This window comes from Methanobacterium veterum (assembly GCF_000745485.1).
In the GTDB taxonomy this organism is placed as follows: Archaea; Methanobacteriota; Methanobacteria; order Methanobacteriales; family Methanobacteriaceae; genus Methanobacterium_D; species Methanobacterium_D veterum.
On record NZ_JQJK01000008.1, the window covers coordinates 230,687 to 288,357 of the forward strand.

General features: G+C 33.7%; 64 protein-coding genes (1 of these 64 cut by a window edge). 41 read left to right on the forward strand and 23 right to left on the reverse strand.

Going from position 1 to position 57,671, the window contains the following annotated elements; all coding sequences use genetic code 11:
- Positions 1-16: 16 nt before the first annotated feature.
- Positions 17-931: a UbiA family prenyltransferase gene (locus EJ01_RS01270; protein WP_052375731.1), complete on the forward strand. Its 915-nt coding sequence runs from the start codon at positions 17-19 to the stop codon at positions 929-931.
- Between the two features lie 137 nt (positions 932-1,068).
- On the opposite strand, the gene glyS is transcribed toward EJ01_RS01270, so the two are convergent.
- From glyS to tfrB, 5 genes are all read right to left on the reverse strand, one after another.
- Positions 1,069-2,796, reverse strand: coding sequence for a glycine--tRNA ligase (gene glyS, locus EJ01_RS01275; protein ID WP_048080121.1), 1,728 nt, complete (start codon positions 2,794-2,796; stop codon positions 1,069-1,071).
- A 138-nt stretch (positions 2,797-2,934) separates the two neighbouring features.
- Positions 2,935-3,543, reverse strand: coding sequence for a dCTP deaminase (gene dcd, locus EJ01_RS01280; RefSeq protein ID WP_048080122.1), 609 nt, complete (start codon positions 3,541-3,543; stop codon positions 2,935-2,937).
- 109 nt (positions 3,544-3,652) lie between these two features.
- Positions 3,653-4,816, reverse strand: coding sequence for a DUF1512 family protein (locus EJ01_RS01285; protein ID WP_048080123.1), 1,164 nt, complete (start codon positions 4,814-4,816; stop codon positions 3,653-3,655).
- A gap of 14 nt (positions 4,817-4,830) precedes the next feature.
- Positions 4,831-5,529, reverse strand: coding sequence for an RNA methyltransferase (locus EJ01_RS01290; protein ID WP_048080124.1), 699 nt, complete (start codon positions 5,527-5,529; stop codon positions 4,831-4,833).
- A 39-nt stretch (positions 5,530-5,568) separates the two neighbouring features.
- Positions 5,569-7,059 carry a fumarate reductase (CoM/CoB) subunit TfrB gene (tfrB, locus tag EJ01_RS01295; RefSeq protein ID WP_048080125.1) on the reverse strand — a complete coding sequence of 497 codons (1,491 nt, stop codon included), beginning with the start codon at positions 7,057-7,059 and terminating at the stop codon, positions 5,569-5,571.
- 325 nt (positions 7,060-7,384) lie between these two features.
- On the opposite strand from tfrB, the gene EJ01_RS01300 reads away from it, so the two are divergent.
- The 8 genes from EJ01_RS01300 to EJ01_RS01335 all read left to right on the forward strand — a co-directional run bounded on the left by EJ01_RS01300 (position 7,385) and on the right by EJ01_RS01335 (position 13,613).
- Positions 7,385-8,077, forward strand: coding sequence for a cobalamin B12-binding domain-containing protein (locus EJ01_RS01300; protein ID WP_052375732.1), 693 nt, complete (start codon positions 7,385-7,387; stop codon positions 8,075-8,077).
- Positions 8,078-8,488, forward strand: coding sequence for a hypothetical protein (locus EJ01_RS01305; protein ID WP_048080126.1), 411 nt, complete (start codon positions 8,078-8,080; stop codon positions 8,486-8,488).
- Between the two features lie 36 nt (positions 8,489-8,524).
- Positions 8,525-9,646, forward strand: a complete 1,122-nt coding sequence (locus EJ01_RS16245) for a sensor histidine kinase (RefSeq protein ID WP_052375733.1) — start codon at positions 8,525-8,527, stop codon at positions 9,644-9,646.
- A 475-nt stretch (positions 9,647-10,121) separates the two neighbouring features.
- Positions 10,122-10,352, forward strand: coding sequence for a histone family protein (locus tag EJ01_RS01315; protein ID WP_331275695.1), 231 nt, complete (start codon positions 10,122-10,124; stop codon positions 10,350-10,352).
- A 246-nt stretch (positions 10,353-10,598) separates the two neighbouring features.
- The gene (locus EJ01_RS01320; RefSeq protein WP_048080128.1) at positions 10,599-10,778 is read left to right on the forward strand and encodes a hypothetical protein; all 180 of its coding nucleotides are present in this window, start codon (positions 10,599-10,601) and stop codon (positions 10,776-10,778) included.
- A 466-nt stretch (positions 10,779-11,244) separates the two neighbouring features.
- Complete coding sequence (locus EJ01_RS01325) at positions 11,245-11,469, forward strand: TRAM domain-containing protein (RefSeq protein WP_048080129.1); 225 nt, start codon at positions 11,245-11,247, stop codon at positions 11,467-11,469.
- Between the two features lie 583 nt (positions 11,470-12,052).
- Positions 12,053-12,184: a hypothetical protein gene (locus EJ01_RS17915; RefSeq protein WP_269221183.1), complete on the forward strand. Its 132-nt coding sequence runs from the start codon at positions 12,053-12,055 to the stop codon at positions 12,182-12,184.
- Between the two features lie 697 nt (positions 12,185-12,881).
- A complete protein-coding gene (locus EJ01_RS01335) occupies positions 12,882-13,613 on the forward strand; it encodes a hypothetical protein (RefSeq protein WP_048080130.1) in 732 nt (243 codons plus the stop codon).
- A gap of 85 nt (positions 13,614-13,698) precedes the next feature.
- Here EJ01_RS01335 and EJ01_RS01340 read toward each other — a convergent pair whose 3' ends face one another.
- Both EJ01_RS01340 and EJ01_RS01345 read right to left on the reverse strand, forming a co-directional pair.
- Positions 13,699-13,986, reverse strand: coding sequence for a DUF7508 domain-containing protein (locus EJ01_RS01340; RefSeq protein ID WP_048080131.1), 288 nt, complete (start codon positions 13,984-13,986; stop codon positions 13,699-13,701).
- A 71-nt stretch (positions 13,987-14,057) separates the two neighbouring features.
- The gene (locus tag EJ01_RS01345; protein ID WP_048080132.1) at positions 14,058-14,645 is read right to left on the reverse strand and encodes a M48 metallopeptidase family protein; all 588 of its coding nucleotides are present in this window, start codon (positions 14,643-14,645) and stop codon (positions 14,058-14,060) included.
- A 734-nt stretch (positions 14,646-15,379) separates the two neighbouring features.
- On the opposite strand from EJ01_RS01345, the gene iorA reads away from it, so the two are divergent.
- From iorA to EJ01_RS01360, 4 genes are all read left to right on the forward strand, one after another.
- Entirely contained in the window at positions 15,380-17,233 is a 1,854-nt protein-coding gene (iorA, locus tag EJ01_RS01350) for an indolepyruvate ferredoxin oxidoreductase subunit alpha (RefSeq protein WP_048080133.1), read from the forward strand.
- A 28-nt stretch (positions 17,234-17,261) separates the two neighbouring features.
- On the forward strand, positions 17,262-17,855 hold the full coding sequence (locus EJ01_RS01355; protein WP_048080134.1) for an indolepyruvate oxidoreductase subunit beta: 594 nt from the start codon (positions 17,262-17,264) through the stop codon (positions 17,853-17,855).
- A gap of 193 nt (positions 17,856-18,048) precedes the next feature.
- Entirely contained in the window at positions 18,049-18,213 is a 165-nt protein-coding gene (locus tag EJ01_RS17085; RefSeq protein WP_157197519.1) for a hypothetical protein, read from the forward strand.
- A gap of 208 nt (positions 18,214-18,421) precedes the next feature.
- Positions 18,422-18,787, forward strand: a complete 366-nt coding sequence (locus EJ01_RS01360) for a hypothetical protein (protein ID WP_048080135.1) — start codon at positions 18,422-18,424, stop codon at positions 18,785-18,787.
- A 168-nt stretch (positions 18,788-18,955) separates the two neighbouring features.
- Here the strand turns inward: EJ01_RS01360 and EJ01_RS01365 are convergent, their stop codons facing one another.
- Together EJ01_RS01365 and EJ01_RS01370 are read right to left on the reverse strand one after the other, a co-directional pair.
- Positions 18,956-19,387, reverse strand: a complete 432-nt coding sequence (locus EJ01_RS01365) for an ACT domain-containing protein (protein WP_048080136.1) — start codon at positions 19,385-19,387, stop codon at positions 18,956-18,958.
- Positions 19,388-19,419: 32 nt separating this feature from the next.
- Entirely contained in the window at positions 19,420-20,718 is a 1,299-nt protein-coding gene (locus tag EJ01_RS01370; RefSeq protein WP_048080137.1) for a phenylacetate--CoA ligase family protein, read from the reverse strand.
- Between the two features lie 600 nt (positions 20,719-21,318).
- Here EJ01_RS01370 and EJ01_RS01375 point away from each other — a divergent pair.
- From EJ01_RS01375 to EJ01_RS16250, 3 genes are all read left to right on the forward strand, one after another.
- Positions 21,319-22,917 carry a sodium:solute symporter family protein gene (locus EJ01_RS01375; RefSeq protein ID WP_048080138.1) on the forward strand — a complete coding sequence of 533 codons (1,599 nt, stop codon included), beginning with the start codon at positions 21,319-21,321 and terminating at the stop codon, positions 22,915-22,917.
- A gap of 107 nt (positions 22,918-23,024) precedes the next feature.
- Positions 23,025-23,888, forward strand: coding sequence for an MBL fold metallo-hydrolase (locus EJ01_RS01380; protein ID WP_048080139.1), 864 nt, complete (start codon positions 23,025-23,027; stop codon positions 23,886-23,888).
- Positions 23,889-24,068: 180 nt separating this feature from the next.
- Positions 24,069-26,096: a PAS domain-containing sensor histidine kinase gene (locus tag EJ01_RS16250; RefSeq protein WP_052375735.1), complete on the forward strand. Its 2,028-nt coding sequence runs from the start codon at positions 24,069-24,071 to the stop codon at positions 26,094-26,096.
- On the opposite strand, the gene EJ01_RS01390 is transcribed toward EJ01_RS16250, so the two are convergent.
- From EJ01_RS01390 to EJ01_RS01405, 4 genes are all read right to left on the reverse strand, one after another.
- A complete protein-coding gene (locus EJ01_RS01390; protein ID WP_048080140.1) occupies positions 26,097-26,453 on the reverse strand; it encodes a hypothetical protein in 357 nt (118 codons plus the stop codon). It abuts the gene before it with no gap.
- A 74-nt stretch (positions 26,454-26,527) separates the two neighbouring features.
- Positions 26,528-26,710, reverse strand: a complete 183-nt coding sequence (locus EJ01_RS01395; RefSeq protein ID WP_048080141.1) for a nuclear transport factor 2-like protein — start codon at positions 26,708-26,710, stop codon at positions 26,528-26,530.
- Positions 26,711-26,929: 219 nt separating this feature from the next.
- Positions 26,930-31,231: a PAS domain S-box protein gene (locus EJ01_RS16255; protein ID WP_052375737.1), complete on the reverse strand. Its 4,302-nt coding sequence runs from the start codon at positions 31,229-31,231 to the stop codon at positions 26,930-26,932.
- Positions 31,232-31,354: 123 nt separating this feature from the next.
- Positions 31,355-32,554 (reverse strand): glutathione-independent formaldehyde dehydrogenase, encoded by a 1,200-nt coding sequence (locus EJ01_RS01405; protein WP_048080142.1) that lies wholly within the window; start codon positions 32,552-32,554, stop codon positions 31,355-31,357.
- Between the two features lie 317 nt (positions 32,555-32,871).
- On the opposite strand from EJ01_RS01405, the gene EJ01_RS01410 reads away from it, so the two are divergent.
- Together EJ01_RS01410 and EJ01_RS01415 are read left to right on the forward strand one after the other, a co-directional pair.
- A complete protein-coding gene (locus tag EJ01_RS01410; protein WP_048080143.1) occupies positions 32,872-33,078 on the forward strand; it encodes a symporter small accessory protein in 207 nt (68 codons plus the stop codon).
- 12 nt (positions 33,079-33,090) lie between these two features.
- Positions 33,091-34,689 carry a sodium:solute symporter family protein gene (locus EJ01_RS01415; RefSeq protein ID WP_048080144.1) on the forward strand — a complete coding sequence of 533 codons (1,599 nt, stop codon included), beginning with the start codon at positions 33,091-33,093 and terminating at the stop codon, positions 34,687-34,689.
- 59 nt (positions 34,690-34,748) lie between these two features.
- On the opposite strand, the gene EJ01_RS17090 is transcribed toward EJ01_RS01415, so the two are convergent.
- The 3 genes from EJ01_RS17090 to nucS all read right to left on the reverse strand — a co-directional run bounded on the left by EJ01_RS17090 (position 34,749) and on the right by nucS (position 36,762).
- Positions 34,749-34,919 (reverse strand): hypothetical protein, encoded by a 171-nt coding sequence (locus EJ01_RS17090; RefSeq protein WP_157197520.1) that lies wholly within the window; start codon positions 34,917-34,919, stop codon positions 34,749-34,751.
- 444 nt (positions 34,920-35,363) lie between these two features.
- Positions 35,364-35,936, reverse strand: coding sequence for an ERF family protein (locus EJ01_RS01425; RefSeq protein ID WP_052375739.1), 573 nt, complete (start codon positions 35,934-35,936; stop codon positions 35,364-35,366).
- Between the two features lie 67 nt (positions 35,937-36,003).
- Positions 36,004-36,762 (reverse strand): endonuclease NucS, encoded by a 759-nt coding sequence (nucS, locus tag EJ01_RS01430; RefSeq protein WP_048080145.1) that lies wholly within the window; start codon positions 36,760-36,762, stop codon positions 36,004-36,006.
- A 40-nt stretch (positions 36,763-36,802) separates the two neighbouring features.
- On the opposite strand from nucS, the gene EJ01_RS01435 reads away from it, so the two are divergent.
- Positions 36,803-36,961, forward strand: coding sequence for a hypothetical protein (locus EJ01_RS01435; RefSeq protein ID WP_157197521.1), 159 nt, complete (start codon positions 36,803-36,805; stop codon positions 36,959-36,961).
- Between the two features lie 244 nt (positions 36,962-37,205).
- On the opposite strand, the gene EJ01_RS01440 is transcribed toward EJ01_RS01435, so the two are convergent.
- Together EJ01_RS01440 and EJ01_RS01445 are read right to left on the reverse strand one after the other, a co-directional pair.
- Entirely contained in the window at positions 37,206-37,685 is a 480-nt protein-coding gene (locus EJ01_RS01440; RefSeq protein ID WP_048080147.1) for a hypothetical protein, read from the reverse strand.
- Positions 37,686-37,700: 15 nt separating this feature from the next.
- A complete protein-coding gene (locus EJ01_RS01445) occupies positions 37,701-37,886 on the reverse strand; it encodes a hypothetical protein (protein WP_048080148.1) in 186 nt (61 codons plus the stop codon).
- 214 nt (positions 37,887-38,100) lie between these two features.
- On the opposite strand from EJ01_RS01445, the gene EJ01_RS01450 reads away from it, so the two are divergent.
- The 4 genes from EJ01_RS01450 to pyrE all read left to right on the forward strand — a co-directional run bounded on the left by EJ01_RS01450 (position 38,101) and on the right by pyrE (position 39,900).
- Complete coding sequence (locus tag EJ01_RS01450) at positions 38,101-38,478, forward strand: cupin domain-containing protein (RefSeq protein ID WP_169740423.1); 378 nt, start codon at positions 38,101-38,103, stop codon at positions 38,476-38,478.
- A gap of 362 nt (positions 38,479-38,840) precedes the next feature.
- Positions 38,841-39,107, forward strand: a complete 267-nt coding sequence (locus EJ01_RS01455) for a PRC-barrel domain-containing protein (RefSeq protein WP_048080150.1) — start codon at positions 38,841-38,843, stop codon at positions 39,105-39,107.
- Positions 39,108-39,177: 70 nt separating this feature from the next.
- On the forward strand, positions 39,178-39,330 hold the full coding sequence (locus tag EJ01_RS17625) for an orotate phosphoribosyltransferase (RefSeq protein ID WP_084689098.1): 153 nt from the start codon (positions 39,178-39,180) through the stop codon (positions 39,328-39,330).
- A gap of 39 nt (positions 39,331-39,369) precedes the next feature.
- Entirely contained in the window at positions 39,370-39,900 is a 531-nt protein-coding gene (gene pyrE, locus EJ01_RS01460; RefSeq protein ID WP_245611119.1) for an orotate phosphoribosyltransferase, read from the forward strand.
- Between the two features lie 17 nt (positions 39,901-39,917).
- On the opposite strand, the gene EJ01_RS01465 is transcribed toward pyrE, so the two are convergent.
- On the reverse strand, positions 39,918-40,484 hold the full coding sequence (locus EJ01_RS01465) for a hypothetical protein (protein WP_048080152.1): 567 nt from the start codon (positions 40,482-40,484) through the stop codon (positions 39,918-39,920).
- A 282-nt stretch (positions 40,485-40,766) separates the two neighbouring features.
- Complete coding sequence (locus EJ01_RS01470) at positions 40,767-41,339, reverse strand: MogA/MoaB family molybdenum cofactor biosynthesis protein (protein ID WP_048080153.1); 573 nt, start codon at positions 41,337-41,339, stop codon at positions 40,767-40,769.
- 584 nt (positions 41,340-41,923) lie between these two features.
- Here EJ01_RS01470 and EJ01_RS01475 point away from each other — a divergent pair.
- The 11 genes from EJ01_RS01475 to mtnA all read left to right on the forward strand — a co-directional run bounded on the left by EJ01_RS01475 (position 41,924) and on the right by mtnA (position 51,482).
- Positions 41,924-42,433, forward strand: a complete 510-nt coding sequence (locus EJ01_RS01475; protein WP_048080154.1) for a PIN domain-containing protein — start codon at positions 41,924-41,926, stop codon at positions 42,431-42,433.
- 141 nt (positions 42,434-42,574) lie between these two features.
- Entirely contained in the window at positions 42,575-43,669 is a 1,095-nt protein-coding gene (locus tag EJ01_RS01480; protein WP_048080155.1) for a DUF2117 domain-containing protein, read from the forward strand.
- A gap of 9 nt (positions 43,670-43,678) precedes the next feature.
- Positions 43,679-44,665 (forward strand): methanogenesis marker 2 protein, encoded by a 987-nt coding sequence (locus EJ01_RS01485; protein ID WP_048080156.1) that lies wholly within the window; start codon positions 43,679-43,681, stop codon positions 44,663-44,665.
- Positions 44,666-44,861: 196 nt separating this feature from the next.
- Complete coding sequence (gene mmp3, locus EJ01_RS01490) at positions 44,862-46,397, forward strand: methyl-coenzyme M reductase-associated protein Mmp3 (RefSeq protein WP_048080157.1); 1,536 nt, start codon at positions 44,862-44,864, stop codon at positions 46,395-46,397.
- Entirely contained in the window at positions 46,378-46,809 is a 432-nt protein-coding gene (locus EJ01_RS01495) for a methanogenesis marker 6 protein (RefSeq protein ID WP_048080158.1), read from the forward strand. Before mmp3 ends, EJ01_RS01495 begins: the two co-directional genes overlap by 20 nt.
- Positions 46,810-46,852: 43 nt before the next feature.
- Entirely contained in the window at positions 46,853-47,245 is a 393-nt protein-coding gene (locus EJ01_RS01500) for a DUF2111 domain-containing protein (protein WP_331275691.1), read from the forward strand.
- 72 nt (positions 47,246-47,317) lie between these two features.
- Positions 47,318-47,764, forward strand: a complete 447-nt coding sequence (locus tag EJ01_RS01505) for a methanogenesis marker 5 protein (protein ID WP_048080160.1) — start codon at positions 47,318-47,320, stop codon at positions 47,762-47,764.
- A complete protein-coding gene (locus EJ01_RS01510; protein WP_048080161.1) occupies positions 47,757-48,986 on the forward strand; it encodes a methanogenesis marker 15 protein in 1,230 nt (409 codons plus the stop codon). The genes EJ01_RS01505 and EJ01_RS01510 overlap by 8 nt, the downstream gene beginning before the upstream one ends.
- Before the next feature lie 21 nt (positions 48,987-49,007).
- Entirely contained in the window at positions 49,008-49,559 is a 552-nt protein-coding gene (locus tag EJ01_RS01515; protein WP_048080162.1) for a methanogenesis marker 17 protein, read from the forward strand.
- 29 nt (positions 49,560-49,588) lie between these two features.
- Positions 49,589-50,440, forward strand: a complete 852-nt coding sequence (locus tag EJ01_RS01520) for a radical SAM protein (protein WP_048080163.1) — start codon at positions 49,589-49,591, stop codon at positions 50,438-50,440.
- A 112-nt stretch (positions 50,441-50,552) separates the two neighbouring features.
- On the forward strand, positions 50,553-51,482 hold the full coding sequence (mtnA, locus tag EJ01_RS01525; protein ID WP_048080164.1) for an S-methyl-5-thioribose-1-phosphate isomerase: 930 nt from the start codon (positions 50,553-50,555) through the stop codon (positions 51,480-51,482).
- A 60-nt stretch (positions 51,483-51,542) separates the two neighbouring features.
- Here the strand turns inward: mtnA and EJ01_RS01530 are convergent, their stop codons facing one another.
- The gene (locus EJ01_RS01530) at positions 51,543-51,770 is read right to left on the reverse strand and encodes a hypothetical protein (protein ID WP_048080165.1); all 228 of its coding nucleotides are present in this window, start codon (positions 51,768-51,770) and stop codon (positions 51,543-51,545) included.
- Between the two features lie 96 nt (positions 51,771-51,866).
- Positions 51,867-52,886, reverse strand: coding sequence for a class I SAM-dependent methyltransferase (locus EJ01_RS01535; RefSeq protein ID WP_048080166.1), 1,020 nt, complete (start codon positions 52,884-52,886; stop codon positions 51,867-51,869).
- A gap of 340 nt (positions 52,887-53,226) precedes the next feature.
- Here EJ01_RS01535 and dph5 point away from each other — a divergent pair, with 340 nt between their 5' ends.
- Positions 53,227-54,015: a diphthine synthase gene (gene dph5, locus EJ01_RS01540; RefSeq protein ID WP_048080167.1), complete on the forward strand. Its 789-nt coding sequence runs from the start codon at positions 53,227-53,229 to the stop codon at positions 54,013-54,015.
- A gap of 35 nt (positions 54,016-54,050) precedes the next feature.
- Positions 54,051-54,983: a DNA adenine methylase gene (locus EJ01_RS01545; protein WP_048080168.1), complete on the forward strand. Its 933-nt coding sequence runs from the start codon at positions 54,051-54,053 to the stop codon at positions 54,981-54,983.
- 13 nt (positions 54,984-54,996) lie between these two features.
- Here EJ01_RS01545 and EJ01_RS01550 read toward each other — a convergent pair whose 3' ends face one another.
- The gene (locus EJ01_RS01550; RefSeq protein ID WP_048080169.1) at positions 54,997-55,230 is read right to left on the reverse strand and encodes a hypothetical protein; all 234 of its coding nucleotides are present in this window, start codon (positions 55,228-55,230) and stop codon (positions 54,997-54,999) included.
- 249 nt (positions 55,231-55,479) lie between these two features.
- Here EJ01_RS01550 and EJ01_RS01555 point away from each other — a divergent pair, with 249 nt between their 5' ends.
- The 5 genes from EJ01_RS01555 to EJ01_RS01575 all read left to right on the forward strand — a co-directional run.
- Positions 55,480-55,992: a PadR family transcriptional regulator gene (locus tag EJ01_RS01555; RefSeq protein ID WP_048080170.1), complete on the forward strand. Its 513-nt coding sequence runs from the start codon at positions 55,480-55,482 to the stop codon at positions 55,990-55,992.
- Positions 55,993-56,082: 90 nt separating this feature from the next.
- Positions 56,083-56,445, forward strand: a complete 363-nt coding sequence (locus EJ01_RS01560) for a PadR family transcriptional regulator (RefSeq protein ID WP_048080171.1) — start codon at positions 56,083-56,085, stop codon at positions 56,443-56,445.
- Positions 56,446-56,513: 68 nt separating this feature from the next.
- On the forward strand, positions 56,514-56,969 hold the full coding sequence (locus tag EJ01_RS01565) for an HAAS signaling domain-containing protein (protein ID WP_048080172.1): 456 nt from the start codon (positions 56,514-56,516) through the stop codon (positions 56,967-56,969).
- A 111-nt stretch (positions 56,970-57,080) separates the two neighbouring features.
- Positions 57,081-57,296, forward strand: a complete 216-nt coding sequence (locus EJ01_RS01570; protein ID WP_052375740.1) for a hypothetical protein — start codon at positions 57,081-57,083, stop codon at positions 57,294-57,296.
- A gap of 20 nt (positions 57,297-57,316) precedes the next feature.
- Positions 57,317-57,671: the 5' portion of an ABC transporter ATP-binding protein gene (locus EJ01_RS01575; protein WP_048080173.1), read on the forward strand. It continues 584 nt past the right edge of the window; 355 of the gene's 939 nt are visible here — the first part of the coding sequence; its start codon is at positions 57,317-57,319; the stop codon falls past the right edge of the window.

Below are 57,671 nucleotides of genomic sequence, written 5' to 3' on the forward strand. Positions count from 1 at the left end.
AAAGGAAGCGATCTTAATGCAACAAGTCGACAAAATAAAATACTGGAATGATGTAATAAATAGTTTTGTAAATACGAGCTATAAAAAAATAGAAAACTTCGTATCTTTTCTACTGAAAAGTACGTTATCTACAGCAATATTTGGCTCTTTAAGGGCATATTACCCCTTTTTGTTATTTGGGGCAGTTATAAACTGGAATATATTTCTAGCCACATTTCTTGTGATTTTTGCAGTATACTGCATGAATAATTTAACAGATAAAGAAGAAGACGAAGTCAATTCACCGGAAAAAGCCAGCTTCGTTAACAGTAATGAAAAAACACTCACTTTTGCCGTGGGTTCTTCCTATATTATGGCAATAATATTAGGATTTTTAGATAGTTTTTATACTGTTCTTATTCTATTAGTTCCACTTTTTGCCGGAGTTATATACAGTATTAAAGTTTCTTCTAAATTACCTCGTCTAAAAGACATATTTGCAGTTAAAAATATAATCATTGCTATAAGCTGGGCACTGGCAACTACATTAATTCCTGCAATCCATACACCTAACGTCTCATGGGTATTTATAATCTCAGTAATCTACTTTTTCTTTGTAAAAAGTTTCGTAAATTCAGTTGTATGCGACATAAGAGACATAGAAGGAGACACAGCAAACGGCATAATAACTATCCCAGTTGGAATTGGAAAAGAAAAAACAAAAAAAATACTCTCAGCACTTACCTTTTCCATCATGCCTGTAATTTCAATATTACTGTTTTACGGGCTGTCTCTCGGATACTTCATAACCATGGCCTTTTCCATGATTAACAGCTACTGGCATATAAATTATGTCTGCAATGCAGAAGAAGTCAGCAAATATATGTCCCTTCTGGTACATGGAGAATGGATTTTCGTGCTAGTGCTATGCTACATTATCACACTAGTATAAATCCATTTAATTCTTTTTTTTATTTAATTATGGCACTTTAGGTAAAGAAGTAAAAAAAGAAAAATATTTAAAATTGATAAACAACTCTAAAAATAAATTATTTCTCAAAGATAACTTTGAGAATAAGATTAGACAGATTAAAGGTCTTCAAATTCAATCCAGTAATTCATTAAACTGTCTAAAACTTCACTGATATCTGAAATTGGAATCCTTTTCTGTTCAGTAGTGTCCCTGTTTCTTATGGTAACCATATTATCCTCTAAAGATTCATGATCAACAGTTACTGCAAATGGTACTCCTATTTCATCTGAACGGGCATATCTTCGTCCGATAGTTCCAGATGTATCGAACTCCGCTATAAAACCATCTAATCTCAGGTCATCCTCTATTTGAAGCGCCACTTTTACAAGTTCTTCTTTATTTAAAAGTGGGAAAACACTTACTTCAACTGGAGCTATGTCCCTCGGTAATTTGAAATATTCCCTGTCATTTTCTTTATCTTCTGTAAATGTATGTGAAAGTACAGAGAAAATTATCCGGTCAATACCATATGAAGGTTCTATAACATGAGGGAATATTTTTTCTCCCCTTACTGTTTCACTCACTTCCTCAAAATTAACATGTTCAGGCAATAATTCATAGGAGTTACCACCTATCTCAAGTTTAAATGACCCTTCATTTTCAACTGCTTGCTTAACGCTTTCAGCTTCAATATCTTCAAGCTCTTTAAGTATCTTTGGTGCATCACCTTTAAAGGAAGGTCCAAATTTACCCATGTTTGGTTTTACAGCCAATTTTTTGATATGTTTAGGTTCATCGTACTCTAAAAAGACCCTTAGATCTTCTTTACTGTGCTCTGTATGGGATTTAAGGTCATAATCAGTTCTATCTGCAATTCCAATTATTTCTACCCAGCCGTACCTTTCAGTTTTTACCTCAACATCCCAGCAGTCAATTGCATAATGCGCCATCTCATTCGGTAAATGCTGCCTGAACCTTATAACATCCTCTGGAATTCCAATTTCCTCTAGAAACTCACTTGCAAGATATAACTGGTAAACAAGCATTTGACTTGATACTATTTTCTTTGAAAGCGCTTCTTCTACAGATACTTCAATTGGCTCTCCTTCATTCATCTGGATTTCTGCAGGGTAAAGTTTGAGCATACTATCCTTGATTTCATGGAATTTTCTATGGGTTTTATCTCTAGGATCCACAAAAATCTCAGCTTCAGCCTGGGTGAATTCACGGAGCCTTATTACCCCTTGTCTTGGAGATATTTCATTTCGATAGGCTTTTCCAATTTGAACTACACCAAATGGTAATTTACCTCTAAAGAACCTCAGAAGCCTCTTAAATGGTATAAAAATACCTTGAGCAGTTTCAGGACGCATGTACCCTGTTTTTTTACCTTTAGCACCAATCAGTGTTTGAAACATCAAATTGTAATTCCACACACGAGATAACTGACTGCCACATTTAGGACATCCGATTTCCTCATCTGCGATCATCTGGGTAAGTTCTTCATTGTTTAAACCTTCCACATCTTTGTCTATAACTTCTTCAATTATGTGGTCTGCCCTGTAAACTTCCAAACATTCTTTACATTCAGTCATTGGATCAGTGAAATTGTCAACATGTCCTGAAGCTTTAAGAGCTTCCTCCGGCATTACAGTAGGAGACTCTATTTCATAAAAACCTTCCCTTACGATATAATATTCTCTCCACTTGTTGATAATTGAATTTTTTAGTATAGCACCAAGAGGGCCGTAATCATAAAATCCTGCAACACCTGCATATATCTCAAATGAAGACCACAGGAAGCCTCTCTTTTTTGCAATGTTCATTACTTTATCATGTTTCATAGTATCATCTCGCTTTAAAAATTTAAGTAGCATAAATCATCCAAAAACTCAGTTTGAAACCAAAATTCGGTTTTGAACGATTAAAAATATTGAAAAAAAATTTAATGAATCCAAATATAAATTAAATTTTAATCTCCACTACTCTCTTTTAAGAGCTATTTTTTTAATTAAATCTTTATCATATTTAATTCTACTTGATTCTGGACGTTTTTGACCCATATATTTGCTATCTCTTTCTGGATGTCCGTACGGCTTTTCTGATGGAGATGTCATGGTTTCAAAGACTATTTGGCAAACTCTTTGCCCAGTATATAGCGCTACAGGCATTTTACCAATATTTGAAATTTCCAGTGTGATCCTTCCATGGAATCCGGGGTCTATATAACCTGCTGTAACGTGCATGGTTACACCAAGTCTTCCCATGGATGATCTGCCTTCAACCCTTGCAACTATATCGTCGGGCAATTTTATGGTTTCATAAGTTGTGGCAAGGGCAAATTCTCCAGGATGGATTATAAAAGGTTCTCCTTCATCTATATAAAAAGATTCCATATAAGAATCAATATCTGCTTCATCCATTGGATCTATACATGGTTTTCTAATTATTCTAAAACCTTTAAACTCGTTTCCTATCCTTAAATCCACTGATGATGGTTGTATCTGTATATCTGGATTGTCAAGGGGATCTATAACAATTTTTCCTGCACCAAGGTATTCTTTAATATGTTTATCGCTTAAAATAGCCATGTTTACCCTCTTTTAAAACGTTTAAATTCAATTTATTAGATTAAAGATAATAGTTGTATTTGTATATCTAGATTATAAAGAGATCTACAACGCATAATCTTCAACATAATTATCTTCTAAAATAACCGTGCTTGTCTTCTTGCTCATCTATTTTGTCTTGCTTAACTTCTATTTCGGATATATCATCCAATATGTTTTTAATCCCGCAGCTGTTTCCAACTCCAACTACAAGAATATTAGCATCATCAGGAGAATTATAAATTAATTTCTGCACTAATTCAAATGCTTCAACTGAAGCATCTGCGATCTTCGGGTTCATATTGCTTATAGCCTCTTCAGGACTCATTTTCACAATAACAGCATCGAGTTCTATGTTTCTTTTAAGAATTTCTTCTTCAATAGCCCATTTATCTACTCCAGGGCCACCAATTACAACCCCAATACCTCGTGCCACTTTCCCTGTTTCTTCTCCTTCAAGCTTGACTGCTGCATCTACTGTTATTATTTTATCTATGCTTTCTTTTTCGAGAATAGATCGAACTGTCTTTCCAACTCGGCCAACGCGGGCTCCCGGACCTTTTGCACGAGCTATAATTAGATCACGTTCTTCCATCTTCTTTTTAGCAATGAACATGTCTTCGATCTCGGTTATGTACTCATTTTTATAGTCTTTCATGAGCAAACCTGCAACTATCGGACCTGCACCGTCTCCAATGGGTTTTCCTTCAGAAAATGTTTTTGCACCTTCAAATTGGGCTTTTACAACCCTCATAATTAATGGAATGCTCATTTGAAGCATCAGCAATATCTGCAAGTTTCCTTTTCTTCCAAGCTCTAGATTGTGTCTTACCTGTTTTGCAACATCGTTAATAGCAAGTGTGGCTTTTAAAGTCATCACAATGTTTGCTTTGGTTTCCGTGTCGGCTAAAGGGGCTACTTCCTTTACCATCTGTTTAAATCTGTCTTCACTTAGATCCAGGATTTTCTCGAACTTTCTTACGAGTCCGTTAGGGTCAAGATCTACTGGAGGGACTACAAAAAATTCCATAAATCCCTTAATTTTATCTGAAGGGTCAAGAATAGGCTTTCCTTTTTCTTTAGATATTTTAATAAGAAAATTCTCCAGTTCATGAACCATACCATCTAATTCAAGTGCAGCCTTTTCAACACGGGACAATGCCCTTACCCTTACAATCCATGGAATTAGAAAAATAAGTAAAACTATTACCAGTATCCCAATAATATCAAATGGACTCAACCCAAATAATGCCATTTCCTTCCCCCACATTATTCTTTTAATTTCAGCCCTAACCTTCTTAAAGTCCCTATCAATGTGTGTGCTTCCCTTCCAGAGATGAATGCTCTACCTATAATATTTTTAAAAACTGTAGATGCTGTTTTCATTTTATGTTCAGGGTAACCTGTATATTTAATTAATTCATCCATTTCCTCAATTAAAAGTTCTTTTTCAGATTTTAAAGCTACTTCCAGTTCTTCTCGAGGATAATTCTTTTCTCTTTTAAATAATTCATACAGTACAATTGCTGCAGCGTGTGAAATGTTTAGTACTGGATATTCATCGTTTGTAGGAATGGTTACAACCACATCACAAAGGGCTATCTCTTCATTATAGAGACCATTACCTTCTCTCCCAAATACTATGGCAATATTTCCAGTTATATTTAATGATTCTGCAAACTGCTCAGGTGTAACCGCAATCCTTGAAACATTGTAACTCCCGCCGGCCATACGTGTTGTACCAACTGTAAAATCTATATTTTCAGCTTCAATGAATTCTTTAAGGGAACCATATTCTTTATGATTCCATATAATATCCTTTGCATGCATTGCCTGATAATAAGCTTCTTTTTTTAATTCGCATGGATTAATAAGCACCAAATCGTTGAACGCAAAATTTTTCATGGTCCTTGCAAGAAAACCTATGTTTCCTGGAGATTCTGGTTCAACAAAAACTACATAAATCATATTTTTATACTCTCTAAAATTAATAAGTAAAACAAGGGCTTATTTTTCATAAGCCATTTCAAGAAGTTTTAAAATGTTTAATACAGGGATATCCATACCCTCTTTTTTGAGTTCAGTCTCTATGTTGATCTGGCAGAATGGACAGATTGTTACAACGGCGTCCACGTCAAGTTTTTTAATCATTTCTGCCTTTTCCTTACCTAACTCTGCTGCAATTTCAGGTTTTCCGGCACGTACACCCCCACCAGCACCACAGCACTGGTTTGGTTTTTCCATTTCTACGAGTTCCAGTCCTTTAATTTTCTTTAAAATTTCACGGGGCTCTTTATTGATTCCTTGGACTCTATTGAGGTGACACGGGTCATGGTAAGTTACCTTCATATTTAAAGGCTTCATATCCTCAGTATTTAAGTTATCAATCAGAAATTCACTGATATCAACCACGTTGAAGTTAACACCCAATTTAGGGTAATCTTTCTTTAAAGTTGCACCGCAGCCTGCACACACAGTTATTATTGTGTCGTAATCTTTGAAAACTTCCTTATTTTTTAAAGCCAGCTCTTTTACGATGTCAGTCTGCCCTGTTCTAATCATTGGAGAACCGCAGCACACCTGGTCTTCAGGAACCACAATATCAATGTTGTGGTTTTCTAAAACTTTAAGCAGTGCAAACCCTACTTCCTGCTGCCTGTAGTCCACAAGACAGCCTGTAAAGAATGCTATATTTGATTTTTCTTTATTTTCACCAGAAACTGCTTTAATAAATCCTTCATCTAAAAGTTCTACAGACCTTCCAGTACGTGCAATTAATTCCCTGACTTCTTTATGCGCTGGGAGAGGGCCTACACCTTCACGGCACGCAATTTCCCTTAACTTCTCAATTGCCCCACCTACAGTACTTATTTCCTTCGGGCATACTTCTGCACATTTCCCACAGGTGGTACAACAGTAAAGGCCCTCATCAAATCCAAGTTTAGCCCGTTCTTCCTTATTACGTGGATCAAGGGCAAATTTTGAGATGTCGCGCATGAAGTAAGGGCCTGCATATTCAGCAGATGTTTCATTTACAACAGGACATGCAGATAGACATGAGAAACATTCTATACATCCTCTTAATTTCTTTGAATCTTCATATTGTTCTGGTTTTAAGATTTCAAGACACATTTCGCTGTCTTGAGGTACTTCATCTCCCCCTAAAGAGAGTTTCATCTTTTTGATCTTGTTTTCAATTTCGCTTCGATCTACAACCAGGTCCTTTAAAACGTCAAAATCGAGAGGTTCAATAACTGCATTGTCCTCTATTTCAGCCTTACATGCCAGTTTAACTTCGCCGTTTACCTTTAAAGCGCATGATCCACACTGCCCAGCCCTACATGAACACCTGTAAGCTATACCTGCACCGTATTTATGGTTGATATAGTTTAAAGCGTCAAGGACTTTCATTTTTTCCGTTTCCTCAACTTCATAGGTTTCATAGTATGGCTTTTCGTCTTTAGCTGGATCATATCTTAAAACTTTAATTGCTATCATTTCTATCTCCGGATTTTCTTTAAAAAGTGCTTTAAAATAATCTTAAAGTTAAATTAATTGAATTAGATATTTAAAAATGTAGTTGAATTTATACTATATTCAGTTTATATGATCTTATATTTAATCTTTATAATTAAGTCTGGATCTAAAGATAAATTAGGATATTATAAGCTTGTTTTCTAAAAATAACAGTATTTAAAAATTTTATTGCTATTTTTTAATCGTAATTAAGTTTTATAATATGAAACTACTTGAATAAAATGGTTTATCAAGTAATTTAAATAACTTTTTAAGTTATAACATATTAATTAAATGTAAGATTATTATGTATGAATTTAAAGAGGAAACAGGTTCCTTTTTTGAACTTGCTAGACAATACCTTAACTTATTATTAAACGGAGATAATTATGCAGCTGTTCAAATGATTATGGAGGCTGTAAAAAATAATATTGATGTTAAAGACATTTATCTTCATGTTTTTGAGCCTTCACAGCATGAAATTGGCAGATTATGGCAAAAGAACCAGATAAGTATAGCTCAAGAACATTTTTGCACTGCTGTTACCCAGAATATAATGTCTCAACTTTATCCCCACATTTATAAAAGTGAAAAAAATGGTTATAAAATGATTACTACATGTGTAAGTGGAGAACTGCACGAAATTGGAGCTCGTATGGTTTCTGATTTTTTTGAGATGGAAGGATGGGATACATATTATTTAGGCGCTAATATGTCAACTAAAAGCATAATAGAAACCATTATTGAACTTAAACCGGATTTAATTCTTATTTCAGCTACAATTAATTCGCATGTTGGTGCTGTCGCTGATTTAATTAAACAGATTAGATCATTAAATGTTAAAAATTTAAAAATTATCGTTGGAGGGCGGCTTTTTAATATATCCCCATCATTATGGGAAAAAGTTGGTGCTGATTGTTATGCTTCTAACGCGTTAGAATCTATTTTTGTAGCTAAAAAATTATTAAATATTAAATCTGTTAATAAGGAGGAATTTTAAGTGTCTAATTTAAATAATGTTAGTTCCATTTCTCCAGAAGCATTAGAATCGTTTAGAAAATTAAGTGATAATATTATTAAAGAAACTGTTTCAAGATCACTTGAAAATAAGGACGAAGTGAGTAATCATGGGGATCAAGCAGAGAGAATACTAACAATCGGTCTAGAATTTACCACAAAGGTGTTAGACGCAGCAATGAGTGTGGGTGAACTTCCATTTTTAGAAGATGAACTATTATGGGCCAAGGACAGATTACCTCATGATGGAGTGATGATGGAACATATTCTTAGCCGTTTTAAGATTTACCGGGATGTAGTCAATGAAATGATTCCAGTAAAATATGCAAATGAAGTGAATTACTTTATTGATTGGATGATAGCTCGTCAAAATGAATTAACTTATATTGATTAACTTTTTTGTTTAACTTAATTTGTTTGGAGAAACAATATGAATTCAAATATAAATACTAAACAAATTGCATTATTATGTGATCTTGATGGTATTATTTTAAAAGTTTTAAAAAATGAATTAATAGCAGATCAACTACAAGGCAAGGCATTTAAAGATATTTTCAACGGTGAAAGTGCTAAAGAAGCCTTGATTTTCATTAAAAAAATTAATAAAGAATATGTGGCTTTTAATTGGGAACTAAACATGATTATAAGCGGAAAAATAAAGTTACTGCACTTTAATGGCGGAATTTTTGATAATCACATATTAATTATGGGTACCAACTTCTTTGATGAACTCATGTATTATTATGAAGAAATGACTCGAATAACTAATAATCAAGTTACCCATATACGTAAATTGAATAAAGACATGTTAGAGGCATCTTCAAATCTTAAAGAACGTTCTAAAGATTTAGAAAAAGCACTTGAAGATTTAAACCACTCCAATGAACAATTACAGAGTTTTGCTTATATTACAAGCCATGACTTACAGGAACCGTTGCGCACCATTGCTAGTTATGCACAACTTATTGAAAGACGTTATAAAGGTAAACTAGACTCTGATGCTGATGATTTTATTGAGTTTATGGTTAATGGCGCTTATAGGATGAAAGAGATGATTCAGGGCTTACTTGAATATTCCCGTGTTGAGACAAAAGAGCATGAATTTAAGGAATTTGAGGCTGAAAGTGCTTTGAAATATGCTTTAAATAAGTTAGGATCTGCAATTAGTGAGGTTAATGCTGAAATTACTTATGATGAACTACCAGTTATCTTTGCTGATGAAAGTCAAATTATACGTGTATTCCAGAATCTAATTGGAAATGCGCTTAAATTCCGAAGGGAAGAAGTAAAACCTAAAATTCATATCTCCTCCATGAAAAAAGATAATGAATATCTTTTTTCGGTCAGTGATAATGGAATAGGATTAGATGAACAGTATAGTGATCAAATTTTTGAAGTATTTAAGAGATTACATGCAATGGATGATTATCCTGGTGCAGGAATAGGTTTATCGATTGTTAAACGGATTATAGAAGGCCATAATGGTATAATTTGGGTTAAATCAGAATTAAACAAAGGATCAGCATTTTACTTCAATATACCTCACGAATAAATTAATTTTAAGGCTAATTGATAAGATCAGATGACATTTTTTTTAATTTCTGTAATTTCATAATCATAAAATCATTGTACTAAATTAATTTTCAAATGCTCTAACTCAAACACATTATAAAATAATTTTAATTGTTAACTAATGCTTATGAAAATAATTCTAAATCTATAGAGTAATTCCATCTTAAAGCGAATATATCTACATCATAAAATCATTCCGAGAATCAGAACTTATATTTCCGTCGGTAAGTCTAAAACGTGAAACTTTTAAGTTATATGGGGAGGAAAACCAGTTTAAATTTCAAATAAAGGTGAAAATTGTAATTTAACTTGATCAAATTTACATATTTACTCCTTTTTTTATTTCGTATTAAAAAAATTGTATAGATTGATTTTAATTGAATAATAATTATATAATTTTTAAAATAGTCCCAAAATAAACGATAATTTTATATGATGTGGTTTACAAAAGATATATTAATAAAAATGAGGTGATACGTATGAGTGAATTACCATTAGCTCCAGTTGGAAGAATCATAAAAAATGAAGGTCGTCTAAGAGTAAGTGAAGATGCAACTGAAACTTTAACAAAAGCTTTAGAAGAAAAGGGTGAACAAATAGCTGCGGAAGCTGTTAAACTTGCAAAACATGCTGGAAGAAAAACCGTTAAAGCATCAGACATTGAATTAGCTGCTAAAATTTTATAAAATTTTTTATTTAAAAATTTTATTTATTTTCTTTTGCATTACCCTACTAAATTAATTCATTAAATAATTTAATTAATGACGCCCATGTCCATGTGTTAAATATTTTATTGTGTTAAATTGGTAAGGATTAATTAAACTGGACATGTTTAAAAAATTTATTCAATCAAAATTTACAAGTAATTTAAGAGTAACATTTGCACAGCACTCCTGAGCGAAAATTAAATAGATAGTGATTCAACTATTAGTATGGTTAAAAAAAGTGAATCAGAAAGATTTTTAAAAATAGCAAGTAACTGTAAGCCTGAAGAATTAGAAGATATATTAAAACAAGTTGAAAGTGCAATTGAAAAATCGGTAGATAAAGATAAGGATCTTCTAATGGCAAAGACCATAATCACAGCCAGATTAACTTCAATGAGAAATTAAATAAAAGATCATTTGTGTTAGGCTGTGAATCTGTAAAAAAGCATTACAAAAGTGGTGAGAAATGAAGACTATCTACTGACGGGTATACTTAGATATAAATTTTCGTAAACAAATATTTTCCCACCATTACTAAATATATTTTATATTTTTTAAAATTAATAGTTAAAATTTAATTTTCAGACAATTAAAAGATATTCAATAGTTTTATTAAAAATTATAGTATATACAAACCTTTTTTTGATGAGATTTGATATCAAATAGCTATTTATCGGTGCAATTTAAGTAGATATTATTATATGTTTTAGAGCCAGTGCCCCATGTAATATACTCTTAATTTAGAAAAAGTTAAAATTAGACTTTTTAATTAATGACTTGTTTTTTCTTTTAAAATACATTATTTTATATAGTATTAAAAATAGAAAGACTGTTGAAGCCTATTTTTAGGCTAGAATAAGGACGTGAAAAATTGTTTGGAAATAATTACGGAAGAGATAATAGAGGAAATTCTGCTCCTGTAAACGAAGGAGAAGAATACGATGTTAAAATAGAAGATATGGGAAGAGATGGAGACGGAATCGCTAAAGTAGAAGGTTTCATAGTTTTTGTAAGTGGAGCTAAAAAAGGCGATGAAGTTAAAATCAGAGTCAATTCTGTAAGAAGAAACTTTGCTTTTGCAGAAGTAGTAGAATAGCTTAATTTAGGTTTTAAGTTAATTTTTAATGCTCTTAATCTACATTAATGCTTTAAATTGTACTACAATTATAGTGAACGTTTTTTTATTAAGATGTCACGTCTTATCATTAAAACTAATGATCATGAGCTTTTAAAATTTAATTTTCATTTAAATTTATTCTATTTTTTTAATTTTTTCATTATCAAAATTACTTTTTAAATATTTACAAAATCTATGTATTTTGTAACATAAAATAAATTCTATTTTTCGCATGCTGTCAAAAATCGAAGATTTTCGAATGCTTTGTAATATCTCGACTTAATGCACTATGAAAAGATTCCTTCTAAATACTGAAAATAACAAAAATTTTTGAATTATTCATGTTTAAGTAAAATTGTAGTGAGCTGTTCTTTACTTTCGATTCGCAACAGGAAGCCACTGACGTGATTTGAACTTATTTAATTTTAGACATTTTTTAGTAGTAATGCTTATGGAAATGAACAACATAAGGTAATAATTAGCCACAAATTTCAGTATTTAATTTATATTAATAACTGGTTGTACTTGAATTAAAGAAAGGATATAAAAGGAGTAAAAAAAAATGGTTTCTGAAATTTTTTATCAAAAATTAATTGATATATCCCGAGTAATGGAAGAGAAAGGTAATGGAATTAGCTATATTCACAATGAAGATGATTGTTATACAATTGGAACAAATACAGTGAAGAAATAGATAAATATCTGACCAAAACATTTGAACTATGGGAAGGTAGTGTATCCAACTTTAAAAAATCGAAAAAAGGCAAATCAAATGGAAAAAAGCCGAGTAGAGTCGCATATATCTGGAAAATTTTCCTAAAAGAAACCAAATGACCAATACATAAAAAAACAATTTTTAAACTAAACAACATGTGCAAAACATATAGAAATCTTTTGAAAATCTCAAAAACAAGTAGAATATAAGTCACTGAAAACAAAAAAACTTCAAATATACCATTACCAAAATAACTCCCAAAAAATCCATTTCACAGGTTTAGCGAAGTAAAAAAAAGCCGTAGTTAATAAAAATCTCTTAAAATTATAATCATTTTAATAAGTCAAGTATAAAGTCAATGATGCCAAAAATAACGTTCGAACTTGAATTTGAACGATGATATCTACTTTTAAGAATGAGATAGAAAATAAAACTACCTATAATAATTAGTACTCCCATAAACAGTGCTAATATTATTAAATCCATAATATATTTATCTAAATAAACTATAAAAAACTTTTTCGACAATTCTCAAAAAAAGTAACAGCAACCACCTCCAAAAAATCCCAAAACATTAACCTATTTCCCAAACCTGAATAAACACCAGAATAAGTACAATATTTACAGTTTCAACAAATTTCATATAACATCCACGCCAATATATAACTGTGAGCACATGCCAAAATTTCAATTTTCAAATAAATTAACAGATTATTTAGAGAAAATAGAAACCGAAACTGGAAAAGAAGTTAAAATCCTGGAAAGCCCATATCTCGGAATAAAAGGTATGTGGGCAGGGTTCAGGTACCATCCAGATTACATCATCGTTATCATTCGTTCAGATATCCAAAAAACAAATGAAACACTGGAACGTTCCATTGCCCACGAAGCAACGCACGGATACATTCTGTTTAAAGAAAGGTACTGCAGGGGCGAATTTCCAGAGTCGACTGAAGACAGCGACAAAAGAGATATCCAGCTTATATTCACAATGGTTGATGATATTGTAGTCAACAAAATAATCTCTGAAAACGGCTTTACCCCCTTCGGAGTGGAATATTTAGGTGTAGTCCAAAAGGAAATCGATTCCATGATTGCAGGCGTGGATTTTTACAGACAGTTTTCTGACGACCTTCTTTTTGATGACCTGCTGATGATAACCCGCTACATCATTGCATGGGGATTTTTAGAATATTATGATTTAAAAATTATAGAACACGATATCCTTAAAAAATTTTTAGATGTCTTTAAAGAGACATATCCTTTACAATACGAAATTACAAGCCATATAAAACAAATTATTAAAGATAATAATATATTTACAAGTTCTGGACATTGTAAAGCTATGGGCCTTATTTTAAAAGAGTTAAAATTTGATAGTTTAGTAAAAATAACAAATATGCCCTAATAAAAAAAATATGGTTAATTAAGGGTTAAAATCAACATCCATCAAAATAGCAACCAATCATTAAATATTATAATCAGTAAAACCCTTAATTAAATTCTGGCATTTTTCCGTTCTTTTCCCTATATTCTTTAAGCAGAATGTTCTTTCTCTGTTTTGAACTTTTTTTACTGTCGTTTTCACGGTATCTAAAGTAAACAATGCTTTCTGCTGCCTCTTCGTCTGAAAAATGCATTGAAATATTATGTTTCAGTTTTCCCTCGCCGATATAGACAATTTCCTTTTTATCGTTGGCAAACTGGAATACTCCATAGGAATTTGGTAACTGTTTTACATTTTCTTCATTGAAATCCATCCATCGTTTTGCTGCTGGCATTTTTGACCTCCTTTTATGCTCTGGTATTCACATTTATTTTATTAATATATATTTTATTGATATATAAGCAATTAGGTTTTTGATTCACTAAATTGTGCCCCAATTATAGTATCTTTAATTGCAAACCAGTAAATTGAGAGTTCTTTTTCTATCTCTTTATAATTATTAAATTTTTCCCTTATTATATCCCAGAACCGTTTGCTGTGATTTAACTCAACAAGATGAGCAACTTCATGAAAAACAACATATTCAATTAAAGATCCTGGTAAATATTTTAAGTATCTGTTAATATTAATATTATTTCTGGAACTGCAGCTTCCCCATCTCGATTTCATCTTCCTGAAATAGATTTTATTTACAGTTACATCCAGTTCAAGCGAGAACTTTTCAACAAGTCTGCGAACCAGTTCCCTAAATTCTTCTTCACCAAGCTCATAATTAAGTTCTCTCTGCTTTGCTTCATGTTTTGAGGCATTAATAGCTTTAAATTTCTTATAAATCCATTTTTTATGTTTTTCTATGATTTTTTCATAATTATCATGCCCCTTAGGGGCTATAATCACCAATTTTTCATTTTTTAGCTCTAAACGCCAGTACTTCACATTGCGGTGAATTATATCATATTTCACATTTAGATCATAGATTTTTACAGTCTGCATGATTTTCCTCAGGGCTCATTCAGATTTTAGATAGATACATTCTATCAATTTAATCTAATAAATAGTAACATAAATCACAAATTCACTTTTATTTTACTAATTTATAGGATATAATCTTTCATATCAAAAAGGATCAGAGGATATCAATTATTCAGCTTGAATCCAGTAAATACTTTAAAAAAGATCAAAAATTTCAGTAATTTTATTTTATTAACTTTAGGGTAGAAGTAGCATACCTACAAAAAAGCTTAATTTAGATAATGTCCTAAATTAGATTTAACTAATTTCTAATTATACTATTTAAGTAAACAGAAGAATCAATTAAAGCATATTTATAGTGAATAACATAACTTTTTAAACTTATGAAATTTAGATATATTCGAAAATTTTTTAAATTTTCGAAAGTTGAAGAAAATCAAAGCTATCAAAAATCAGAGATTTTCGATGTTTGAGGAACTACATTCCTCAACCGCAAAAACTTAGTTTTTGCATGCGTCAAATCAAAGCTGACAAATCTTTGATTTGTCGCGTAAAAAATTGAAGATTTTTTAAGATTTGACAGATTTTCTGAACCCCTAAAAAATCAAAGATTTTTTGCAGGTAAAGAAATGTATATCATTTTTTGAACCCCAAAAACTTTGGTTTTTGAGGGTTTAAAGCACGTAAACAAATTTCTTATAAATAATTAATTAAAAATATTTGGTTATTCAATATAATTATTATAAGGCGATATCATGAATATAACAAAGGTTTTAACTGGTAAAGAAGGTGAAAAACTATTTTTGTTAGGTAACGAAGCTGCAGTTCGAGGAACAATCGAAGCTGGAGTATCCGTTGCCTCAACATACCCTGGTACACCATCTTCAGAAATTGGAGATGTTTTATCCAAGCTTGCAAAGGATGCAGGGATGTACTTTGAATTTTCCACCAATGAAAAAGTAGCACTTGAGGTTTCAGCTGCTGCTGCTGCATCAGGCTTACGTTCATTTACTTTTATGAAGCATGTGGGCTTAAACGTGGCAGCAGATTCATTTATGAGCGTAGTTTATGAAGGAGTAAATGGCGGGATGATCATCCTGTCAGCAGATGACCCTTCCATATTCTCATCTCAAAATGAACAGGACAACAGACATTACGCACGGATTGCGGGCATTCCTACAGTTGAACCTTCTAATCCGCAGGAAATAAAAGATATGATGAAGTACGGGTATGAACTTTCAGAAGAGTTCCAAATACCTGTTTTAATGCGTACAACCACAAGGGTTTCCCATATGAGAGGAGTAGTAGAGCTGGAAAAGCCCAATACCAATGAAAAAACAGGTTACTTCAAAAAAGACCCTAAACGTTTTGTGCCTGTACCTGCAAACGCCAGGGAAATGCACAGAATACTTGTTGAAAAATTGGAGAAAATAAAAGATGTAGCCAGTAATTCTCCATTTAACAGGATATTCAATAAAGGAAGCAAAATTGGTGTAATTACAAGCGGCAGTGCATTTAACTATGCCATAGATGTTATAGAAAAAAATGATCTGGCTGTAAATATCTTAAAAATTGGTTTTTCATATCCTTTCCCTGAAAAACTGGTATATGACTTTATAAAGGATTTAGACCATGTAATAGTTATTGAAGAAGTAGATCCAATAATGGAAAAAGATTTACTTGCAGTAATCGGAAAATATGGTTTAAAAACAAAAGTACACGGCAAACTCGATGAAACGCTGCCCATGATCTTTGAGTACACACCAGATATAGTTCTAGATGGTATGAGAAAAGTTATTGATATTAATTTAAAAGAAAGACAATCATGCGAACCGGGCATTCCTCTTCCAGTACGCCCACCCACGTTATGCCCAGGATGTCCCCACAGGGCTGCTTATTATACCGTTAAAAAAGCAGTTGAAGAGCTAGATCTTGATGCAGTGTATCCGAACGATATTGGTTGTTACACACTGGGAATTGAATCCCCCTATGAAATGGCAGATTACCTGCTCGCTATGGGTTCAAGTGTAGGTACAAGCTGCGGATTCTCAAAATCAACTGATCAAAGTATTGTAAGCTTTATAGGAGACTCTACATTTTTCCATGCAGGTATTCCGCCTCTTATAAATGCAGTACATAATAAAGACAAGTTTGTGCTTGTTATTTTAGATAACAGAACAACTGCTATGACCGGCGGCCAGCCTCACCCAGGGCTTCCAGTAGATGGGATGGGTGAAATGGCCCCTGAAATAAGTATAGAAAAAATCGTTAAAGCGGTTGGGGTAGAGTTCTTAGAAGTTATAAATCCAGTTAGCGTTGACATATCAAAGGAAATATTCAAAAAAGCGCTGCAGTTTGATGGTGTAGCAGTTGTTATTTCCAAATATCCGTGCATGCTCACTAAAAAAGCAGCGAGCAATCAGTTGCTTATGAATGTTGACCCTGAAAAATGTGATAAATGCCTGAACTGTCTGAAAGACCTTACATGCCCTGCAATTTATGTTGCAGAGGACGGTTCTGTAAACATTGATTCGATGTTTTGTAGGGGATGCAGCGTTTGCATGCAAATTTGTCCAAAAAAGGCTATTGGAGCCAAAAGAATAAGTTAACCTATTATAAATCATGGAGATTAAAAAAATGGAACCATATAACATTTATATCTGCGGTGTCGGAGGACAGGGAATTATCAAAACCAGTATTGTAATTGGCGAAGCTGCAATGAAAAGCGACATGGGAGTTGTAATGAGCGAAGTACACGGAATGGCCCAACGTGGAGGGGTTGTCTCAACAGAACTTAAAATAGGGAACTCAAAAAGCCCAATAATCGAAAAAGGCAGTGCTGACCTTTTAATTGCATTTGAACCGATGGAAGCACTTAGGGCAATCCCCAAAGCAAGCAAAGACACATATGTTATTGTAAATACTTCCCCAATAATGCCTTTTAACATAATTGGAAGTGAAGTGCCTTATCCCAAAATTCAAGATATTTTAGATGAACTTAAATCAAAAGTAAAGGATGTATTCGCCCTTGATGCTGAAAAAGCAGCAAAAGAGGCAGGACATATACTTTCACTTAATATGGTTATGCTTGGAGGGTCTACTGCTGTTTCAGGCTTCCCAATAGATAAAGAAGCTGTCTTAAAATCAATGAAGGCAAACTTACCTCAAAAAAGCATTCCTATTAATATGAAAGCATATGAAAAAGGGTTTGAGTTTGTTTCATCTAAGTAATTTCTATTTTTTACTATTTAACAAGTAATTTTTAGGTTATGTAGAAATCATCATTTTTCAATGTTTTCTACAAAGCCTAATTTTAAATATTAGACTGTAACATAATAATTACTTCCAATAATTAATTATTTATCAATTTAATACATTGAGTAAACAGATTACAGTTAAATAGTAAATGAGATGGAAAAAAAACATGACAAAAAAGATATTATACTATCTTAAACTCTTAAATTTAAAGAACTTAGCATCACACCTTTCTGGCAAGATACCTAAGTGGGCCATTATAACAATAATTGCAGCGATAATACTGGTGCGTATTTTAGCAGGTTTATCAAGGTGTATTTCCATTAAAAATTAGTAGATACATTAAAATTTTTCTAATTCTCAGTTAAATTTTTTACTGCTTAATTTCAATCTATTTCTTTTTAAAGGTTTTAATTTTACTTAATCTTGATATTATTAATTATGCAAAGCAGTAATTCCATTTTAGATAATTTTAAATATGAGAATGAATTAATATTTTACTTCATTATGTCAGGGATTCCTCTAAAAAATAAATTTTGAAGGTGTCCATTACAGCCATTATTTTACAAATATCAATCAAAGGACGTGAAAAAACGGATATTAATAGTAGAAGCGGTTTAATTGTAATTCTTATAGTGGTAGTTATTGGAGCGGCGTATATTACACTGGCAAGTCAGATTAATCACAATCAAACAAGTTCAAATACATCAAATATTACCCCTGCACATGATAATGCCAATGGCTCAGGAAATACCAATACATCCATTAACAATGGAACCAGTTCCCAAAATGATATTCATACAAATAGTACAACCAGTACAAAAACAACCAATCAGACTCAAAATACTACGGTTAACTCTACCAAAAAAGTAAGCGCCCAGGCATTTACAATGAGTAACTCATCATAAGTAGAATATAAATCGCCAGACTTATGATTACTACCAATATAACTAAAAAAAGCGTAGTTTCAATAAATATTCTGATGTAATATTGGATAAAATAAATAAAAAATTCTTTTTTTATTTTTATTCAATTAATTAAAAATAAATAATAGATTGTATCTATTTTTCAGCTAATTACAACCCATAAATATCTTTAGCCGGGATAACTTCTGCACCGCCATTTTGGAGTGCTTTAATTCCCCCATCAATATCTTCAGGATGTAATAGAACGATAGCTCCGTTTTCTTTTTCTTCTACGAATGCATAAAGATATTCAAGGTTAATATCATTATCATCTAAAATTCCAAGGATTTTACCCAATCCTCCGGGCTGATCTTGCATTCTAACGGCAATTACTTCCCCAATTTTTACAATGAAGTTGTTGTCTTCAAGTAATTTTTTAGTTTTATCAGGTTCTGGAACTATTAACCTTAAAATTCCAAAATCAGATGTATCTGCAATTGAAAGAGCCCTTATATTGACATCACCTTTTTCAAGCACATCCAGAGCTTTCCTCATCCTTCCTTTCCTATTTTCCAAAAATATGGACAACTGTTTTACTTTCATAATGACACCCATTGTATTTATCAATGCTTTTTTTATAATTCCCTTTTGTCTATAACCCTTACAGCTTTCCCTTCACTTCTTGGCAGTGTTTTCGGCTCAACAAGGGTTACTTTAACTCTTAAACCAATTTCACTGTGGATATAATCTTCAATTTTTTCCCTTATACCAACAAGTTCCTTAATTTCATCTGAAAAAAGACTTTCTGAAGCTTCAACCTGGACTTCAACTTCATCCATCAGATGAGGCCTCGTAACGATAATCTGATAATGAGGCTCCACTTCATCGATTCTAAGAAGTGCTTTTTCAATCTGCGATGGGAAGACTGAAACTCCCCTGATTTTCATCATATCATCAGTACGTCCGGTAACTCTATCCATTTTAACAAGAGTTCTTCCACATCCACACTTACCCCTTGTGAGTTTAGTTACATCTTTTGTTCTAAAACGGATTAATGGAGTGCCTTCACGCGTTAATGTCGTTAAAACAAGTTCTCCCTTTTCACCATCTGGCAATACATCATGGGTTTCAGAATCTATGATCTCAGGATAAAAATGATCTTCAGAAATATGGAGTCCGTCCCTTTCGCCGCATTCAAGACCTACTCCAGGTCCAATTACCTCAGTAAGTCCATATATATTGTATGCAGGTGCGTTAAACCTTTTCTGGATTTCCTGACGCATTTCTTCTGTCCACATTTCCGCACCAAAACCTATAGCCTTAAGGCCAATAGTTTTCGTATCAATCCCTTCTTCTTCAATTTCTTCAGCAAGATATAACCCATATGAAGGTGTAAAAATCATGACACTTGTTCCAAAGTCCTGCATGATTTCAATCTGGCGCTTCGTCTGCCCGGTTGAAATTGGTATAACCGTTGCGCCCATTTTTTGGGCACCGTAATGCACCCCAAATCCACCTGTAAATAAACCATAACCGTGAGTATTTTGAATTATATCATCGTCAGTTACTCCAAACATGCACAGACCTCTTGCCATGACTTCGCCCCATATTTCAAGGTCTCCCCTAGTATACCCAGACACAGTTGGTTTTCCTGTTGTTCCTGAAGAAGTATGCACTTCTACGATCTCTTTTCTAGGCACTGCAAACATTCCAAATGGATAAGCATCCCTTAAATCATCTTTTGTGGTAAATGGGAGCTTTTCAATGTCTTTAAGAGTTTTAATATCCTCAGGTTTAACACCCAGTTCATCAAAACGCTTTTTATAATATGGAACGCTTTCATATGCTCTTTTCACTGCCATTTGTAGTCTTTCAAGTTGTAATGTTTCTTTATCGTTTTCTGACATGCACTCTGCTTTTTCATTCCAAATCATCTTATCCCCTGAGTTAATTGATTAGTAGCCAGTAGATTAAAAATGAATTTTCCTTACTTTAGGAAAAATATCTAATTTAATGTAATTAGAAGAAAGTTATAAAACTTGTTATAAATTTTAAATATAAACTGCCATCTTACTTATTAGATTTAATTTCAAATAATAAAAAATGGTACTCCTGATTTTTGCCAATGTATCCACTGAAATAGAAATATTATTTGATTATGGAGAAAATTAATATTTTTCTAAATTTTCAACCACATTATTTACTAAAGTAATTTTACACTGATCATAATTATGTTTTATATAACAAAAAATATGGACTAATCAATTGATTTGGTGCTCCATGCCTGGTTTTATGGCCAATAAAAGACCATATTACATGGTGGCAAAATAGTATGAATTTATACGCAAAAATGCACTTAAACAGAAGTGTTACGGCTTTATATATAAAGTAAACTTAATAGCAATTATTAACAGGAAAAATATTCATGTTTTTCATGCTTATTTTTAATATTTTCATAATTTTAATAAATTGTGATTGATTACTGGTTAAAATAGGCTAAAATTTGGATAATTTTAATTAATGGAGGTTATTAAGTGGATTTATTTGCATTAATTGTTGTAGCACTGGTTTATCTCCTCGTAATAGGATATGTAGGTTACATAGCCTGGAAACGGACAAAAAGTGCCGATGATTATATGGTTGCAGGAAGAGAAACTCACCCATACATCATGGCCCTCAGTTATGGTGCAACGTTTATCAGTACTGCAGCAATTGTAGGATTTGGTGGTGTAGCCGCCAATTATGGTATGGGAATTTTATGGCTTGTATTTTTAAACATCATTATAGGAATTTTTATAGCGTTTGTATTCTTTGGAAAACGTACCCGAAAAATGGGGCATAACTTAAATGCCCTCACATTTCCAGAATTTCTTTCACGTCGTTTCGATAGTAAATTTATTCAGTACTTCTCAGGGGCTGTAATATTTGTTGGAATGCCGTTATATGCGTCAGCAGTTTTAATTGGTATGGCAAGATTTGTGCAAACGACTCTTCAAATTGATTATAACATAGCTTTAGTTGTAATGGCCCTTATTGTGGCAGTATATGTTATATTTGGAGGTATAAGGGGAGTAATGTATACCGATGCCCTTCAGGGAACCATTATGTTCTTTGGAATGCTCATTCTGCTAATTACCATTTACTGGATTACAGGAGGGGTCACTGCAGGTAACCAAGCCCTTACAAATCTAGTCAATGTGGTACCTGCCAGCGCCACAGCAAATGCTACGGCAACTGGATTTACAGGATGGACTTCCATGCCTGCACTAGGCAGTCCATTCTGGTGGACTCTGATTTCAAGCCTTATTTTAGGTGTTGGTATAGGTGTTTTATCACAGCCACAGCTTGCAGTAAGGTTCATGACAGTTAAATCCAACAAAGAACTGAACAGAGCTGTAGCAATAGGCGGTCTCTTCATATTCATGACCACATTTGCAGCTTACATCGTAGGGTCTCTCTCTAATGTTTATTTCTTCCAGCATACTGGAATGACCGCAGTTCAAGCTGCAGGGGGTAACCTTGATTCAGTCATACCTACGTTCATCAGTGCCGCCATGCCTTTATGGTTTGCATATGTGTTTATGATTGTTCTGCTTTCAGCAGCCATGTCTACACTTTCTGCTCAATTCCACGTGCAGGGTACTGCTCTTGGAAGGGACATATACGAAACTATATCCAATAAGAAAAGAGGATCTTCAGTGAACGTAGCACGTATAGGTATCTTAATAGCAGTTATAATAGCAGTAATTCTTGGATTTATCCTTCCAGGAAGTATAGTGGCAGTAGGGACATCAATATGGTTTGGTATAACCGCTGCGGCATTTCTTTCAATATACACAGCTGCTATATACTGGAAGAAAGCTACAAAAGTTGGAGTTATTGCAGGACTTGTATCTGGAACTTTTGCCAGTTTCTTCTGGCTAGTATTCCAGTACAAAAAATCAGCAGAGGCACTTGGTATTTGCAAGGCACTTACAGGTAATGCAGTTCTTATAACTGCAAGTCCATGGCCTACTATAGACCCTATTGTCATAGGCCTTCCAGTAGCAGCAATTGTAACTATCATAGTGTGTTTAATTACCAAACCTCCAAGTAAAGAACACTTAGACAAGTGCTTTAACGGAATAAAATAAATTTATTTAGGGGATTATCCCCACCTATCTATTTTTCAATTCAAAATTTTAATAAATATTACACTTCATACTAAAATCAACTGAAATCATTAATTCTGGTTTTTATTATGGAAAAAAAAGCATTTGACATCAAAAAACATGATTTTAAAGAATGGAAATCCATATTTAATAATCCGCAGCCCATAACAATTAAAAGTTTCATTACAGGATATGTAATATTAAATAAACGCGGTGCATTGAACCCAGATCATCCGAAAGCGAGTATTATCAAAGATGAACTTTTAGAGGTTCCAGTACTAGCCCACTGGATCCACCATGAAAAACTGGGTGATTATTTAATAGATACAGGTTTAGATAGCTCATATCATGATGATCCTCACGGAAATATGAAAGGACTATTTGCAAAACTATTTATAAAAGCCAATTTATTTGTGGATGAGTACAAACAGGCTGAAAATCAAAATATTGGTCACCATATTGAAAAAAATAAAATTAAATTAAAAGGAGTCTTTTTTACCCACCTCCACTCAGATCATATCGCGGGAACACGTGAACTACCCAAAAACATCACATACACTGCCAGTAAAGATGAAAAATATCATGATTACAAACCGCTTTTTTACGGGGATTACTTAAAAGGTGTAAAAACACTTTATGAAATTAATTTTAAAGACGCTGCAGATATGCCTATTCTAGGAAAGAGCATTGATATTTTTGGTGATGGATCTCTGTGGGCAATATCAACACCAGGACATACCAAAGGCCATACCTCTTTTTTAATTAACACACTAAATGGCCCTGTCTTATTAGCTGGAGATGTTTGTTATATTAAATTAAGTCTAAAAAACGGAATAGCCCCCAGCAGTTATACTGAAGATATAAAAGTCAATCAAGAGACTTTTAACAGGATAATTAAGTTTAAAAGGGCTTATCCACAAATTGAAGTGTTTTGTGGACATGAACTATCCTAATATATTTTTAAATAATAATTAAATCATTATTAGTATTAATAAATTCTATTCCATTTAAAAATTTTTTCATAACTAAATAAAAAAACATAATAATGAGAACAATACAAAATAGTAACTATATCATTATTTAATTTTTCATTATAAGAAGGTATTACTTAAATAATGAATAGGATGAATAAAATGGAATTGAAAAGCCTGTTTTCGCTAAATGAAACGGACTACATAACCATATTCGAAAATACAGAAGAGGAAATACATATCCATGAATTAGTACATGATAGACACAATAAAGTTATAGACTTTGTTTTTAAATATATAAATCCGGCTTCCACGCTTAACTCAACTGCATCAAAGGAAAAAATAATTGGCAAATGTGCCAGTGATGTATATAACTCTCCAAGAGCCATAGCAGATTATGTAAAAGCCGCTAATGAAATTATCAGAACTCGGAAAAGTAAAAAATTCGAAACATATTTCGAATCATTAAACAAACACTTCGCAGTATCTGCATTTTTTTTAAATGGGTTATTTGTAACTGTTGGCCGTGATATTAGCGAACAAAAAGAAGCTGAAAGTCAAATTATGATTCAAGCCGAAATATTATCCCAGGTAAGAGATGCTGTAATTGCAGTTGACGATGCAAATTATATAACATACTGGAATAAAGGAGCCGAAGATCTATACGGCTTTAAATCAGAGGAAGTACTGGGAAAAATATTTGCCGATGTTGTTAACTACCGCTGGTTAAATGTAGAAGACAGAAAAAATGCTCATCAAAGACTTAAAACTATAGGAAAATGGCAGGGGGAAAATTTAAGTACCAAAAAGAATGGAGAAGAAATTTATGTTGAATCCTCAATTCACGCGTTTAAAGACGATAAAGGTAATTATATTGGTACAATTTCTGTAATACATGATCTTACCGAGCCGGTGCATATAAAACAAGCACTGGAGAAGAACTATACTCGACTTCAAGAAGCCCAGAGAATAGGGCATATTGGTAACTGGGAATGGGATATCCCAAGTAACGTAATAACCCTTTCTGAAGGCCTGTACCAAATTTATGGGATCAATTCATCTAATTTAGTAAAATATGACACTATTTTGAATATGATCCTTCCAGAAGATCAGGATATTGTTAATTATAATCTGGAAAAAGCACTTAGAGAATGTAAACCATTTAAATATGAAATTAGAATACGGCGTCATGATGGGAATATCAGAATAATCTCATGCCGTGGAGAAGTAGTTACTGACTTTGCCGGACATCCTCTAAACATTATCTGCGTCGAACAGGATATTACAGAACGTAAAGAAATTGAATATGCTCTTGGGGAAGCAAAAAATGAATTAGAATCAAAAGTAAAAAGACGGACACGGGAATTAAAAGAAGCTAACGGGCGCCTTCAAAAAGAACTTGAAGAACGAAAAATTACAGAAAATAAACTTAAGAAAAGTCAAAAAAATCTTAAATCGCTTATAGAAGAGTTAAAACGTTCTAATGAGGAACTGCAGCAGTTTGCTTATGTATCATCACATGACCTTCAAGAACCTCTCAGGACCATTACCAGTTTTACCCAGTTAATTGAACGTCGTTATAAAGATAAGTTAGATTCAGATGCTGATGAGTTTATTGAATATATTGTAGATGCCGCAAAAAGGATGCAAACTTTAATTAACGACCTCCTGAACTACTCACGCGTAGCAACAAGAGGAAAAGAGTTTGAACTAACCAATACTGAAGAAATCATTGAAAACACAAAATCCAATCTTTATGCATCTATAAAAGAAAATAGTGCCCAAATTACCCATGAAAACCTTCCTAAAATAATGGCCGATAAAAGGCAGATGATTCAACTGTTCCAGAATTTAATAGGAAACGCCATTAAATTTAAAAAACCAGATGAACCTCCTAAAATCCACATCAAAGCTCGTAAAGATAAAAATAGAAATGAACATGTTTTCAGCGTCCGTGACAATGGAATTGGAATGGATCAGCAGTATGCAGAGCGTATTTTTATAATATTTCAGAGATTACATACCCAAGATGAATATGAAGGTACAGGAATTGGACTTGCAGTCTCTAAGAGGATTGTTGAACGTCACGGCGGGCATATCTGGGTTGAGTCTGAACCATCTACAGGTTCAACATTTTATTTTACCATCCCAGAAAGAAGCCTTCAAAAAAGCCAGAACATTAAAAGCTAACTACAATAAATTTAATAATTCTTTAATATCCAATTTATCTAAATCTTTAGGTTCTTTTATGCCATATTTTTCATATAAATCTCTTAAATCATGTTTTGCAACGATTTCGTAGAATTTTTTGTCCTCTAATTTTTTATTCTGCTTTATCTCTTCAAGCTCAACAATACATTTTCTAAGTATTTCATCGGCATTTTCAAGTTCATCAAGTTCATTAATTAAATTACTGTCACTTTTAGGCATTTCAACATCCATATCTTTATAATAAAACGATTTAAAAGTGTTATTTTGATCTATAACTTTATAAATGATTATAATTTGTTCTTGAAGTTCTTCTACTTCTTTTTTGGTCAAATCCATGATATCACCTGAAATAGGAATGAGTTTTTAATAGAGTTATAGATCTCAAGAGTAAATAAATTTCAGTAAAATAGTTACGTCTCATTTTCTTCAATAACTTTCTGTACCAAAGCAGAATCAACATAAGCACGAACTTCAACTATAATGTTATTTTTAAATTGGACTATCCAGCAATAAGTATTGTTGAATGGCAATCCTTCTAGAGCTGCAAAAACTATGTTTTTGCGGTCCTCGAAAACTGTAGGTTTTCGGGACATGTGATAAATGAAACATGCAAATCTTAAAGATTTGCTGCGTCAAAATTATAAACTTTGACAGTTTCTCACGGTTGAAGAACGTAGTTCCTCAAACATGGAAAAATTTTTCATTCTCGCCTTTGTCAATATTATTAAATATATTTTGGACCTGATAAACTTGAATAGACATTATTAGACCTCCTATCAAAAAATAACTTAATAACATAAAATTAGAATTTATTAGTTAGATTCTTCTTTTACAGGAATAGTAAAATAAAATGTTGAACCCACACCCGGTTCAGACTCAACCCAGATACGCCCCCCATGGCGCTCCACTATTTTCTTTGCAACTGCCAGCCCAATTCCAGTTCCTTTATATTCATCTCTTGTATGCAATCTCTGGAATAACTCAAAAATACGCCCAGCATACTGCTGATCCATTCCAATACCATTATCTGAGACTCCAAAAACATGTTCATTTCTATTTTTATCTTTTCTAGATAAAATATGAATTTTAGGAGGTTCATCTGGTTTTTTAAATTTAATAGCGTTCCCAATTAAATTCTGGAAAAGCTGTATGAGCTGTTTCTCATCGGCAATTACAGTAGGAAGCTTATCATGCGTAATTTCTGCATTATTTTCATCAATAGTTACCTTAAGGTTAAATAATGCCTGATCAAGAGCATTTTGTACATCTGTTGGCTTGAATTCTTCACCTCTTGTTTGAACTCTTGAATACTTCAATAAATCCTTTATCATTGCCTGCATTCTATTTGTTCCATCCACGATGAAATCTATGAACTCATCAGCATCCTTATCAATCTGGCCCTTATATCGTCGTGCCAAAAGTTGTGTAAAGCTTGAAATTGTCCTTAAAGGCTCCTGAAGGTCATGTGACGCAATATACGCAAACTGTTGTAATTCTTGATTTGAACGTTCTAGTTCCCCAATGAGGGTTTCACGTTCTTTTTCTGCATTCTTACGTTCAGTGATATCTTTTGTTATAGCTACAAATCCCGTTGGATTACCTTCAGCATCACGGATACTATTTCCCGAAATCTCTACAGGAAAAACTTTTTTACCATCTAAAGTAACGGAATTAAGTTCTAAAGTTACGCTTCTTTCCTCAGATAAAGCTATTTTTGCAGCTTCTATTAATGTTGGTCTGTCTTTTGGATCTACTAATTCCAATGCATTTAGCCCTATTAATTCTTCACTTGAAGATGCCCCATACATATCCATACTTGCCTGATTACATGAGATTATATCTAAATTTAAATCAGAAGATATAATAGAATCAGGAGATGATTTAATAGTGGCATTCAATTTTTCTTCACTTTCTGCTAATGCCCTTTCAGCTTTTTTACGCTCGGTTATATCTCTTACAATTGCAGAAATTCCAGTAATTTCTCCATCAACATTTTTAATAGGTGATAATGTTATCAAAATATCTATCTTAACCCCATTCTTTTTTATTCTTTGAGCTTCATAATGAGCTACTTTCCTGCCGCTTTTAACTTCTTCCAGAAGTTTAGATGTCCTTTCACGTTCAGAATCAGGAGCCAAAGTAAATATGGGCTTTCCTACCATTTCCTGAGCAGAATAACCATATATTTTTTCAGCCCCCTTATTCCAGCTTAAAATTATTCCATTTAAATCTTCACCAATAATAGCATCATCCGATGAATCAACGATGTCTGCCAATCTCTTAATTTGCTCCTCAGCATGCTTACGTTCTGTTATATCCTCTGTTACGCCGTACATCTTGTCAGGTTTTCCTTCATCATCTAATAAAACACTGCTTCGAGTATGTATATACCTTATTTCGCCATCAGGCCGGTTTATACGGTGTTCTAAATCATATGGCTTAAAAGTTTTTAATGATTCATTCAATGCTCTTCGAACCATACTGACATCAGCAGGATAAACTACTTTTATAATCTCCTCAAAAGGTAATTTAATCTTTTTAACTCCATAAATTCGCTGTCCTTCACCAGATAATATAAATTCATCTCTTTTTATGTTCCATTCATAAGCACCTATTTTAGAGATATGTGAAGCCTCTTCCAAAATAGTTTCACTCCTTCTAAGTTCTTCTTCAGCTTTTTTACGCTCAGTAATATCACGAGAAATAGAAAGAACGACATTTTTTCCTTCTAGGCTAAAAAGATGAGTATTAAGTTCTACAGGTATCTTCCTTCCATCTTTAGCTATCTGAACATTTTCAGCTATTGAATATCCTTTTTTAAACATTTCCAATGTCATTTTTAATATAGCAGAAGTGTCTGAATATATATCCAAAGCAGTCATATTTAATAATTCATTTTTACTATATCCTAATCGCTTAGATGCAGTTTCATTTACTTCAATAAATCCCCTGATAGTGCCGTCACCATTTACCTCAGATAACGTAATCATATCCGTTGCTTGATCAAATAATTCACGGAATTTCTTCTCACTCTCTTTTAACGCTTTTTCTGCGTGCTTACGATCTGTAATGTCCCTAGAAACAGCTAGAATCATATCTTTTCCTTTGAGCTTGAAAAAATGTGTTGCAATCTCAACAGGTATATTAAAACCATCTTTAGATACAATTATACTTTCATGTCTTGCATATCCATTTTTTGACATTTCTGATATTACATCCGATACAGAAACAGAGGATTCAGAAGAGACTATATCAAAAGGTGTCATATTTAAAAATTCTTCCTTAGTATAGCCCAACATTTTTAACCCAACTTCATTTACTTCAATAAATCGTCCAGGTATATCTCCTTTAATTTCAGATACAGTTATCATATCATTTGCATTATTGAAAATTTCACGGAATTTTTCTTCACTCTCTTTTAACGCTTCCTCCGCGCGCTTACGATCTGTAATATTACGGGCCATAGAGAGAGCTACATCTTTTCCTCTGAGCTTGAAAATATGTACATTAACCTCAAAAGGTATTTCTCCCCTGTTTTTAGTAACACTTTTTGCCTCAAATAGAGTAGATCCTCTTTTTTTAAGTTCTGCCAAGATTTTTGGTATCTGGTCTTTACTATCTGGTGCAAACAAGTCTAGAGGAGTCATATTGGAAAATTCTTCTTTACTGTAACCCAATATTTTAACTGCGGCCTCATTTACTTCAATAAATTGTCCAGGCATCATATCTTCTTGGACTTCCGATAGTACTATTACATCTAAAGCTTTATTAAATAGCTCGCGGAACTTCTTCTCACTCTCCTTCAAGGCATTTTCCGCGCGCTTAAGATCTGTAATATCTCCACAAGCAGTGAAAACAAGAATTTTCCCGTCAGATCTTTTTGTTGCGCGTGTAGTTTCTTTTACCCACAGTATACTTCCATCTTTACGAACTTTACGCAGTTCCCAGTGAAAAACCTGCCCATAATTTTTAATGGCATTTCTTAAATTCTGTTCTGCAAATTCTATGTCTTTCTCGTAGAATATCTTCGACAACGGCTGGCCAATTAATTCAGAAACTGTATAACCTAATAGCTCCGCCCCAAATTGATTTACAGACAATACAGTAAAATCAACATTTATAGTGAAATACATAAAGGGGTTATCATCATATAAAGTACGAAATTTCTCTTCACTTTCTATGAGTTCTGCGGTTCGTTCTTTAACCTGTTCTTCTAAATTATTACGAGCTTCTTTTAATTTTTCTTCTGCATGTCTACGCTCAGTTATATCCTCAAGTACTTCCATAGCACCCATTGTATTACCTTCAGGGTCTTCAATAATGCTTACTGTGGCACGCAACCATCTGCCTTTACCCATAGCAGGAAAAAAATCTTCAAGTTCATATGCCCCTCTCACAATTTTAGACCGCCTACATTTTCCACTGTACCATTTTGAAATCTTTCCATAATCCTTTTCTATTAATAGATCAGCGACAGTTGGCTTTTTTTCACTGTAGAGTGCTTTCCATTGATCTTCTGTTCCCACTATATCTTCAGCTTTAATTCCACTATATTCTTCCATAGCCCTGTTCCAATAATTAACCTTATGATCTCGACCTATTATGAATGTAAGAACTGGAGATCCTCTAATTATGGTTTCCAATCTCATTTTATTCTCTTTTAGTTCATTTTCTGCGCGCTTACGATCTGTTATGTCCAGGTCCATCACAATTCCCATAATAATATTTCCCTCATCATCAGTTACTGGCAAAGAACAAACACTTATCCATCCTTTTGTTCCGTCCCCACGTAAAATTTCAATTTCTTCATCTTTAACTACTTCGCCAGTTCTAATTGAGCGTGATAATGGCCATTCATAAGATTTATATTGCCTACCATCTGGATGAAAGCCTTTATATTTCTTAAATTCATCAGCACTGGCTGATTGTGGATAATGCCATATATTTGCAACTTGCTTATTAGCCAGGACGAATTTTCCAGAAGGAGCTTCTGCAATAATAATTCCTGCAGGAATATTTTCTACTATTGCACTTAGCTGTTTCTTCTCAATTTCAGAATTTACAGCCCCAATATTTTTCGAATTCCCTTTTAATAGATTTTCATTCTTTTTCAATCCCATATCTCCATCTAAAGTGCTGCTGAATCAAATTTAAACTTATCCTCCTTTAGATACATTGATTTAAAAAGTTAAAGAAATGTTTTAACCACCTAATGCACATGCTACACTTTAAAATCTTTACTTTGCAGCCGCTCCAAATTTAATTACAGGTTTAACTACTGTATCTCTTTTATCGAACTGACTGTAAATTTGAGGAGCATCTTCAATAGATATCCTATCTGAAACTATGAAACTTGGTTTAGCTTTGCCATCAAATATTAAATTTCTTAAAAACACATGCAGTTGTTTTACAGGAGTTTGTCCCATACCAATTGTAATTCCTTTTTCCCATAGTTTTCCAAGTGGGAACATTATATTTCCCTGTTTTTCATCTTCATTATCTGCAGCAGGATTTTCCTTTGGATAGACACCTATAAGCCCTACATGGCCGCCGGCATTTATTACATTTGCAATATCCATAAGCACCTGATTACGCTTTTCCTGATTAGGATTATCTCGGTCGTATGCCTGAAATCCCACCGCATCTATAGCAGAATCAACACCTAATGTCTTTTCTTCTCCAGGTCGCAGTGATTCCATGAGATTTTTATTATTCTGTCTTATTTCCATGATCTGCTGGGCAGGATCTCCGTCATCAGTGTTTATGGGGATTGCCCCTATTGATTCAGCACGTTTAAGTCTCTCCTCGGAATCATCGATTATATAAACCTCAGATGCACCTTTTAGAATAGCACTGTATGCAGCAAGCAAACCTACAGGACCTGCACCAAAAACTGCCACAGCTTTACCTATAGAAACATTGGCCAGTTCTGTAGAATAATATGAAGTTGGAAAGATATCTGCAAGCAGTACAAAGTCATCTTCAAATTCATCTCCAGGTTCTCCAGGTAATTTCAAACAGGCCCAATCAGCGTATGGTACAAGTACATACTCTGCTTGACCTCCCTGATAAGGCCCCATATTAACATATCCATATGCAGATCCCGGCTGATCTGGATTTAAGGTAAGGCATGCGTTGGTCAGACCTTGAATACAATTCAGGCAAAAACCACATGCTATGTTAAAAGGCATAACAACTCTATCTCCAGGTTTTACTAATTGCACTGCATCTCCAACCTCTTCAACTACACCCATTGGTTCATGACCAAGTGTTCGCCCAGATTCAAATGTTGTTTCGCCGTCATACATATGCAAATCGCTTCCACATATGGCACTGCTTGTGATTCTTACAATAGCATCTGTTGGTTTGCTTATTTTAGGATTTTCTACATCCTCAACTTCCACATTCTTAGGACCTTTATAAACAACAGCTTTCATTTTTTCAACCTCCACAATTGAAAATTTTGAGGTTCAGGAAATTCATCCTGAATTTCCTTCAACCCCCGCACGTTTGAAGATAATTTTATTGTTGATCATATTAATTATTTATCAATAATTATTACAAAATAATTTAGGTACTCCCTTAATTAAAATGAATAGAAAAATAACATGAAACATGCCTTAATAACTAAGCAAATTCTATTTTTAATAATTTAAACAGTTTAAATAAGAACACAAATAGATAAATTTAAAGGTATCTATTTTTAATTATTAATCATTAATTAATTAACATTCAATGAGCGGAGGTGAAAACAGTGGTCTTAGGAATAGATGATCCATGGGTTTGGAGTGCTTATATTTTAACTATATTAAGTATGCTTTTATGCGTGATTTATGGAGCCTTAAATTGGAATAAAGGCGATGAAGACGAAGAAACACAAGTTAAAGAAGAAATGGAATGGCATAAAAAAGAAAAAGAGATGGAAGAAAAAGAATTAGGGATATGGGATGAAGAAGGATAGGTAGGGATTAAAATGGATAACTACGTCTTACTTATTGTTATAGCTTTAATATATATTTTAATGGTGGGTTACGTAGGCTACATAGCCTGGAAAAGGACTAAAAGCGCCGACGACTATATGGTCGCCGGAAGAGAAACCCATCCATTTATCATGGCCCTCAGTTATGGGGCCACGTTTATCAGTACTGCTGCCATTGTAGGTTTTGGTGGAACAGCAGGAGTGTATGGAATGGGCCTTTTATGGCTCACAGTGTTGAACATTCTTGTCGGTATTTTTATAGCATTTGTCCTGTTTGGGAAACGAACAAGGAAAATTGGGCATAATTTAAACGCGCTTACTTTCCCAGAATTTCTTTCGCGTCGTTTTGACAGTAAATTTATTCAATATTTCAGTGGTGCAGTAATATTTTTAGGAATGCCTTTATATGCATCTGTAGTTTTAATTGGTATGGCAAGATTTGTAGAAACAACAATAGGTCTTAATTATTCAATAGCATTAATTGCAATGGCCATTATAGTCGCAATTTATGTTGTCTTTGGTGGAATAAGGGGCGTTATGTACACCGATGCCCTGCAGGGAACTATAATGTTTATAGGAATGGTTATATTATTAGGTGCTATTTACTGGTTAACTGGAGGTATTACCACAGGTAACCAAGCTTTAACTAATCTAATTCATCAGATCCCAGCTAATGCGACAGCTACGGCAGCAACTACTGGTTTTACCGGATGGACATCTATGCCCTCGCTTGGAAGTCCATTTTGGTGGACATTAATAAGTACACTTATTTTAGGAGTAGGTATTGGTGTTTTATCACAACCACAGCTCGTAGTAAGGTTCATGACAGTTAAATCCAACAAAGAACTCAACAGAGCAGTTCTAATTGGAGGAATATTCATATTCATCATGACCGGTACCGCGTTCGTTGTAGGAGCATTATCCAACGTTTACTTCTTTGATACCGTTGGACAGCTGGCAATGCAAGTTGCGGGAGGTAATGCAGACAAAATAATCCCCGTATTTATCAGTTCCGCTATGCCGGTCTGGTTTGCCTACTTATTCATGATAACACTGCTTTCTGCAGCTATGTCTACCCTAAGTGCACAATTCCACGTGCAGGGAACTGCTTTAGGCCGAGATATATACGAAACAGTGACTGGAACTAAAGGTAAATCCTCAGTGTTAGTTGCAAGGGCAGGAATTACCATTGCAGTTATAATAGCAGTTATTCTGGGCTTTGTTTTACCAGACAATATAATAGCTGTTGGAACTGCCATGTGGTTCAGTATAACTGCAGCTGCATTCCTTTCAATGTATATATTTGCGCTGTTCTGGAAACGCTCCACCAAAGCAGGCGTAATCTCGGGTTTAGTTATTGGAACATTATTAAGTATCTTCTGGATGGTATTTGAATATAAAAAGTCAGCAGCAGCACTTGGTATATGTCAGGCACTTACAGGTAGCCCTGTTCTTATAGCTGCAAATCCATGGCCTACAGTTGATTCAATAGTGATAGCACTGCCTGTTGCATTTGTGATAACAGTTATAGTAAGTTTACTTACAAAACCACAGCCAAAAGAACAGTTAGATAAAATATTTAAGGGAGTTTAACGCTACGAAAACACTCCGTGTTTGAGGGTTCTCTCCCTTTTTAATTTTATTTTTTTAAATTATTTGTATATTCTCTGGACAAAATCAGGACATATTCTAGGATATTTTTTTTCAAATTCCACGCCTAATTTATCAGTTATCTCTTCTTCAAGCTCTTTATTTTTAGATGCAGATACAGAAAATGTTCTATTTTCGAAGTAAGTGTTTAAAACCTCTCCACCTATGTGCATTTCAATATTAAATGGTTTAAAATATGAAGATTCCCTTTGAATCTCGGATAGTATTTCTGGAGATAATTTAAGGCGTTTATTATCTTCTTGAGTGTAAACAGTATATGGAGTAGCTATCTTTTTAATATGGAAAGATGCACAGCCTTCTATATTGGAAGCCTTACGTGTGGTTCAAAAAACACAAAGGAAGACCTTTTTTTCAAAATCAACACTACATTTAAGATTAACTGATTTCATAAAACCCCTCCTTATTTTTCCGAACAAACTAAGCTATCCTCATTATTATTTTGAATTTTATAGTATATATCCATCGAAGAATAAGGAGGTTAAAATAAGTTTAAAACGGTATTAAGTCATATTTAAAAATAAAAAACCAATCTAAGCAAAAATCTAATTTTAATATATTTACTAAAATATTTTAATGGAATTTAAGTAAATTCCCAATTATTTTCTCTTAAGCTGATCTTCGATCCTTTTAACCTGTTGAACATCATAAATTTGCTTGGCTTTGCTTATAATTGCATTTTCGTTCACATTAAAATTCTTTGCAGCTAACATTTCTGTAATTTCATCTATCCATTTTACTGCTTCAATATCATCTTTTGATTGGTTTGATCCCTCTTTTGGACGTGCTTTTGAAGCTATATTCCCATCGTCGTCATCTTCAGAACTTATTCCTAAAAGCGCTGTTAACTGATAGCGCCTACCATACGTAATTGCGCTTCCAATTCCTTGAGCGGTATTCTTCTCGGGTTTCAAGAGTAATTTATCGGTTTCAATTACCTCACCTGATGTGTGAATGAGTTTAGTTTGAACATATACATCTCCAGCTTCATTACTTCCAGTATTCTGGATTAATAATATCCCATTTTCAGTTAAAAGAGGACGTACACAGTTTAAAATATCGGGCAATGGCGCGTATTTACTCCTGAAAAATGGATTTGTAGCTGTGTTTGATGGATTTTTAATTTTTCTTTGGACTTCAAGCAGTGCTGCTGCTATATTTTTAATTTCCATTTAAATTACCCCGTTTCAGTTACTAGTTTAATTAATTACCTAATTTTTTAATTTTAAAACAATAAACTTAATCAAAAAAATCCAGTTTTATTATATCTTCTTTCTTGAGTTTCTTAGGAGGGTGCAGCTCCTTAAATTCCAACCCATATTCTTTTAAAAGTTTCATGGCACTATCTGTAATAGAAGGTGCTACTAACATTCCCCTTAAACCTTCATTTTCTTCTTTCAAATTATCCACATAACGCTTAAGCTGGCTTACGGCGCCTAAACTTCCTCTAACCCTTTTAAGTTCTAAAACCATTATATTCCCATTTTTATCTTTTCCAAGAATATCAATTACTCCATTTGAGATGGATTTTTCCTTTGCAATCGGTTTGAATCCTTCTTCAATGACTTCAGGGTTTTCATAGAAAATAAGGTTGGCCATGTCTTCCTCGCTTCCAATTAAATCCAGTTCTTCGTAGTCCTTAGCAACAAAATATGTCGCCATGTAAGTTTTTGAAATTTCTACATCCAGGATTTCCTTTGGATTTTTTCTAATACTTCTTATAAGCATTAAATCATCTTTAACCTTAAATTTAACAGTACACCCTGGAGGCTGCCAGTTTACAGGGTTTCTCTTCTCACTTTTGTGAATCAAAAAGGATCCGTCGGGCTTTATTATAATTACTCTGTCGCCAAGTTCAAGATTACTTTTAGCTCTGCCTTCATAAAATACCCTGCAGCAGGCGGTAATTATTATGATGGCTTTATTTTTGAGCCCATCCTTTAAAATTTCATTTGTTTTCTCAATATCGGGATTTTCTTCTACTTTGAATTTCACCATAGCTATTACTCGTTTTCTGTTAGTTAAGTGTAGTGCAATTTTGAAAGAAATTGAGGATTTAAATTTATTTAAGTTAAAAAAAAATAAATTTAACACTGCAAAATTAAAATTTGGCAGTGTTTTAAGTAATAAGGTAAAAAAAATAAAGAAGAGTTATTCTTCGTCTTCAAAGGTTATCAAAAAAGTTGTCAAATCTTAAAAAATCGGAGATTTTTTACGCTTAGAAAAATGCGCAGCATTTTTCTCCAGCTTCGATTTGACACAGCAAAAATCTGCGATTTTTGCATGCTACGTTTTTTCGAATGCTTTCAAAAAGCATAGCTTTTTGATGCCTGCAAAAACTTTGTTTTTGCGGCCGAGGAAACGAGTTTCCACTGGCCTTGAAGAATCTACGATTCTTCAAAGGCTGTCAGAAATCTACGATTTCTGACGCATCGAAGAAGCTATGCTTCTTCAAATGCTTCTGCTTTAACAACCTTAAGGTTTGGAGTCCTTGCATTTGGGTTACTTGCCTGAACTGCTTTTACTGTTACGCTTTTGACACTCTTGTTCACTGTTTCCCTGAATGTATCAAAAACAACAGAGTAACTTTCAAGCTGATCTAGCTCAGTATCGTTTAAAGCATGGCTTAAACTATCTATTAATTCATAGATCCTGCCGCCTTTTTCTCCATATATTTTAGCAACCTCATCATCGAAATATGCTGATGTTATAAGCCCACATATCCATTTCTGCTTGTTTTCATGGTCTGTGATTATAACATAGAACTCCTGTACTTCTTTACCCTTAATTTCCTTGGATTTTAATTCCCCGACGTATATTTCACCAGCTATTTCACTTTCTGGTTCTAATTGAGAAAGGTACATGGTTTCATAGTCGTCGTCGTAGTTTGTGCTTCCTTTTTGGATTCCTAAATCAATCATTTAATTCACCTCAAACTATTCGCACTGAACGTTTTCATCTTCGGGATGAGAGTATTCAAATCCTTCTTTTCTACACCAGTCATAGAAAGCCTCTGTAGCCCCACGAGATAATCGCCCTTGTTTGTCGCCATATTTTTGTCGTGTAATTCTCCTGAATGCTATCTCCAATTCATCCGGAATGCATACTGTTACCGCTCCCATCCAATCATCATCCTTTTATGAAATATGTTTTATGCTTTATGTTATATGTTTTATTTTTAATATTTAAAGTTTTCGGTTTAGAAGAGTAGAAAGTATTACTAATAAGTTTAATGAGAATAGCTTAAATAAAAAATAAGGATAATACTAATTATTAAGGTAAAAGGGCTGTTTTTAATAACAATACATTTAAATAATGTTAAATAATAGTCATATTATGATACTAAAACATTCCAGTGATGTCTCTCCTGAGACAATGAAAAAACCAGGTTTTAATGATATGGAAGCACGTTTTCTTCTTACAAGTGATGATGGTTGCCCCAGATATGCTCTACGACTTATGGAATTTGGGCCTGAAGGACATACATCATACCATTGTCATAAAGAAGAACATGAGATGTTTTTCCTTGAGGGAAAAGGTGTTGTTGTTGGAGAAGAAAAAAAAGAGGTGCCAGTTCATGCAGGAGATGCGTTATTTATCCTCCCCAACGAATATCACCAAGTTAAAAATACTGGAAATGATATTTTAAAAATGATTTGTACTGTGCCTATTTTCCCAGGACAGACAGGTAAAGGTACAACACCTTGTGAATAAGTTAAAAAATTCATTTTAAATTTATTAAATTAATTTTTTATTTTTCCAATAAATTTACGAATTATAACTAAATAGATACTTTAAATGCATTTAGTTTATAATAAACTGTTTTTTAAATAAATTCCTTGAAAACATAACTTTTAATAGCCAAATAATACAGTATATAGGGTTATAGTACTAATTTCTTTCAAAAATAAGGATAATTTATAATCTATGTTTTTGAGGGAAGTTTATTTATAAATAAATGGAGATTAAGTTCTAAGGAAGAATATAAGTATCAAGTGAAACTTAATTAAAAATAACTATATGTTGAAGTCATTACATTACAATTTATATTTTATATGTAAAAAAATGGTGATATCATGAGAGTAGTGGAAGAAATTGTGGGAAAAGAAGTTTTAGATAGCTCTGCAACTATAATTGGAAAAGTAAAAGATATTGAAGTTAACCTTGGTACTAAAAGAATAGAAGCAATTGTAGTTGGTAAAGGGGGCCTTTCAGAAAGCATAGGTATATCTAAAGAAGAAAATGTCATACCTTATGATATGGTTAAACAAATAGGAGATAAAATACTCCTTAAAGAGTATATAGATGAGCCAGGACTAGAAACACAGGAATTAGGCATATAATATTTGATTTTTTGTGTCTGAAGGATTTAATTAAACCTTCTATTTTAATTTTAAAGTTTGGGTGTTAATTTTGGAACTAATTGGAATCTGCAGTATTTGTGGAAAAGCCGGTAAAATGCATGGCTGCCATTTATGTGGAAGTACGGTCTGTAAAAGCTGCTATGATGTTTCAAAAGGCATGTGTAAACGGTGCGCAAGAAACCCTGGAAAAATGATTAAATAGATCCCAATATAATCTAAACAAATCTATCTAGTGATGTTAATGAATAACGAAAAAAAGAAACTTATAGACCTTTTAAAGGCAGAAGAAGTTATCAAGTTTGGTAAATTTACACTGGCTTCTGGAAAAGAAAGCGACTACTATGTAAACATGAAAATGGCCATTACAAACCCAGAAATCCTAAAACAGGTTGCAAAAATTGTAGCAAACCAGATAATTGATGATAAAATAGATAAAATTGCAGGCCCTGCTTTAGGGGCTGTGCCTATAGCAACAGCAATATCTCTTGAATCATATATTCCAATGCTTATGATAAGAAAGGCCAAAAAAGGCTACGGAACAGCGAAGCTCATAGAAGGAGAACTTGTAGAAGGAGATTCTGTTGTCGTGGTTGAGGATGTAACCACAACTGGGGGTTCCCTTATTAAAGCAATTAATGCAATTAAAGATAACGGTGGAATAGTTAAAAAAGCAATTGTAGTTGTAGATAGGGCTGAAGGAGCTGTCCAAAACCTTAAAAAAGAAGGGATTACTTTAGAACCTTTAATTTCAATAGATGATTTTAAAAAATAAAAATAAAAGAAAATAAATTATTTATTATTTCCTTTATTCTGTTTTGATTGACTTTTATTTGAATTATTTACTTTACTTATTTTTGCAGTTTTTTTAGCATTTTGTTTAGAAAGTACTTGTTCTTTAACAGCAACTTTATGTTCAAGAGCAGCCTCTCTTTTAATAAAACTGTTAATTCTACCAGGTGCTATTACAGTACCATTTTCAACTGTTGAATTCTGCATAAACGCAGTGATCTGGTTGTTTAAGCTATTAGCCTGTTTTTCAAACTGGCTTAAGGAGTTTAAAAGTCCAGCTGCAGTTGAATTATTAGCATAAGTTGTTTTTAAAGTTTCTATTGTTGTTATTAAAGCTATTAATTTGCTTTGAGGATCTACCAATGTTTTAAACTGATCTGGTATTGAAGTACTGTTATTTGCGATAGAACTATTATCAGTCGAATTATTGCCAGATACAGAATCATCAGTGCTTGAATTTGTGACATTAGTACTATTCAAGATATCAGATATATCCTCTGCAGAAATAGGGGCCAATAATGTTATGGCCATAATTGTAACCATCAAAGTTACCAAAATTTTTTGCATATATCCGCCTCCATATATGTTTTCGATAATAAGTAGTTTATTTTAATATATAAAGCTTCTTATGCATTATTTTCTAAAAAAAATGAATTTAATCCCTAATGTGGTTATAATCACGGATTTAAATCCATTAATTATATTTTTAGTGACAATACTCACAAAAGGTTTATTTATTAACCACATAAAACAGGTTCTTAAATCAAATAAACTTAAGATATAACTCAAAATAGCTTAAAATAAAAAATAAGTAATAAATAAAAGAAAATAACAACTATCTTAAAATTATCAATCTCTTAAATGCTTGACAAGATGGCCAAGTTCAGGCATCACTATTTTTAAACCTAAACCCACCGCATTTGGAGATCCTGGAAGAGCTATTATCAATTTATTTTTATAAACACCAGCTGTTGCCCTGCTTAAAATAGCACCAGTTCCAAGCTCTTTATATGATTCATACCTGAATATCTCTCCGAATCCATTTAATTCTTTATTAAACAGGGGCTTTAAAGTTTCAATTGTTATATCTCGAGGCCCGATTCCAGTTCCTCCAGTTGTTATGATAACATCGACATCATAATTTTCTATTATATTACTTATAGTTGAAACAAGAAGTCCGGCATCATCAGGTATCACTGAGTAAAAAACGAGGTTATTGTTTTCACTTAATGCATCTTTTATTAAACCGCCAGATACATCACTATCCTTATGTCCCTCGAGACCTTGTCTCGGGTCATCAAAAATCAAAGATTTTTGACACATCAAAAAATCTTGATATTTAGAGTCACTTAAGGTTATAACTGCACCATTTACAGATTTGGGCGCTTGTTTTTTATGCTCTTTCATACTTTCGCTTTTCATAAAATCATCCTGTATTCATGATATTACTTAAATAAGGAAATATTTTGAGTTTAATAACTAAATACGATTTAATTGATAATATATATGCCCCATATACTATATTATTTATTTCTATTATATTCTAAATATACACATTATTATATAACCAGTAAAATTAATTTTTAATCCTAAAATAAGACCCATATCTAAAAATAACGAAGAATAAAATTAATCTAAGAATAATAAGTCTTAAAATGAACATTCAGGCCTATTTAACAGTAATAAGAAATCAAAAGATTTATATGCTATCCAATCAAACCATAACTAAATGGCATTAGATCAAAATAATGCTGCAAATTACATAAAAAGTCGTAGAAACAATTTGGAAACCAGGAGGGCATTAGATCCAATTCAGAGGCGGTTTAATTTTTGCGGAAAAATTAAGAGGAGTCTAATTTCGCCCTCCCTGCATACCTTTATTTGTATTTCATCGCATAAAAACTTTCTGTATCTTATGATAATGGACTGCAAAAATGCCTATTTCAGCTTGAATGTTTTAAAAGGTTAGATAAATTTATTATTTTTAAAAATTGATAACTGGTATTATGCAAAAAAAGATTTACGTTTTGGACGCGTCTGCAATAATAGGGGGCTTTTATTCAAAAAGCTATGCTAATTTTACCACGAGTGGTGCTATTTTAGAAATTAAAGACTTAAAATCAGGAATATTACTGCAGTCTGCCCTAGAAAATGGACATATTAAAGTAGATGAACCTGATCCCAAAGATATAGAAGAAATTAACAAGATTATCACATCTTCAGGTGATATCCTGCGGCTTTCTGATGTTGACAGAGGTATCGTGGCGCTTGCATTTAAATTCAAAAGAAATGGATTTAAACCAATTGTTGTAACAGATGATTACTCCATGCAAAACACCCTTAAAACCATTAGAATTGATTATAAAAGCGTTTTAACCCCTGGAATAAAAGAAATTATCAATTGGGTCAAGATCTGCAAGGGCTGTAAAAAAAGATATCCATCAGACTATAAATTTGAAGAATGTGAAATATGCGGATCTCCTGTTTTTAGAAAGAGAATAAAGGCTGTTAAATAATATTTAACCAATTCTCTTAAAGATAAAAATAATTCTCTAATTAAATCTTAGCTAAAGACAATAAAAGTATTACATGATTATTTTTTAAAGCTACAAATTCAGCGATAATTTTAATATATAATTCATTCAGAGAAAGAAATTATGAAAATTGGTGTAGTTGTGCATGGACCCTATATAGTTGATTCAGGTTATGCAGAGAAAATTTTGAACTTACTTAAAGATTATGGAGATGTAAAGGCACGACTTGGAGGAACAATGGGTAGAACTGCAGTATATGATGCAGGGCTTGAGGATAAGATAGACATAAGCCAAAAATTGTTTCCAAGCGAATCTATTGAAAAATTTATTCATGATTGCGATGTTATATTTTTAATAAACTATGGAAAATCCAGCGTAACTGGCCATGCATTCGGATTTAAAGTTTGGAGCAGATGTAAAAATGTTCCCCCCTTAATTCAAATTGAAAGGCCTGGTGAAGCTGATGGAAGCGTCATAGCCTGGAATAGCTCATTAATTGAATTTGCAAATCAAATAGCGGAGAGATTATGCTTAAAAGTTGTTGACGCGGAAGAAATAAAGAATGAACTGATGAAAAGCGAAGTCACACAAACTCGCAGAAAGGTTGCAGGCGTATCCCCTAATGAAAATATATTTGTAAACGGGCTTGTCATTGGTAAATCAACTTCATGTGACGTTACTTTAGTTGCAGAAGATGGAATTATAACTGAAATAGTTGGAGGGACCATTAAAAAACACGGAGTTGAAAAACTCGGCAGGGTTGATTTAACAAAAGTGGTGATAAAAACAGGGCTGCTTAGAAGATCCAAAGTCACTCCAAGAGTTGCTGAAAAGCCCAAAACTGGAGATAAATTCAATGTAGCCTTTTTAAATCATGCAGCAGAAGATATTTACAAACTAAAAGATGCAGATATCGTTGTAACAGTTGGAGATGATACTACTCTTGTTGCAGGTGATATCCTTTATAGATTTGGAGTTCCCATAATTGGAATTACCGATGGTGATATTGATAAAGTGGTGGAAAAAGGGTTTAAAAATAGCAAATCCTTAATAATAGAACTTGAAAGTGGCCATGATGATATCATTGGCCAAAAAATCTTCCATGAGCTCTTCAACGAAGAAGAAATCATAGAAACAGAAAATATCGAAAGTTTTAAAAATGAAATACTACAGATTATAAATGATAACACCACTTGCTTTAAAATAAAAGAAAACTGAGGTGTACAAGTGGATTTAAACTCTCTCATTGATTCTATAAAAAATTTTGAAGGAATTACACGAAAAAATTCCATAAATCATATTGCAAATATTTTAAAAGATACTTATAATATTGCTGGAAATACTATTTTAAGCTTTGGCGACGACGCATCGGCCATAGAAATAGGAAATGAAAAATTAGCTCTTCTTGCAGCCGATGGAATGTGGGGAAGGCTTATGGAAGCTGATCCACGCTGGGCTGGTTACTGTTCTGTTTTAGTTAACGTGAATGATATTGCTGCTATGGGCGGAAGGCCAATTGGTATGACTAATGTTATTTCTACAAAAGACAAAAAAATATGCAACGAAATTATGGAAGGTATTAATGAAGGAGTTAAAAAGTTCGGAGTCCCAATGGTAGGGGGCCATTTACATCCAGATACACCATATAATGCTTTAGATGTGTCTATTACAGGGATAGTAGATAAAGATGCAGTTATTACAAGCTGTGATGCTAATATAGGCGATAAAGTTATAATTGCAATTGATATTGATGGAAAACTGCATCCGCAATTCGATCTTAACTGGGATACAACCACAATGAAAAGTGATGAACTTGTACAGGCCCAGATTGAAGTTATGAATAAGATAGGTAAAGAAAAATTGGTAACTGCAGGTAAAGATATAAGCAATCCCGGAACTTTAGGTACGCTTGGAATGTTACTTGAAGCGTCTGGTGTAGGTGCAAATGTTGAACTTGAAAAGATCCCGCGAAATGAAAGTGTAAAATGGGAGCAGTGGCTCAAATTATATCCAGGATCAGGTTTTGTTCTTACTGCAGAAAGCAGTACTGTAAGCCGGTGTATTGAACTACTTGAAGAAGTTAATATAACTGCTTCAGTCGCTGGAGAAATTATTGAAGATAAAAAGCTTTATGTGACTCATGAAGACCAAAAGGCAATCTTATTTGACTTCCAAAAGGATAAAATAACTGGTGTTAAAGAGGAACGATCATAAAATTACCGCACAACATAAATTATTAGACATATGATGATTATAAATTAAATAAATTAAGCACTAGGATTAATGAATTGAATCGCTGCAAATATCTACGGTTCACCATTATAGTTCAATAAATATCTCATAGATATAACTCAAAAGAATTACTCAATCTAAATAAATCATTCATAAAATTAGTCCATGAGGAGATTTAATGTTTGTAAGGGTCAATGGAGAAGAAATAGACCTCCCCGAGGGTTCTACAATAAAGGATGCTATCAAAGCTGCAAATGCACCATATATGGAAGGCTGTGTCCTCAGTATTATTAAAGGTAAAGAGGAATTTGAAAAGCACGTAAATAAATACAAAATAAAAACCAGCAAAGGAAGCGTAATAATTGAATTACTTGAAAACGGCCCTTCAGATCTAGTTGAAGTATGGAAAAACATGTATAAAGAGTTTGAGAATCAGGAGGTGCGGTGGACGACCTCAAGTGAAGTTTCTCTTGGGCCTATTAAAACAAACCTTACTCCAACAAGAGATGAATACAAATATGGAAAATGGGATGTTATTATAAGCCTTTCAGGTTTTACTGCAGATTCAACCCATATTATCTTAAGTAAATCCAAACATGAAGCAGTGTATGGTGTTCCTGAAGGAAGTAATGGAGTTTTTGCTAAGGTACTTGGTGGTAAACGGACTCTACTTAATCTCACAGATGACGATACAATAAAAGAAATTAAACCAGTTATAGAACGAAGCAGCACTGTAAAAAGCGCTACAGTAATTGATTTAGATACACCCATTACTGAAGGAAACGAATTGTTTACTTATGTTTTAATTAATCCTGAATTCAAATCGCCCCAGTCTGTTGAACATTTCTTTGCATTAGCTGAAGAAGGTAAAATCAAGGTAGACTATGAATCTAATTCTTTTGTAGGGTTTTACAGATTACAAGGGCTTTCAAAACCTTCAGAATATATAGATCAAAGAACACGGGGAACAGTTACCCTCAGAAATACCGGCAAAGGAGCTGGACGGGTTTATATTTACCGGGAAGACAGGGTTTCTACACCACCCCATACAGTTATAGGGCACGTTAATAAAGGAATACAGCTTTTAGATATTGCAAACACTGGAGATTATATCACAGTTAAAGCAGACCCTGAGAGGGTAATGACACTTTCTATGACCCAAAAAGAAGCAGAAGAGTATCTATCTTCACGAGGCATAGAACAAATACGTGAGGGCTTAGATGATGATAATGCAATAGTTGTAAGCCAGGACCCATTATATACAACAGAAATTATCAATGCCCAAAAGGTAAAAACCCTTGGAGTTAAGGAAGATGAAATAATTTACATCGATATAGATGATAATGCACCAAGATCTTCATGGTACTTCCAGAAAATTACAGGACTCCTTGATTATCCAATAGGATCTCTTAAAGTTCACTTCGCATTCCCTGGAATGAAGGTAATGATGTTTGAGGGAAAAGCAAAAGAAGCACGAGGGCTTGTTCCAGAAAATACTCCGTCACAATGCGTAAATGCAGGTCAAATTGGAATAACCAACATGTCAAGAAGACATGTAGGAATGATCGGAGTGAGATTTGAGGATAATAACGAATTTGGCCCTACCGGAGAACCATTTGCCGGGACCAATGTCGTTGGCCATATTGTAAAAGGACTTGAAAACCTTGAAAAATTTAAAGAGGGGGCGACAGTTTATGTCTCAAGAAAACTCTGAAAATTCTAAAGTTACTCGTATGATAGTACTGGGACCATCTGCACAAATAAATCAGGCAGAACTGGTTCAAAAAATTCACATGATGGAACTCCCACTTACCATTAAATCAACATGTTATGGAGCTATAATACACGGGGACGAGACAGTTGTAAAAGAAGCTGTAACTAAAATAAGAGAATTAGATCCCTGCAATATATTTACAAAAGACAGAGGGTTTCCCCCAGGAGATACAAGGCGTTGTAGGGCCAAAAGAGGGGCAGCAAGAGAAGGTTTCCATCAGCTCGAAAAAGAATATGAACTGCTGGACTGCTTAAGGGAAGCACTTGAGAATCCACGGGAAGTACATGTTGAAAAACCAAAGAAAATTTCACCTGATGAATTTAAAAAGCTCATAGAAGAAAGTGAAGATTAAATAAAATTCCTAAGCTCATATATTTTATAAAATATTAAGAGGAATGATAAAAATGCAGATAACTTCTTCTTCAAATAGTAAAGAGATAGCCCCAATGGCACTCGCTATCCACCAGCTTGTGAATAAATTGCCCATAACAATGCGCTGTAAAAACTCCAATGGAGTTAGAATAGAAGAGGGTGAGATTGTAGATTATAATTATACCGGCCCTATCCTTGAAAAAGTATTAAAAAATGGCAAACTTATCCATGAAACACCTGAAACTGGTGTTTATGAAGGAATTCCAGTGGTAGTTGTCCCTATAATTGAAGAAAATGAAGTTATCGGCGCAGTAGGAATTGTAGACCTAACAAGAGGGATATTCAGTGATCTCATGCAGATAGCTAGGAGACCTGACCTCATAAAATCTGAAACACCTAAAGGTGAGTTTTATTAGTATGATTATGCATTTTTTAAATTTAAAAATAAAAGGAGACTTATCCAGATAACAGTTACAGGAGATGTTTAATTGAAAATAGCTATATTCCCTCCAAATTCATTAATTTTATCGGATTTAGTTGAACGAAGAGGACACGAACCACTTTCACTAATGAAAGAAGTAAGAAAAAAAGTTACAGATGTGGAGATAGATTCACCTCCACTTAACATAACTGAAGCAGAACCAATAAAAGGACTTAAATATGCAGCTATTGAAGTGCCATCAGGAGTAAGGGGCCGAATGGCCATATTCGGGCCTTTAATAGATGAAGCAGAAGCTGCAATAATCATGCAGGAAGCTCCTTATGGATTTGGTTGTATAGGCTGCGCCAGAACTAATGAACTTTCCATGTATTATCTACGAAAGAAGGACATCCCTATACTCGAACTTCAATATCCAACTACAAGAGAAGAAGCAATAGAAATGGTAAACAAGATTAACACTTTTTTAGACTCACTGGAGGAAAAAAATGGTTAAGATAGCCCAATTATCCTGTGGAACAGAATACAGTGGTATTCAAAAGGAAATAGAAAAAGCTGCCGCAACATTTGACGCGGAAATTGTTATTCCAGAGGCAGATTTAGATTATATTGATGAAGCTTATGAAAAATTTGGTTTTGCCGCTGCAAGTAGCGGTATCAAACTCATGATAGCAAGGGCAATGTCACTGGTTGAAGGAAAATCAACTGCAGATGCGGTGTTTATTGCAACCTGTTTTAGATGCGCAGAGGGTGCACTGGTTAGAAATGAACTGAGGAGACTTATACAGGAGAATACTAACTTACCTGTTGTGACCTATTCATTTACAGAAAAAACCAAAGCAGACGAGCTTTTCATAAGGATGGAAGCACTGACCACAATTGTCGCTAGAAAAAGTCTTCTTGCTCGTGAAAAGCAGAACGGCCTCACAATTGGAATAGATTCTGGTTCAACCACCACAAAAGTTACTTTAATGGAAAACAACAAGATAATAGGGACTGGCTGGCTTCCAACAACCGATGTTATTAAGTCTGCAGAAGACGGGATGCAAAGCGCCTTTGAGGGAACTGGATATAAATTAGACGATGTTGATGGTATGGGTGTAACTGGATACGGAAGGCTGACCATAGGAAAACACTACAATGCTGCCTTAATCCAGGAAGAACTCAGTGTAAACTCAAAAGGAGCTGTTTACCTTGCAGACAGTCAAAAAGGTGAAGCTACTGTATTGGATATCGGTGGTATGGACAACAAAGTTATAACTGTTAACAACGGAATTCCAGATAACTTCACCATGGGAGGAATCTGTGCCGGAGCATCAGGACGATTCCTTGAAATAACTTCACGAAGGCTTGGAGTTGATATAAGTGAACTTGGAGCACTGGCTTTAAAAGGAAATTACAAAAACGTTCTTTTAAACAGTTACTGCATGGTATTCGGTATTCAGGATCTGGTTACTTCACTTGCTGCAGGAGGTACCAAAGAAGACGTGGCAGCCGCTGCGTGTTACTCTGTAGCAGAACAGGTTTATGAACAGCAGCTCCAGGAAATTGATGTTCGTGAGCCCCTGATTCAGGTAGGAGGAACATCACTTGTGGAAGGCCTTGTAGAAGCAGTAAGTACAGTTCTTGGCGGTATCAAAGTTATTGTGCCAGAAAATTCACAATACATCGGTGCAGTTGGTGCTGCGCTTCTAGTATCCGGTTTAGGGAAAAAGTAGTTGTCTGCATGGAGATATTAAATGATAGTTGAATCTTACGATGAAAACGGTGCAAAAGTCTATGAAATGGTTATAAGACAGACATTACAAGATCTCCAGGTTTCAAGAGCAATTAGAGATATGAAAGTGTTTGCAGACCCAAGAGAGCCTGTATTTATCATTGTAGTCGAATATGAAAAAGCTGCATCTCCCATTACAATTGACGATCTTGCAGAGTATGAATATAAAAAAGATGAAAACAACTTATACATAAGGGTTAAAGATGAAACTTACCTTCCAGAGTTACTTCAAAAATTGTGGGAAATTGAAGGAAGGGAAAATATACAACAGCCCAGCAGATATGAAATTATAATAAACAATCCTAAAGCCAAAGTGGAAGGAATTATTATCCACGACCCCCAAGAGGACTTAAAAAAGAAGGTATATGATGCCATATTCAGAATAATACCTGAAGGCTTTAAGGTTATAGACCATTTATCAGAAGGTAATGTTATTGCAATGGTCTGTTCTGATGAAATTATTAAAGAAGAATGGATCCAAAAGCGAGATGAGATGATTAAAAAACTTAAATAATAATTAAAGCCTCTTAAGGAGATAATAAAATGAAAGAAAGTAAGTTTGCCCATATAACAAAAGTGCACCCCTGCTTTAATGAAAAAATGCATGATAAAGTTGGAAGAATCCACGTTCCAATTGCACCAAAATGTAATATTCAATGTAATTTCTGTACAAGGGACATCAACAAATGTGAAGTCCGTCCAGGAGTTGCTTCAAGAGTCATGACTGTCGATGATGCAATAGAACATGTCAGGAAAGTTACAGGTGAAATGCCAATTTCTGTGGTGGGTGTTGCAGGTCCTGGAGATGCCCTATTTAACGATGAAACATTTGAATTCTTTAAACGTGCAGGCGAGGAGTTTCCTGAACTTATAAAATGTATGAGTACAAACGGACTTCTTTTACCAGATAAAGCTGATCTAATTGCAGAATTAGGTATAAATTCAGTGACAGTCACTGTAAATGCAGTTGATCCGGAAATAGGAAAAGAAATTTACAGCGGAGTTTTCTATGATGGTAAAATGTACAAGGGAGAAGAAGCATTTAAAATACTCTCCAAAAACCAGCTTGAAGGCATAGAAAAACTTGCAAAAAAAGATGTAGTGATAAAAGTTAACGCTGTACTGATTCCCGGATTAAACGACGAGCATATAATTGATATTGCAAAAGAAGTCAAAAAACGAGGGGCTTCTTTAATGAATGTAATCCCTCTAATACCACTTAACAAATTCAAAGATTACGAAAAGCCAGGATGCGCACAAATAAGCCAGGTAAGAGATGCTGTTGAAGAAATAATACCTGTATTTAGAGCATGTACCCAATGTAGAGCAGATGCATACGGAGTTCCTGGTAAAGAAGACAAACACCTTGATATGACTCCAGCAAGTCACTATTAACTAAATTAAGGGAACATAACCCTTCTTTAAATTCTTTTTTATTTTAGCTCAAAACAGTAACTATTTTTTGTTTTATCCCAATATAGTCATATTAATCTAAGGAGAAATTTTAATGAAAACAATGTTCTGGGAAGATAGTCAACTTGTACTCATTGATCAAACAAAATTACCTCATGAACTGGTTTATTACCGCTGCAAAACTTATAAAGATGTTATTCACGCCATTAAAACCATGAAAGTACGCGGCGCACCTGCAATAGGAGTGGCTGCAGCCTTTGGAATGGCACTTGCAGAATTGGAAGGTGTTGATCTCCAAAAAGCTGGAGAAGAAATCAAGGCTGCACGTCCAACAGCCGTGAATCTTTTCTGGGCAGTTGACAGAGTACTTAAATCAGATAATGCACTTGAAGAAGCTTTAAAAATGTACGATGAAGACATCGAAACAAATAAAGCTATTGGAAAACACGGCGCAGAAGTAATAGATGATGGAGATACAATTTTAACCCATTGTAATGCAGGAGCCCTTGCTTGTGTAGATTATGGGACTGCTTTAGGAGTTATAAGGGCTGCATTTGAAGAAGGCAAAAAAATTAAGGTTATATGTGACGAAACAAGACCCTTTTGTCAGGGCGCGAAGTTAAGCGTCTTTGAGATGCAGCAGGAAAATATCCCCGTGAAGTTAATCGTGGACAACGCCGCTGCAAGGATGATGCAGACAGGAAAAGTAAATAAAGTAGTGGTTGGTGCAGATAGAGTTGCTAAAGGTGGAATAGCTAATAAAATAGGTACTTTGATGGTTGCTCTTGCTGCAAAACGGTTTGATGTGCCATTTTATGTTGCAGCCCCCAAAAGTACATTTGATTTCGAAAATTCAATATATGACACCAAAATAGAAGAAAGAGACCCTAATGAGGTTCTATACTTTGGTGAATGCATGGTTGCACCGGAAGGAACTGAAGTTGAGAATCCTTCATTTGATATTGTGCCCAGTGACTTGATTACAGGCATAATTACTGAAGAAGGTATCTTGGAGCCTTTTTAATCAAATTTTTCTAAAATTTAAAAATATTTATTTAACTTTTAATCTTAATTTTTAAACTATTTATTCCATAAACTCTTCTTTATACCAGTAAAATACCAGCTGGCCACCGCATTCACATGAGTCAAAATCTTCTGGATTTTCTCCTTCTTGAAGTTCATAGTAACCCCCGCATTCACTGCATACCAAATACCCATTTGTATTTTCATCAGGTAGTTCTAATTTTGCATTACAACATATGCAAAAGGTGAAATTTGGAGGATTTTGAGTTCCACATTTCTCGCAACGCATAACAAACCATCTATATGTATTAAAATTAATATTTCCTAATTGAAAACATAAGATATGGTTTATATTATTATTTAAACTTTGCACCAACTACCACAATTAACAAATTCTCGCATCGATACCCATATGCCATTTACCTGGGCTTCTAGAACGAACTTTCCGTTTATCAAGAATTTGAACCGTTCTAGGATAAGCGGCCTCTTTAAGTCTCTCAATTGGCTTTTCAAAACTTTCAGAAAACTCGTAGTAGTGAACGATTCCTCCATGTTTTATATGCTGCACCGCAGTGTCCAGAAATTCATATGCACTTCCAGGGAGATTCATGATTATCCTATCTGCTTTAATGTCTTTATTTTCTAGAACTTCCCTGACATCTCCTAATATTGGGATTACTTTATCATGAACCCTATTAAGCTCAATATTTTTCTCTGCATACTTATAGGCTTCAGGGTTAATGTCAATCGCATAAACTGCCACATCATGATTTTTTGCAATGAGCACAGGAAACGGGGCAACTCCAGCAAACATATCCACGATTACTTCGCCGTCTTTTACACTATCAGCCACCCTTTTCCTCTCAGTTGCCAGTCGAGGGCTGAAATATACATTTCTAACATCAAGCATTAGTCTGCATCCAAATTCCTGGTGAACAGTTTCAGATATATCTTCTCCAGCAATATGTTCCAGCTCCCTTGTCCTTATAATTCCTTTAATTTCACTTGTTTTTCTAAAAACCGCTTTTCTTTTTGTAAATTTAAGTGCAGCTTCCCCAATTAGGCCCTTATAATTTTCCAGATCATCAGGTATCTCTAAAATAACAACGTCTCCAATTATATCAAATGATCCCCTTATTTCATCAATCGTCTTATCATCAATTTTACCCTTTAGGTAATCTTTAAGGCTTCGAGGGCCTTTTTTTTGCTTTTCAAATGCAGTTTCTATTATTTCACATTTTTGTCCAATTAGCTCCTGCATATCTTGATCTGGCTTTTCGTTAAGGGGAAGTATAACAAAATCATTATCACGTTTTATTCTAGCGTCAAGATTCAGTAGTGACTGATTCAATAAAATTTTGCGCACATCATTTGCCATGTTTTTGGGAATTTTTAGACCTATCATGATTTTCCTCGTGATTAAAGCTTTAAGCTAATATAGTGAATGACTAAATAATTTATATTAATATTTATAAAAAATTTGTTTGCTTTAAATTTGTAAAAATCTTAGCCCAAGAATCATTTTTGAGGATTTTGAGGGATTTTCGAATATCTAAAATTTGTAATTTGAAAATTACGTCATTCACTACAGCTAAATATTATCATGATTAAAATATAATCATTCTGATAATTATGGTTTAAATTTAAAAATATACAAAATATTTTTACTCGTTAATTAGGAGCTAAAATGTATTTATAGATTATATTTATTAAATGAAATCTTTACAGGAAATTGAGGTGTTAATATGCTTTATTTTATTGGTTTAGGACTTTACGATGAAAAGGATATCTCTTTAAAGGGAATTGAAGCGTTAAGGAAAGCAGATGTTATATATGCTGAATTTTATACTGCAAATCTTTTTGGAACAACATTAGATGCATTAAAATTCATGATAGGAAAAGATATAGTTGTTTTGAAGCGAAGTGAAGTTGAAGAAGAAAATATCATTTTAGAATCTGCAAAAGATAAAGATGTTGGATTTTTAACTGCAGGTGACCCGCTAATTGCAACTACACATACTGATTTGATGATTGAAGCTAAAAAAAAGGACATTGAAACTACAGTTATTCATGCATCTTCCATTCTGTCTGCTGCTCCAGGGCTTGCAGGACTCCAAGCTTATAAGTTCGGGAAGGTAACCACTGTGCCATTTCCAGATAAAAACTTTTTCCCTCATTCACCTTATACTGCTATAAAAGCCAATATAGAATTTAATGCCCATACACTGGTACTTTTAGATATTAGGGCCGATGAAAACAGATATATGACTGTAAATGAAGGTTTGGAATATCTCCTAAAAGTTGAAGAAGAAAGAAAAGAAGGAGCTATAACTGAAGATACTATAGCTGTAGGAATTGCAAGGGCAGGTTCAGACAAACCCTTTGTACGTGCAGATAAAATTAAAAATTTAATTAACGAGGACTTCGGCGGGCCTCTCCACTGTATGATTATACCGGGAGACCTTCATTTTATGGAAGCAGAGTATTTGGTAAAGATCTGCGGTGCGCCTGAAGAGATTCTTGAGGATCAGTGAATCTCAGTAAATATTAATAATTCCGGTTGTAAAATATGCAAAATGATAATGATTTTAGCGCAAAGCCATTTTTAAAGTGGGCTGGTGGGAAAACACAGTTACTTGATGAATTTGATAAAAGATTACCCTCAAAAATAAAGGACAATAAAACCATTGAGAGGTACGTTGAACCTTTTATTGGTGGGGGAGCAATGTTCTTCTTTTTAAAGAGAAAATATAATATAAAAAAGTCATTTCTTTTTGATATTAATCCAGAATTAATAATAGCATATAAAGTTATACAGGGAGACTATAAAGCATTAATAGATAAATTAAGTGAAATTAAGCATAAACACCTTCAAAAATCAGAAGACATGCGAAAGGAATACTACTACCATATTAGAGACAAATACAACAAACAAATTGAGAATTTCAATTACAGCAGTTTCAATGATGAATGGATTGAAAGAACTGCTTATCTAATATTTTTAAATAAAACATGCTTTAACGGTCTTTTCCGTCATAATAAGAAAGGAGAATTTAATGTTCCATTTGGACGTTATAAAAATCCAAGTATCTATGATAAAGAAAACATTGTCAAAGTAAATAAAGCTTTAAAGGATACTGAAATCTTCTGTGGAGATTTTACAAGTTCCAGCGAGTATATACAGAAAGGTAGTTTCGTGTATCTTGATCCTCCCTATCGTCCGCTAAATAGAACCTCAAGCTTCACAAGTTATTCTAAAGACGGCTTTTTTGATGAAGATCAGGTCAGATTATCAATGTTTTTTGAGCAAAAGGATAAACTGGGAGCATACCTAATGCTCAGCAATTCAGACCCTAAAAACAAGGACATTAATGACCATTTCTTTGATGATCTTTACAAAAAATATAATATTAATAGAATTCCGGCAAAAAGACACATAAACTCAGATGCTTCAAAAAGAGGAAAAATTAATGAATTGATTATTACAAATTACGTTATTTAAATATTGACTGAAATTATTTCTTTTCTACTTCAGATTCAACTTTTCCCCCTACTTTTTCCATATAGTCACACTTTTCAATGTTTTGAAGTGGAATTATAACATGTTTAATGCCGTCCTCTTTAGCACCGTATGTTACTTCAATTAAGCCCCTATCTTCGTCAATTTCAATTTTTTCCACCCCAAATTCCCCTTTTTTGAAATTATGAACATTTTCATTGATTAAGCTTACTTCAAGTTTTTCTATCATTTTGTTCACCTTCCATCTGATATTTATAATTATGTAAATTATTATTCAAGTATTTTGAGCATTTCACTTACTTTTTAAATAATTGCAATAATTTTTTAGTCCAAACAATGCCCACTTCAAATTCAGAACATGAGTTTAAACTCAGTTTTTAGCAAAACTTTAAATATTAGAAAACTATATGTTAAAAATAACCTATGTTAAATTTAACATAAGTTAAAAATAACTTACTTAAAATTGGATGTGAATTAAATGGCGAATACAGACCTCATTATTCTGGGTATGATTTTCTTAATGCCAAGCCATGGGTACCAGCTTAAAAAGAATATTAAAGAATCTTTTGGGAATCCCTATTTTAAGCTGAATAACAATGTTTTGTACCCTACTCTTGCAAGATTTGAGCAAGAAGGCTTTATTGAAGGAAAAATAGTAGCTGGTGGAAATACCAGCAAAAAAGTATATCATATCACAGAAAAAGGTCGGGAAAAACTGCTTGAGATGGTAGCAGAGCCTGTTGAACCGGATATCGATGGTTTTGATTTCAGTGTACATGCAGTGTTTTTTGACCTCATACCCAAAGAAAGCCGTGTGAAAATAATTAAACCGCTTTATGAAAGTAAACTGCAGATGTACAAAGAGTCTCTTGAAAAAAAGGAGAAATACGGAGTCAATATACTACCTATTTCCCTTGCTGTTCTGGAATACGGTATTAAAGGGTTAGAAAGAGATCTTGAGTTTTATAAAAAATTAATGGAGATGGATTAGATTTCCATTGCAAAACATTTTATATACCTTGCTACGTACAGTATAGTATGTGACATCTATTAGTGCCACACATTATATGGGAGGATAACAATGGATAAAGTCCTTGAAAAATTCGAGACTGAAATAAGGAGGGGCGTTATGCAAGTAGCTGTAGTCTGCCTTCTGGACGAAGAGAAGTACGGCTACGAAATAATCAAAAGCCTCAATGAAACAGGGTTAAATGTGGAAGAAGGAACATTATATCCACTTCTTAGACGTCTCGAAAAGGATGAACTACTTTCTAGCCGCTGGGAAACCAGCGGGCCAAGGCCGCGGAAATATTATATGGTAACTGAATACGGAAAGGAAATTAGAACAAAATGGCTGAATTCATTTAATGCAATTAGTGCAGTCATTGAACGGCTTAAAAAGAATATTCAAGATAATGAAAAGGGCGGATTATACAATGTGTAACCTTGTTAACGGACATATAAACAAAGAAGTGAAGACAATGTTTCAAGTAAATGAAAGGGGCACTATAAATGTACAATAACCTTATCAAGGAATATATAAACAAAGTAACCAAGAATATGGGTTCAAATCAGCGGAAAGAAGTTTCTAAAGAATTGGAAACGCATATTTTAGACAGTGCTGAAGCTCTTGCTGCTAAAAAAAATGTTGATATTGATGAAAGCATCATTCACGAAGTTATTGACAGGATGGGATCTCCCGAAGAAGTCTCAGCTATGTATTCCCCTGAAAAAACTTTTTCAGATAAAGTAGTGGACCAGTTGAAAGAAATATTGAGAATAACAGTCCATTTCATTATAATAGTCACAATTGTCTGGATTGTATTGTTCATTGCATTCTGGATATATTTCGGACGTACAGATTACATCGAGTTCAATATGTTCACTTTACTCATAATGATTATCATTTACCTCGTTATAATTGCCTTTCACATGGTCAAAAAGCTTAAAATTTTTTCACAGCATTAAAAAGCAGTAATAAGACACGGAATATATTAAATTATACATTTAGCTTTCTTAAATTCACACAATATAAAAATAAATGATTTAAATTCATACCCTAAAAATTGGAGGAATTATATGGACAACAGACGTGAATACCGCCACCACAGACTATTTGGATTTCCATATAGCCACCTAATCTGGCCGCTTGTAATTGGAATTATCTTAATTTGTGCAGGTTTATCTGATTTGATTAAAATAGATATCTGGAATTATATATGGCCTGCAATTGCCATTGTTTTAGGCATTTTGATTATATTTGGGGGACTATTTGGCAGTAAAAGAGAATATTAATCTTAAAAGAGAGGATTTAGATGGATGAATATGTAATAGAAGCTCAAAATCTCACCAAAAGATATGGTGATTTTTTAGCTGTAGACAATTTAAATTTAAAAATAAAAAAAGGAGAAGTCTTCGGTTTTTTAGGCCCAAATGGAGCCGGGAAGACTACTTCAATTAGTATGATGGTAGGGCTGCTACGTCCTTCCAGCGGTAAAGTTCTGATCAACAATAAAGAAATAGAAAAGATTGATAAAGGGACCATTGGCATATGTCCCCAGGAACTTGTTCTCTGGGAAAATCTTACATGCTACGAAAGCCTTAAACTTATGGGAGATATGTATGAAATACCCAAGGACAAACTGGATCAAAGGATAAAAACTCTTTTAA

Coding starts and splice junctions, on each gene's coding strand:
- dph5 (WP_048080167.1), top strand. CDS start 53,227: ATGCTTTATTTTATTGGTTTAGGACTTTACGATGAAAAGGATATCTCT.
- EJ01_RS01365 (WP_048080136.1), bottom strand. CDS start 19,387: ATGAAAGTAAAACAGTTGTCCATATTTTTGGAAAATAGGAAAGGAAGG.
- EJ01_RS01370 (WP_048080137.1), bottom strand. CDS start 20,718: ATGATTTGGAATGAAAAAGCAGAGTGCATGTCAGAAAACGATAAAGAA.
- EJ01_RS01380 (WP_048080139.1), top strand. CDS start 23,025: ATGGAAAAAAAAGCATTTGACATCAAAAAACATGATTTTAAAGAATGG.
- EJ01_RS01270 (WP_052375731.1), top strand. CDS start 17: ATGCAACAAGTCGACAAAATAAAATACTGGAATGATGTAATAAATAGT.
- EJ01_RS01335 (WP_048080130.1), top strand. CDS start 12,882: ATGCCAAAATTTCAATTTTCAAATAAATTAACAGATTATTTAGAGAAA.
- EJ01_RS01395 (WP_048080141.1), bottom strand. CDS start 26,710: ATGTCCCGAAAACCTACAGTTTTCGAGGACCGCAAAAACATAGTTTTT.
- EJ01_RS01545 (WP_048080168.1), top strand. CDS start 54,051: ATGCAAAATGATAATGATTTTAGCGCAAAGCCATTTTTAAAGTGGGCT.
- EJ01_RS01465 (WP_048080152.1), bottom strand. CDS start 40,484: ATGCAAAAAATTTTGGTAACTTTGATGGTTACAATTATGGCCATAACA.
- EJ01_RS01320 (WP_048080128.1), top strand. CDS start 10,599: ATGGTTAAAAAAAGTGAATCAGAAAGATTTTTAAAAATAGCAAGTAAC.
- EJ01_RS01470 (WP_048080153.1), bottom strand. CDS start 41,339: ATGAAAAGCGAAAGTATGAAAGAGCATAAAAAACAAGCGCCCAAATCT.
- dcd (WP_048080122.1), bottom strand. CDS start 3,543: ATGGCTATTTTAAGCGATAAACATATTAAAGAATACCTTGGTGCAGGA.
- EJ01_RS01500 (WP_331275691.1), top strand. CDS start 46,853: ATGATAAAAATGCAGATAACTTCTTCTTCAAATAGTAAAGAGATAGCC.
- pyrE (WP_245611119.1), top strand. CDS start 39,370: ATGAATAACGAAAAAAAGAAACTTATAGACCTTTTAAAGGCAGAAGAA.
- EJ01_RS01455 (WP_048080150.1), top strand. CDS start 38,841: ATGAGAGTAGTGGAAGAAATTGTGGGAAAAGAAGTTTTAGATAGCTCT.
- tfrB (WP_048080125.1), bottom strand. CDS start 7,059: ATGATAGCAATTAAAGTTTTAAGATATGATCCAGCTAAAGACGAAAAG.
- mtnA (WP_048080164.1), top strand. CDS start 50,553: ATGAAAACAATGTTCTGGGAAGATAGTCAACTTGTACTCATTGATCAA.
- mmp3 (WP_048080157.1), top strand. CDS start 44,862: ATGTTTGTAAGGGTCAATGGAGAAGAAATAGACCTCCCCGAGGGTTCT.
- EJ01_RS01530 (WP_048080165.1), bottom strand. CDS start 51,770: ATGCGTTGCGAGAAATGTGGAACTCAAAATCCTCCAAATTTCACCTTT.
- EJ01_RS01355 (WP_048080134.1), top strand. CDS start 17,262: ATGGAACCATATAACATTTATATCTGCGGTGTCGGAGGACAGGGAATT.
- EJ01_RS01425 (WP_052375739.1), bottom strand. CDS start 35,936: ATGGAAATTAAAAATATAGCAGCAGCACTGCTTGAAGTCCAAAGAAAA.
- EJ01_RS01285 (WP_048080123.1), bottom strand. CDS start 4,816: ATGGCATTATTTGGGTTGAGTCCATTTGATATTATTGGGATACTGGTA.
- EJ01_RS01415 (WP_048080144.1), top strand. CDS start 33,091: ATGGATAACTACGTCTTACTTATTGTTATAGCTTTAATATATATTTTA.
- EJ01_RS01495 (WP_048080158.1), top strand. CDS start 46,378: ATGTCTCAAGAAAACTCTGAAAATTCTAAAGTTACTCGTATGATAGTA.
- EJ01_RS01535 (WP_048080166.1), bottom strand. CDS start 52,886: ATGATAGGTCTAAAAATTCCCAAAAACATGGCAAATGATGTGCGCAAA.
- EJ01_RS01555 (WP_048080170.1), top strand. CDS start 55,480: ATGGCGAATACAGACCTCATTATTCTGGGTATGATTTTCTTAATGCCA.
- EJ01_RS17090 (WP_157197520.1), bottom strand. CDS start 34,919: ATGCACATAGGTGGAGAGGTTTTAAACACTTACTTCGAAAATAGAACA.
- EJ01_RS01440 (WP_048080147.1), bottom strand. CDS start 37,685: ATGATTGATTTAGGAATCCAAAAAGGAAGCACAAACTACGACGACGAC.
- EJ01_RS01565 (WP_048080172.1), top strand. CDS start 56,514: ATGTACAATAACCTTATCAAGGAATATATAAACAAAGTAACCAAGAAT.
- EJ01_RS01290 (WP_048080124.1), bottom strand. CDS start 5,529: ATGATTTATGTAGTTTTTGTTGAACCAGAATCTCCAGGAAACATAGGT.
- EJ01_RS16250 (WP_052375735.1), top strand. CDS start 24,069: ATGGAATTGAAAAGCCTGTTTTCGCTAAATGAAACGGACTACATAACC.
- EJ01_RS01560 (WP_048080171.1), top strand. CDS start 56,083: ATGGATAAAGTCCTTGAAAAATTCGAGACTGAAATAAGGAGGGGCGTT.
- EJ01_RS01390 (WP_048080140.1), bottom strand. CDS start 26,453: ATGGATTTGACCAAAAAAGAAGTAGAAGAACTTCAAGAACAAATTATA.
- EJ01_RS01340 (WP_048080131.1), bottom strand. CDS start 13,986: ATGCCAGCAGCAAAACGATGGATGGATTTCAATGAAGAAAATGTAAAA.
- EJ01_RS01405 (WP_048080142.1), bottom strand. CDS start 32,554: ATGAAAGCTGTTGTTTATAAAGGTCCTAAGAATGTGGAAGTTGAGGAT.
- EJ01_RS01510 (WP_048080161.1), top strand. CDS start 47,757: ATGGTTAAGATAGCCCAATTATCCTGTGGAACAGAATACAGTGGTATT.
- EJ01_RS01475 (WP_048080154.1), top strand. CDS start 41,924: ATGCAAAAAAAGATTTACGTTTTGGACGCGTCTGCAATAATAGGGGGC.
- EJ01_RS01550 (WP_048080169.1), bottom strand. CDS start 55,230: ATGATAGAAAAACTTGAAGTAAGCTTAATCAATGAAAATGTTCATAAT.
- EJ01_RS01345 (WP_048080132.1), bottom strand. CDS start 14,645: ATGCAGACTGTAAAAATCTATGATCTAAATGTGAAATATGATATAATT.
- EJ01_RS01480 (WP_048080155.1), top strand. CDS start 42,575: ATGAAAATTGGTGTAGTTGTGCATGGACCCTATATAGTTGATTCAGGT.
- EJ01_RS17915 (WP_269221183.1), top strand. CDS start 12,053: ATGGTTTCTGAAATTTTTTATCAAAAATTAATTGATATATCCCGAGTA.
- glyS (WP_048080121.1), bottom strand. CDS start 2,796: ATGAAACATGATAAAGTAATGAACATTGCAAAAAAGAGAGGCTTCCTG.
- EJ01_RS01445 (WP_048080148.1), bottom strand. CDS start 37,886: ATGGGAGCGGTAACAGTATGCATTCCGGATGAATTGGAGATAGCATTC.
- EJ01_RS17085 (WP_157197519.1), top strand. CDS start 18,049: ATGACAAAAAAGATATTATACTATCTTAAACTCTTAAATTTAAAGAAC.
- nucS (WP_048080145.1), bottom strand. CDS start 36,762: ATGGTGAAATTCAAAGTAGAAGAAAATCCCGATATTGAGAAAACAAAT.
- iorA (WP_048080133.1), top strand. CDS start 15,380: ATGAATATAACAAAGGTTTTAACTGGTAAAGAAGGTGAAAAACTATTT.
- EJ01_RS01515 (WP_048080162.1), top strand. CDS start 49,008: ATGATAGTTGAATCTTACGATGAAAACGGTGCAAAAGTCTATGAAATG.
- EJ01_RS01450 (WP_169740423.1), top strand. CDS start 38,101: ATGATACTAAAACATTCCAGTGATGTCTCTCCTGAGACAATGAAAAAA.
- EJ01_RS16245 (WP_052375733.1), top strand. CDS start 8,525: ATGAATTCAAATATAAATACTAAACAAATTGCATTATTATGTGATCTT.
- EJ01_RS01300 (WP_052375732.1), top strand. CDS start 7,385: ATGTATGAATTTAAAGAGGAAACAGGTTCCTTTTTTGAACTTGCTAGA.
- EJ01_RS01570 (WP_052375740.1), top strand. CDS start 57,081: ATGGACAACAGACGTGAATACCGCCACCACAGACTATTTGGATTTCCA.
- EJ01_RS01520 (WP_048080163.1), top strand. CDS start 49,589: ATGAAAGAAAGTAAGTTTGCCCATATAACAAAAGTGCACCCCTGCTTT.